This is a genomic window from Streptomyces sp. NPDC004542, assembly GCF_040610035.1.
In the GTDB taxonomy this organism is placed as follows: domain Bacteria; phylum Actinomycetota; class Actinomycetes; order Streptomycetales; family Streptomycetaceae; genus Streptomyces.
Genome location: NZ_JBEXLP010000054.1, coordinates 1 through 50,619 on the forward strand (window position 1 = coordinate 1; position 50,619 = coordinate 50,619).

Consider the following 50,619-nt stretch of genomic DNA (forward strand, 5'->3'; position numbering starts at 1 on the left):
GAACCGTCCCCGCACCAGGCCTGGCAGGCGCCGCAGCCCGCCGGGCCCGCGGGAGCCCGAGCCGGAACCGGCTCGGGGCGCCCCCCACTCATCGGGACATTTCGGGCTAAGGTCTGCCGTGTGACAGCGCACCACCGGGCGGTCCCGGCGCTCGTCGCGGCGGCCTTCGTGCTGCTGCACGTCTTCGGCTACCCGGCGACCCGCTTCTCCAACGACTCCTACCGCTACGCCCGCCAGGCGTACGAGTTCCTCGGCGACTCCCGGCCCACGGCCACCCGCAAGGCCGTCGCCGCCTACTGCGAGGACACGGCCAGGCTCGTCCACCGCAACCGGATGCTCGACCAGCTCCACTTCCGCGGACCGGGCCGCGAGGCGCAGTACGCGGCCGCGTGCGAGAAGAAGTACGCGGGCGGGCTCACGCCCACCGACCCGCGCTACGAGAAGATCTTCGCCACCCGCCCCGCGTACCCGCTGCTCGCCGCCCCCTTCGTGGCGCTGCTCGGCGCCAAGCCCGGACTCACCCTGGTCGCGCTCGCCTGCACCACGCTCGCCGGATACCTCGTGCACCTGCTGCTGCGCGCACTGCGGGCGCCGCCTCCCGCCGCCGTGCTCGGCCAGGTCCTCTGCTACGTGACTCCGCTCGCCTCCTGGGGCGGCCGGCCGCTCACCGAGGGGCCGGCCCTCGCCCTGCTGACCGCGCTGCTGCTCGCCTCGGTGTGGCTGCTCCAGCGCCGCGTCCTGCCCGGAGCCGTGCTGTTCACCGGCGCCTTCGCGCTCGGACTCGCGGTCAAGTACGCCGGCTTCCTGCCGGCGGCCCTCTTCCTGGCGGCCGCCGCCTGCGCCTCGCTGCTCTTCGTCCCCCGCACCCGCCACCGCGGCACCGGCTGGCTGGCCGGGCTCTCGGCGGGCGGCACACTGGCCGCGCTGGCCCTGAGCGGCATCCTCGGCCTGCCCGGCATCACCGACTCGCTCCAGGACACCTTCACCCTGCACTGGACCCGCCCCGAGATCGCCGACCCGTGGCGGGCCCTCGCCCGCCTCGACCACCAGTACTGGTGGCAGTGGCTCCAGCGGGAGGCCCTCGCCCCCGCGCTGCTCTTCCTGCTCGCGGTGGGGGCCTGGGGCGTGTGGCGGCGCTCGGTGCCGGTCGCCCTGTGCGTGATCGCCGTGGGCCTCACCGGATTCGCGACGACCGTGGTGCACCCGCTCGCGGCCGAAGGGGACCGCTTGTACGTCCCGGTATGGCTGATCCCCGTGATCGGCGTGCCGCTGGCACTCGACCGGCTGTGGCGTCCCGCCCCGGAACCGGGGGCCACGGCGCCGCACGGGCCGGCCGGGTCTACCGCAGCACGCCGGCCACCAGCCGCGCCGCCCGTCGCACCGTAGGGCGGGCCATCCGGCGGGCGACCGGGCGGATCAGGTGAGCGGTGACGCCGGCCGGCCGCCAGCGCACCTGGAGGCGGCCCGGGTTGCGGCCCTCCGGTTCCACCGTCACACGGTGGTGGGCGGTACGGGTGGTCAGGGACGGAAAGGCGGGGGGAGCCAGCAGGACTCCGGTGTGGGCGAGGCCCTGCTGTCCGATGCGGAGCACGGGGTGGCGGATGCCGTCGAAACCGTGCAGGGGCAGCGGCGCGGCGGCGAGGTCGAGGCGGACCCGTCCCTGGAAGACTCCGGGGCGCACCGGGTCGAGGCGGAAGGGGAGGGTGAGCCGGCGTCGGCCCGGGCTGAGCAGGAGGGCGGCGCGCTGCGGGCCGACGGGGAGCCGCAGCCCCGGGTCGTAACTGCGGATCGTCAGGTCGAGCGAGGCGCCGGGGCCGGGGGCGAGCTCCGTGATCTCGTGGCGGAACAGGGCGCTGGGGAAGGGACGCGTGTCCAGCTCCAGATCGGTGACGTCCAGTTCACGGCGGGCCCAGATCGCCCCCGGGACGCGGTCGCCCCAGTAGGTGGCGTCCCCCTCGGGGCCGGGGGTCACCTGTCTCGGCGCGACCGCGTGGCCCAGGCCGCGGGCCGCTTCCCGGGCCTCGGACAGGCGGCCGTCGCGGACCAGCTGGACGACGACGCGCTCCGGGCGCGGGAGGCGGGCGTACGCGCCGGGCTCGAGCGAGTCGAGGTACGGCGTGACGATCCGGGCGAAGGCCGCCAGCCACTCCTCGTCCCGGTACGGCAGGTCCCCGGCGTACATCCGGAAGTCGTGCTTGAGGAACTTGTAGTCCTTGTCCTCGCGCAGCGACTCGTGTCCGCTCTCGGTGAGGAACTCGTCGATCAGGCGCTGGACGTGGACGCGGTCGCGGACGTTGGTGAGTCTGTGCCGCTGGTTCGAGATCGAGGCCGGGCCGGCGCCCGCGTACGGGTCGACGTACCAGTGGTAGACCGGCTGCGGGATGATCGTGAACGACTTCGCCAGGCAGTACGCCTGCGCCGAGAACAACTGGTCCTCGTAGTGGATGCCCTCGGGGAAGCGCAGGCCGTGGCGGTCCAGGAAGGAGCGGGCGTACATCTTGCTGGTCGCCAGGTGCTCGAACAGGAGGCGGGGGTCGGTCTCGATGCCGCGCACCGTGCGGCGCTCGGCCACCAGGTGCGGCATCCAGGTCGAGCGGCGGCCGTTGTCCACCCGTATGCGGAGCACCGCGCCCATCGCGAAGTCGATCTCGCGCTCGCGGTGCGCGGACAGGAGCAGTTCGACGGCGTTCGCGGGCAGTTCGTCGTCGCTGTCCAGGAACATCAGGTACGGCGCCCGGGCGATCTCCAGGGCGCGGTTGCGCGGGGCGCTGCAGCCACCGCTGTTCTCCGGCAGCCGGAGGCAGCGGATACGGGGGTCCTCGGCCGCCAGCCGCCGTGCCACCGCCGGGGTGTCGTCGGTCGAGTGGTCGTCGCTGATGATGATCTCGATGCCGGCGTGGGTCTGCCGGCGCAGCGAGGCGACCGCCCGGGGCAGGCGTGCCGCGTCGTTGTGGACGATCACCGTCACCGTGACGTCGGGGGAGCCGGGGTACCGGGGGACAACGGGGGTCATGAAGCCGCCTCCTCGGGGGTCGGCGCCGGTGTGCGTTCCTCGACGGGGATCACCGGCGGCAGCGATTCCGGGCTCTCGCCGAGGAAGACCCGCCGCACGACCCGCTCGGCGGCGCGCCCGTCGTCGTACTCGCAGAAACGGCGCCGGAAGGCGGCCCGCGCCTTCGCCGCGCCCTCGTCCCGCCAGGCGCCCGTGGTGAGGATCTCCGTCAGTTCCTCCTGGGTGCGGGCCACCTGGCCCGGCGGTTCGGCCAGCAGGTCGAAGTAGACACCGCGGGTCGTCGCGTACGTCTCCCAGTCGTCGGCGTAGACCACGATCGGGCGGTCGAGGCCCGCGTAGTCGAACATGAGGGACGAGTAGTCCGTGACCAGGGCGTCCGCCGCCAGGCACAGGTCCTCGACCGGGTCGTACGCCGAGACGTCGACGACCCTTCCGGTGCGGCGCAGGCCTGCCAGGGGGGAGGCCGAGCCGCCGTAGAAGTAGTGGCCGCGCACCAGCAGGACGGTGTCCTCGCCGAGCCGGTCGGCGAGGGCCGCCAGGTCCAGGCGGGGGGTCCAGCCGGCCTCGTAGTCGCGGTGGGTCGGGGCGTACAGGACGGCCCGCCGGCCGGGGGCGATGCCCAGGCGGTCGCGGACGGCGCGCACCCCCTCGGCGTCGCAGGTGTGGAAGACGTCGTTGCGCGGATAGCCGTAGTCGAGGGACGTGTAGCGGGACGGGTAGGCGCGCTCCCACATGCGGGTGGAGTGGCTGTTGGCGGAGATGCTGTAGTCCCACTTGTCGACGCGGTCCAGCAGCGCGGCGAAGTTCATGCCCTGGGCGGCGGCCGGGTGCTTCATCTGGTCCAGGCCCATGCGTTTGAGCGGGGTGCCGTGGTGGGTCTGGAGGTGGACGGCGCCCGGCCGTTTGACCACCGCGCCCGGGAAGTTGACGTTGTTGGTGAGGTACTTGGCCGTGGCCAGCACCTCCCAGTAGCGGCGGGTGCCGGGGACGACGTGGTCGGTACCGGGCGGCAGGAGCGGCACGTTCTCCTTGGTCACCACCCACACCGGGTGGATGTGGGGGGCGAGTTCGGCGAGCTTCGCGGCGATCGCGGCCGGGTTGCAGGCCACCCCCCGGTCCCAGTAGGCGGCGAACACCGCGAGGCAGGGGTCGACCGGGCGGCCGAGGGCCCGGCGGTACCGGTGGTCGCGGAGCCGGGCGTCCAGTTGCCGCCGGCGGGTCCGCAGCGTCGCCCTCGCCGCGCGGCGGGTGCGGTTGGCGGCCTGGAAGGCGCGGTAGCGGGTGTAGGCGCCCTCCTCGAGCAGGGCGCGGCGGACGCCCTCGAGACCGGCCGGGCGGCGGTGCTCCGGTGTGCGCCAGCGGACCGCCGCCAGGGAGGCCCGGCGGAAGAACTCCCGTGCCACCGGCTCGGGCAGGTCCTCGCGGGCGAAGGTGCGCAGCAGGTCGCGGACCATGAGGTCGTAGAGGACCGCGCGCGTGGCGGGGCGGTCCCTGGCCAGGGGCAGCAGCGTCTCGTAGCGGTCGACGAGGGCGTAGCGGTCCTCGGGCGCGGCGGGGGGCAGGCTCTCGGCGCGCAGCCGGCGGTCCTCGTACGCCACCTGGTTCAGGCAGGCGATCCGTCCGGCGTGCAGCAGCGCCGCGTACGCCGCGCAGGGTTCGTCGTCGGTGCCGAGCCGGTCCTGGTGGGCCCGCCAGAAGTCGGCGCGCAGGGCGCGGTTGCCGAGCAGCGGGGTCAGGCGCAGCAGGTGGGGGGCCTCGTCCAGCGGCAGCTCGGCGCGGCCCGTCCGGGCCAGGAGGTGTCCGCCGCCGGAGGGCCTGCCGGAGGTCTGCCAGGTGCTGGTGACGTGGTCGAAGAGCAGGACGTCGACCTCGTCGGGGAGTTCGGTGACGCGCTCGGCGACCGTGCGGGGGGCACCGGCGGGCAGGCCGTCCTTGGCGTGGACGAAGTGCAGCCAGCGTCCGGAGGCCCGGGCCGCGCCCGCCGCCCGGGCCGCCGCGGCACCCGTGCCGGCCGGCAGGGGCAGCACCACCGTCTCCGGCGCGTGGCCCTCGGCCGTCTCCCGGGCCCAGTCGCCGACCGCGGCCACGATCACCTCGGCGTCCGGCAGCGGGTGGGCGTCCAGGGAGTCGAGGAGTTCCGTCAGGTGTCCCTGGGTGTTCGGCCCGTGGACGATGACGCTGAGCTCGGGCATCGCGGGGGACTCCTTCGCCTCGACGTCAGCGGGGTCGCACCTTTCAGCTCATGGTGTCACCGACGGGACGAAAGGCGCGGCCCCGGCTGCGCCGACCGGGGGAGGCCCGGCCAGGGCCTCCCGTTCGGATCATGCCGGGCTCGCGGGGGGCCGGCATGATCCGAACGAAAGACCCTAGGCGGCCGGCAGGGGCTCCGGCCGGGGCTTCTTCTTCGGGGCGGCCTTGGGCTTCTTGTCGCCGGTGAAGGCCTCGTACGCCTGGAGGACCTCCTCCGTCGGCCCGTCCATGCGGAGCTCGCCGCGCTCCAGCCACAGCACCCGGTCGCAGGTGTCGCGGATCGACTTGTTGTTGTGGCTGACCAGGAACACGGTGCCCGCGTGCCGGCGCAGCTCGCGGATGCGTTCCTCGGAACGCTTCTGGAAGGAGCGGTCGCCCGTGGCCAGTGCCTCGTCGATCAGCAGCACGTCGTGGTCCTTGGCGGCGGCGATGGAGAAGCGCAGCCGGGCGGCCATGCCGGAGGAGTAGGTGCGCATCGGGAGGGTGATGAAGTCGCCCTTCTCGTTGATGCCGGAGAACTCGACGATCTCCTCGTACCGCTCCTTGACCTGCTCGCGGGACATCCCCATGGCGAGCCCGCCGAGGTGGACGTTGCGCTCGCCGGTCAGGTCGTTCATCAGGGCGGCGTTGACGCCGAGCAGGGAGGGCTGGCCGTCGGTGTAGATGTGGCCGCTCTCCACCGGGAGCAGGCCGGCCACCGCCTTCAGCAGCGTCGACTTGCCGGAGCCGTTGGTGCCGATGAGCCCGATCGCCTCGCCGCGGTAGGCGACGAACGAGACCTTCTTGACCGCGTGCACCGTGCGCACGCCCGCCGCCTTCTCGGCCTGCTTGCGGCGCAGCATGCGGTTGAGGGCGGCGGTGGCGGTGCCGCGTCCGGCGCCGGTGCCGTTGACCCGGTAGACGATGTCGACCTCGTCGGCGATGACGGTGGGGATGCGGGTGTCGTTCACGTTGTCAGCCACGGCCGTACGTCTCCTCAGCCTTCCAGAAGTAGATGAAGCCGCCGGCTCCGGCGAGCAGGGCCCAGCCCGTGGCCGCCGCCCACACGTGCGGGGGCAGCTGGTGGGCGTGGAAGCTGTCGATCAGCGCGAAGCGCATCAGGTCGATGTAGACCGCGGCGGGGTTGGTCTCCAGCAGGACCGTCACGAGGTGCGGCAGGTGGTCTTTCTCGGTGAGCTTGTCGATGCTCCACATCACGCCGGACACGTACATCCAGGTGCGCAGCACGAACGGCATCAGCTGGGCGATGTCCGGGGTCTTCGCCCCCATCCGGGCCATGATCATCGACACGCCCGCGTTGAACGTGAACTGAAGGAACAGCGCCGGGAGCGCCAGCAGCCAGGAGACGGAGACCGGGACGCCGAAGCACAGCAGGATGACGATCAGCGCGGCCATCGAGAACAGCAGCTGCTGGAGCTGCTGGAGGCAGAAGGAGATCGGCAGCGCGGCGCGCGGGAAGTGCAGTGCCCGGACGAGGCCGAGGTTGCCGGAGATGGCCCGGGTGCCGGCCATGATCGAGCTCTGCGTGAACGTCCAGATGAACACGCCCGTGACCAGGAACGGGATGTAGTCCGGGACGCCGTGCTTGGTCCCCAGGAGCACGCCGAAGATGAAGTAGTAGACCGCCGCGTTGAGCAGCGGGGTCATGACCTGCCAGACCTGGCCGAGCTTCGCCTGGCTGTACTGGGCGGTGAGCTTGGCGGTGGCGAAGGCGCCGATGAAGTGGCGCCGGGCCCAGAGCTGGCGGACGTACTCGGGCAGGGAGGGGCGGGCGCCGCTGACCGTGAGGCCGTGCCGGGCGGCCAGGGCCGCGAGGTCGTCGTCGGCCGGGACCGGGGTCGCGGGCGGTGTGTGGAGAACCTGGCTCACATCCGCTGCTTTCGTTCGGGGGGAGGGGGCTGCGTGCGTCCGGGCTGCCGCCGGGTCCGCGTCACCGGGCGTTTGCTTACGCTTCTCTTCACGTTTTCTTACGTCGGGACGGGACCGTATCGTCGCAACGTGAGAGTAGGGCCAATCGACGTCGGAACGCAACCGTTTCGTCGCAACGCCCTATGCTGGACCTCATGACGACGAACGCCGACGAGCCCCAGACGCGTCCGCGCCGACGGACCCCCGCCGGGGCCGCCGTGCTCCGACAGGACGTGACCGAGGCGATCCGGGCGGCCGTCTTCGAGGAACTGGCGGCCAGCGGCTACGCGCGCATGTCCATCGAGGGCATCGCGCGCCGCGCCGGCGTCGGCAAGACCGCCGTCTACCGCCGCTGGCGCTCCAAGCTGCACCTCGTCCTCGACGTCGTCTCGGCGCTCGCCGTGCTGGGCCTGCCCGTGCCGGACACCGGCTCCCTGGAGGGCGACCTGCGGCTGCTGTACGAGCTGACCTCCCGCGCGCTGCGCCACCCCGTCGCCTCGCAGGTCATCCCCGACCTCCAGGCCGAGGCGGCCCGCAACCCCGAGATCGCCGAAGCCCTGCAGAAGGCCCTGCGGGACGGTCAGGAGGGCGTCGCCAGCAAGATCGTCGCAGCGGCCGAGCAGCGCGGTGAACTCCGCGCGGGCGTCGACGACGAACTGGCCCTCGACCTGATCTCCGGCCCCCTGTACTGGCGCTCCGTCGTGATCCGCGACCCGAAGCCGCCCAAGGGCTACCTGCCCGCACTGGCCAAGGCGACGGCGGCGGCCCTGAAGGCGCTCTGACGCACCCGGGCGGCGACCGTCCGGCCGCCCGGGCCCGTCAGGAGCGGGCCGCCTCCGGATGGTGGCGCAGCCAGCCCTCCCAGGCCGAGGTGATCATGTCCTCGACGTCGTACTCGGCCTGCCAGCCGAGTTCGACGGCGATGCGGTCGGCGGAGGCGACGACGCGGGCGGGGTCGCCGGGGCGGCGGGGGGCGACGGTCGGGGGGCGGTTGTAACCCGTGACCGCGTTGATGCGGTCGATCATCTCGCGGACCGACACCCCTTCCCCGCGGCCGATGTTGAAGGTCAGGTTGATGCCGGGGGAGGACCGCAGGGCACGGGCGGTGGCCACATGGGCCTCGGCCAGGTCCACCACGTGGATGTAGTCGCGCACGCAGGTGCCGTCCGGGGTGGGGTAGTCGTCGCCGAAGATGCGCGGCGAGGCGTTCTCGATGAGCTTCTCGAAGACCATGGGGATGAGGTTGAAGACGCCCGTGTCCGCGAGTTCCGGGGCGGCCGCGCCCGCCACGTTGAAGTAGCGCAGCGATGCCGTGGACAGCCCCGTGGCCCGGCCCGTCGCCCGCACCATCCACTCGCCGGCCAGCTTGGTCTCGCCGTACGGGGACAGCGGCGCGCACGGCGTCTCCTCGGTCACCGGATCCCCGTGGCGCGCGGCGTCCGGCATGCCGTACACCGCCGCCGAGGACGAGAACACGAAGGACGCGACACCGGCCGCCGTCACCGCCTCCAGCAGGACCCGCAGGCCCTCCACGTTCTGCCGGTAGTAGTGCAGCGGGCGGTCCACCGACTCGCCCACCTGCTTCTTGGCCGCGAGGTGGACGACACCGGTGACGGAGTGCTCGGCCAGTGTGCGCGCCAGCCGGGCCCCGTCCAGCGTGGAGCCCGTCACCAGCGGGACCCCTTCCGGGAGGCGGTCGGCGATGCCGGCGGACAGGTCGTCGTACACCACGGCCTCTTCCCCCGCCCGCGTCATCGCCCGCACGACGTGCGCCCCGACGTAGCCGGCCCCGCCGGTGATCAACCAGGTCATGTGCGGCGGTCCCCTCGTCAGCGGGGGCTCAGCGCGCGGTGCGGCAAGCGGCCCGAGGAGGGGCGGGGTTCACGCACGGGCGCGGTCTTCGCGACCGGGAGCCGGGTGGAGCGCCACAGCCGGGTGAAGGAGAGCACGGCGGCCGTCGCGAGGAGCCCGTTGCGCAGCAGCATCAGCAGGCAGCCCGGCCAGGTGCAGCCCATGACCTCGCGGTAGAACACGGGATAGGCGACGGCGCTGACCGCGCTCGCCGCCACCACCAGCGCGGCCACCGGTCCTTGGACGGTGTGCCGGGAGGTGAGGCAGACGGCCGCCAGCCCGATCAGCCAGATCATGTACTGGGGGCTGATGACACGGCTGGTGACGGTGAACAGCAGTACGGCGCACAGCGCGGCGTCGTAGGGCGTCGCCTCGGTCCAGTGCCGGGCCCGCACCCGCCACAGCACCAGCAGCGCGAACGCGGCCGCCGTGAGCGCGAGGGAGGCGGTGGCGACGGCGGAGACGTGCGGGCCGAGCAGCTCGACCGCGCCGTACCGGTAGCGGGCCCGGCCGGGCCAGCCCGCATGGGTGGCGAGGCTGAGCGCGGTCCCGCCCAGGGACTCGATCTGGACGCCCCGGTTCCCCTGCTGGCGTGCGAAGGCCAGCGGATTGTCGAACAGCGCGGCGAGGATGCCGAAGAGGACCGCCCCCGCACCCGCCGCCCACGTCCACGCCGACCGTGCCGCACGCCCCTTGGGCACCCCGAGCAGCACCAGCGCCGGCCACACCTTCACCAGCCCGCCCAGCGCCGCGCACACCCCGCCCACGCGCGGGGAACGCGACAACGTCAACAGGGAGATGACGGCGAACGCCGTGACCTGCACGTCGTACCGGGCGAGCGGCACGTGCAGCAGCAGCGGCAGGGCGCCGGTCCACAGCGCCGCCCCGCGCAGGCTGCGCCCCGGCCGGGTGCCCGCGCGGGCCAGCGCCAGTGCGATCAGCGCGTCGGCGGCGAGCGTCAGGACGACGAACGCCTGGAAATAGGTCAGCCCGGGCAGCAGCCCCGGCGCCAGCAGCACCACGCCCGCCCCCGGCGGGTACTGCCACAGTGTGTCGTGTGCCGGGAAGGCGCCCCGGGACAGGGTCTCGTACCAGTTGAAGTACAGCCGCCACACCTCGCGCGCCACCGAACCCCGCCCCAGGAGGGTGGCGGAGTTGTGGGCGAGCAGCCACAGCATCGCGGCACGGGTGGTCAGCCAGACGACGGCGAGGGAGAGCAGGCGGCGGTTCATCCCTGGCAGCGTAAGCCGCGAGGATGGAGTATCCGTGCCGATACGCCGTCAATCCTCACCAAACATTGGCTAATCGCAAAAGATCGGGCCGTGGTGAACTTTCGTCCCCTCGTCGACCCTGAGCCGAGCCGCGTCCGTCGCGGGGCGGCGGTGGCCGTCCCCACGGCCGTGATGCTCGTGCTCGGACTGTGGGGGCTCGACCGCGGCGGCATATGGCGCGACGAGGCGGTCACCTTCCAGGTGGCACGCCGCACGGTGCCGCAGATCTGGCGCCTGCTGCACGAGGTCGACGCGGTGCACGGCCTCTACTACCTGCTCATGCACGCCGTCCTCGCCCTCCACCCCGGCGAGGTCCTGCTCCGGCTGCCGTCGGTGTGCGCGGCGGCACTGGCCACCGGCCTGGTGGCCGCGCTCGGCACCCGGCTGGCCCGGCCCCGCGTCGGACTGTGGGCCGGGCTGCTGTACGCGGTCACGCCGATGGTCGGGCACTACGCACAGGAGGGCCGCTCCTACGCCCTGGTCGCGGCCGGCGCGGCGGGGGCCACCCTGCTCCTGGTGCGGGCGGTGCCGGCCGGCGGCCGGAGCTGGTGGGCGTACGGCGCGGTCCTCGGCGTCACCTGCTGGCTGCACGAACTCGCCGTCCTGCTGCTGCTCGCCCACGCCGGGACGCTCGCGCTGGCCCGGGTGCCGGCGAGGGTGTGGTGGGCGTGGGGCCGCGCGGCCGCGGCCGTGACGCTGGCGCTGCTGCCGATGGTGGTGGTCTCGCACGCCCAGTCCGCGCAGCTCGCCTGGGTGCGGGAGCCGACGATGGAGACCGCGGGCGCGCTGCTGCGGGAGTTCGTGGGACCGACCTCCGGCGTGTACGGGACCTGCCTGGCCCTGGCGGCCCTCGGGCTGACGCGGCTCGTGGGCGGCCGCGGGGAGGTGACGTGCGCGGGCGTGGCGCTGCCGCTGGCGGTGGTGCCCCCGGCGGTCCTGATGCCGGCCTCGCTGCTGACGCCGCTGTACGTCGACCGGTACGTGCTCTACGCGCTCGCGGGAGCGCCGCTGCTGGTGGCGGCCGGGGCGGACCGGGTGGCCGGACTGCTGGGACGCGCCGGCCGCGCGGCCGGACCGCGGGCGCGCGCCCGCCTGGCGAACCCGCGTGTCCGCGGGCCCCTCCTCACCCTCGCCGGTGTCCTCGCCGTCGCCCTCGCCTTCGTCCACCAGCTCCCGCTGCTCCGCCAGGACCGCTCCCCGGACCACCGCCCCGACAACCTCGCCGCCATGTCCACGGACGTCGCCCGCGAACTGCGCCCCGGCGACCCCGTGCTCTTCCTGCCGTCACACGCGCGCAGCACGGCGCTGGCCTACCCGGCGGGCTTCCGCGGCATCCGGGACGTGGCGCTGGCGGCGGACGCGCCCGCGTCCGGCACGCTGTACGGGCGTGAGGTGGGCCCGGAGCTGCTGCGCCGCAGGCTGGCCGGGCTCGACCGGGTGTGGATCGTCGCCGAGCGGCGCTTCGTCCGCTCGTCCCGGTACCCGGGCGACCCCACCGACCGGGCGAAACTGGCCGTCGTACAGGACCGGTTCGCGCTGCGGGAGGAGCGGGCGCGCGACGGTGTGGTGCTGCGGCTCTACGTGCGCAGGACCCTGGCTACAGGCAGCCTGTTCCGTCCGGTGCGGCTGCGTCCAGAGCGGTGGTGAGCCGGTCGAGGCGGGTGCGCAGCTCGCCGATCTCCTCCAGGTCGAAGCCGGTCGCCTCGGCGATGCGGCGCGGCACCTGCAAGGCCCGCTCGCGCAGCGCGGCGCCCTCCTCGGTCAGCCGCACCTCCACCGAGCGCTCGTCGCGGACGCTGCGCTCCCGGCGGACCAGGCCGGCCGCCTCCAGCCGCTTGACCAGCGGGGAGAGCGTGCCGGAGTCCAGGCGCAGGTGTTCGCCCAGCTTCTTGACCGGCAGGTCGCCGTGTTCCCACAGCACCAGCATCACCAGGTACTGCGGGTAGGTGAGACCGAGGTCCTTGAGGACCACGCGGTAGACGCCGTTGAAGGCGCGGGACGCGGCGTGCAGGGAGAAGCAGATCTGGCGGTCCAGACGGAGCCATTCGGCCTCGGGGGCCGGGGTGGGAACGGGGGACGGGGTGGCGGTCATGGCTCCAGGATAGCTCTTGGGAGCCATTTAGTTGTGCACAACTAAATTGTGTGCTCTACTTGTGGTCGTGAGGCGGCCCGCCAAGGAGCCGCCGGAACGTGACTTCGAGAGGGATGGTCATCCATGGACGCGCTCTACACCGCTGTCGCCACCGCCACCCACGGCCGCGACGGTCGTGCCGTCTCCTCCGACGGCAAGATCGACCTCAAGCTGGCCCCGCCGGTGGAGCTGGGCGGCAACGGCGAGGGCACCAACCCCGAGCAGCTGTTCGCCGCAGGCTACGCCGCCTGCTTCGGCAGCGCCCTCGGACTGGTCGGCCGCCAGGCGAAGGTGGACGTCAGCGACGCCGCGGTGACCGCCGAGGTCGGCATCGGCAAGCAGGGCGAGGGCTTCGGCCTGAAGGTGACGCTGCGCGTGGAGCTGCCCGAGACCGTGGACGAGGCGACCGGCCGCAAGCTGGTGGAATCCGCCCACCAGGTCTGCCCCTACTCCAACGCCACCCGCGGCAACATCGAGGTCGACCTCGTCGTCGAGTGACGAGAGCGGCACGGTCAACGCGCTCGCTCACCTCATCGAGTGAACCCCTCGTCCGGCGTGCCCCTGCGCGGGCACCGGCAGCGCACGCCGGACGAGGGGTTCCAGCAGCAGCGGCACCCCGACCACCGGCAGCAGCCAGGCCAGCACGATCAGCCGGTCGCCCCAGATGTTGATGTCCGGGTGCGCGGCCTGGGTGAGGATCCCGGTACCCGCGGCCGCCACCAGGAAGCAGCCGAACGCGCGCCGCCGCACCGCGCCCCGCACCCCGGCCGCCAGCGCCGCCAGGAACAGCGGCTGCCACAGCTGCCGCCGGATCCACTCCAGCCAGAAGCCGGCCTCCAGATGCTCCAGGTCCCGCCACGGGCGCACCCGGTCCGGCCGGGAGAAGTGGCCGGTGAGCAGGTCCTGCAGACTCTCCGACTCGGACGGGTAGTGCAGCAGCCCGGCCAGCAGCACCGTCCCCACGGCGGCACAGCAGCCCACGACGGCGATCGCCGTCACCCCGCGCCCGGGAGCCCGCCCGAGCCGCCGGCGCCGTACCGCGACCGCCGCGCTCGCGACCGCCAGGCACGTCCCGAGGAACAGCGCCTGCGAGTGCTTCACCCAGAACAGCGCGAGCAGGGCACCCGCGACCAGCGCCACACCGGCCCGGGCCCGGCCGGTCAGGGCCAGCGCACAGCCCCACAACCCGGCCAGGCTCAGCGCCAGCAGCAGGCCCTCGGTCATCGGGCGCATCGCGGTCGCACCGCACGGCAGCACGTAGAACAGCACCTGACCGGTCAGCGCCAGCGGCACGGGCACGGACAGGGTGCGCAGGATCAGGAAGACGAGCGCCCCGCCCGCGACCGTGACGACGACACTCGCCGCCCATACCCCCCAGGTCACCCCGAACACCGTGACGAACGGCACCAGGAACACCGGATAGCCGGGCCGCGCCTCGAAGAACCGGCGCAGCCGCTCACCCACGAACGGCACGACGTGCCCGTCGGTCTGCCCGGCCCGCAGCCGCCGGTCCACCGGCCGCCACTCCTCGGCCCGGCACTCCGCGAACACCTGCGCGGTGGGGTCCGGCCGGTGGTAGCGCACCACGTCCACGCTCTGGCCCCGGCGCGCCAGGGACGCCCGGCCCTCGCACACCCAGTCGATGGTGGCGTCCGCGGCGGCGCGCTTGTCGTCGCCGCGCAGCCCCAGCGCGTAGGAGACGTAGTTCTTCGAGTCGGGTGTGTCCCGGCCGGTGACGCCGGCGAGCTGGCACAGCGCGAACACGGCGCCCAGGACCAGCACCCAGGTACGTGGCCTCATGTCGAGGTGAGCAGGTCGTGGCCGGCGGCCGGACCGGGCACCAGGGCGGTCTCCGGCTCGGGCATCGGCTCGCCCAGCATCAGCGTCCGCACCACCCGCTCGGCGGCCCGGCCGTCGTCGAACTCGCAGAACCGGGCCCGGAAGTCCGCCCGCAGCCGCGCCGACTCCTCGTCCCGCCACGCCCCCGACGCGAACAGCCACGCCAGCTCCCGGTAGGACCGCGACACGTGACCCGGCGCCTCCGCCGTGATGTCGAGGTAGGCGCCCCGGCTCGCCACGTACGCCGGCCAGTCGTCGGCGTGCACGACGATCGGCCGGTCCAGGTTGGCGTAGTCGAACATCAGGGCCGAGTAGTCGGTGACCAGCGCGTCGGAGGCGAGCATGACCTCCTCCACGTGGGGTTCGTCCGTGGCGTCCACCAGCACGCCCCGCCGGTGCAGTTCGGCGAGTCCCAGCCCGCGCGCGGGACCCGTGGCGAGGGCGGGGTGCAGCCGGACCACGAGGGTGTGGCCCTCGCCGAGGCCGGCGGCGAACCGGGCCAGGTCCAGGCGGTCGACGTGGCCGCCCCGGCGGTAGTCGCGGCGGGTCGGCGCGTACAGCACGACCGTGTGGTCCTCGGGGATGCCGTGCCGGGCCCGGAACCCGGCCCCGCCGCCGGGCGTTCCGGTCACGAGGGCGTCGTTGCGCGGGCTGCCGGTGCGGACCGAGGTGAAGTGGCAGGGGTAGGCCCGCTCCCACACCAGCTCGGAGTGGCGGTTGGCGACCAGGCTGTAGTCCCAGCGGTCGGCCCGGCGCAGCATCTGCGGCACGTCGAAGCCGTGCCGGGCACCGGGCTTGCCCAGCAGATCGGCGCCCATGTACTTGAGGGGGGTGCCCTGGTGGGTCTGGACGAACACGCTGCCGGGACGCTTGACCACGGTGCCGGGCCAGTTCACGTTGTTGACGAAGAACCTCGCCCGCGCGGTGACGTCCAGGTAGCGGGGGGAGCCGACGAGCACGTACGGGACGTCCGGGGGCAGGCGCCGGGCCTCCTCCGCGTCCCTGACCACCCACACCCCCCGGATGTGCGGGGCGATCTCGCGGGCCGCGCGGTACACGGCCGCCGGGTCGCCGAGCATCCCCTTGTGGGAGAACGCCGAGTACACGGCGAGGTCCGCGTCCAGCGGGCGGCGGGCGTGCAGCCCGGCCAGCCCCCGCCCGGCCCGCCCGGCCACCGTCTTGCGCGCCTGGAGCCCGCGCCGTCCGAGCTCCCGTCCGGCCCGCCCGGCCTGCCGCCTGACCTGGTACATCGCGTAGCTCCCGGTCAGCGGGCGGACCTCCCCGTCGACCCGGGCGCCCTCGGGCCGGTGCGCGGCGAACATCCGGGCCGTACGCCGGAAGAACTCCGCCTTGTCACCGGGTGGCAGCCGGTCCGGTTTGGCCAGGATGTCCAGGCAGTGCAAGCCCATCTTGCGGTGCAGGTAGGGCCGCCAGGCCGCGAGGCGGGGATGGGCGTCGACGAACGCGAAGACCCGCTCGTACTGGTCGTGGATGTCGAAGTGCTTGCGGCTGGTGGTGGACAGGATGTTGCCCTGGCGACGCTGGCGGTAGTTCACGCAGATCCGGTCCAGGGCCGCGATCCGCCCGGCGCTGAGCATGACCGGGAAGGTCCAGGGGGTGTCCTCGTAGTAGCCGGGCGGGAACCGGAAGCCGTTCTCCTCGACGAAGTCCCGCCGGTACACCTTGTTCCACACCACCATCAGCAGATCGAGGATCTGCGGATACGTGTCCACCGTGAACGTCCCGGGTCCGGCCTCGGTCAGCAGGTGGGCGAGGACGTTGCGGCGCGTCCCGCCCCACCAGTAGGTGCGCGCGTAGTCGAAGACCAGCACGTCCGGGTCGCCGCACTCCGCCAGGCGGTCGGCGACGGCGCGCAGCGCACCGGGCGTGAGGGTGTCGTCGCTGTCGAGGAAGAAGAGGAAGTCGCCGCTCGCGTGGGGCAGTCCGGCGTTGCGGGCGCGGCCGAGGCCGACGTTCTCCGGCAGGTGCAGCACCTTCACCCGCGGGTCCCGGGCCGCGTACTCGTCGAGGATGGCGCCGCAGCCGTCCGGCGAGCAGTCGTCCACGGCGATCAGCTCCAGGTCCCGGAAGCACTGCTCCAGAACGGAGTCGAGGCACTCGCGCAGGAAGCCCTGCACCTTGAAACAGGGAACGATGACGCTGAAGCGGGGCACGGCGGGTCAGCTCCTCACGAGGGTCGCGGCGGCGGGGGCGGGAATGCGCTCCGCGAGCGGGATCACCGGCGGGATCGCCTCCGGCGGCTCGCCGAGCAGCACCCGCCGTACGACGCGCTCGGCGGCCCGGCCGTCGTCGAACTCGCAGAACCGCCGCCGGAACGCGCCCCGCAGCTCGCTGGACCCGGGCCCCGCGTAGGAACCGTCACGGAAGATCCGGGCCAGCTCCTCGGGCGTGCGGGCGACGGGTCCGGGCGGCGTGGCCATCAGGTCGAAGTAGACGCCCCGGGTCTCCCGGTAGACCTCCCAGTCGTCGGCGTACACCACGATCGGCCGGTCCAGGTTGGCGTAGTCGAACATGATCGACGAGTAGTCGGTGACCAGCGCGTCGGCGGCCAGGCACACGTCCTCCGAGGAGCGGTGCGCGGTGACGTCGATGATCCGGCCGCTGCTCCCGCCGGGACCCCGGTCGTAGAAGTAGTGGGCGCGCAGCAGCACGACCACGTCGTCACCGGCCGCCTCGCAGAAGGCCTCCAGGTCGAGGCCGGTCTCGAAGCCGGAGTGGTGGTCGCGGTGGGTGGGGGCGTACAGGACGGCGGTCGCGTCCTCGGGGACACCCAGCTCGCGCCGGATCCGGGCGACGTCCTCGCCGGTCGCCGTGTAGAAGACGTCGTTGCGCGGATATCCGTACTCCAGCGCCTCGTACGAACCGGGGAAGGCGCGCTCCCACATCTGCGTCGAGTGGCGGTTGGCGGAGAGGTTGAAGTCCCAGCGGTCCACCCGGCCGAGCAGCTTGGCGAAGCTGCCGGTCTGCGCGGCCACCACCGGGTACGTCGACTGGTCCACGCCCATCTTCTTCAGCGGGGTCCCGTGCTGGGTCTGCAGGTGCACGCTGCCCGGCCGCTTGACGACGCCCTCGGCGAAGTTGGCGTTGTTGACCAGGTACTTGGCGCGGGCCAGCACCTCCCAGTAGCGGCGGCTGCCGATCACCGCGTAGGCGACGCCGCTGGGCATGGCGTGTTCCTGGCCGGGCTCGACCAGGAACACCGAGCGGATGTGCGGGGCGAGTTCGAGGGCCTTGGCGTGGATCGCGGCCGGATTGCAGGCGTAACCGCGGCCCCAGTAGGCGCAGTACACGGCCAGGTTCGCGTCCAGCGGGCGCCGCAGGTCACGCGCGTACCTCAGGCGCGTGCGCAGCGCGCGCGGGCGCGGTACGCCCTCTACGGCCTTCACCATCCCCTGGTTGACGCTCCGCAGCGCGCGGAACGCGGTGTACGCCCCCGCCGCCAGCAGCCGGTGCTGCACGCCCAGGCTGCCGCCCGGCACCCGGAAACCGGCCGGACGGTGGCGCCGGTACAGACGGCACGCCCGGCGGAAGAAAGCCCGGCGCCCGGAGTGCAGCCGCTCGGGCCGGGAGGCCGTCTTCAGCACGACCGCGAAGAGCTGCTCGAACAGCGCCCGCGTCCGCTCGGCGGGCAGTTCCCGCTCGGCCGCCCGGGTGAGCACCCGCTCGACCTGGTCGAGGAGGTCGTGCTGGTGCGGCCCCGGCAGGTTGAGCCGGCTGCCCTGGCGCCGCAGCCGGTGCCGCAGCAGGACCGACCGCAGTACCGCGACCCGCTCGGCGGCGAGCGTGGTCAGACCGCCCCAGCCGAGGTCCGTGAAGTGCCCCTCGGGGAAGGCCAGATCCCGCCCGGTGACGAAGGAACGGCGGTAGGCGGCGCTCCACGGCGGCAGCTGGACGCCGGTGACCTGAGGCGCCCGGTCCGGCGCGAAGGCCCCCGCCGGCGCCCTCGCCAGCAGCGGCTGCACCGGGTTGCTCGGCTCGCCCTCCCACCAGGGGGTCCGCAGGTGCTCGAAGTACAGCACGTCGACGTCCCCGGTCTCCGCCAGCCGCGCGTCGAGCGTGGCCAGCGCCCCGGGCACGAGGACGTCGTCACCGTCGAGGAAGAGCAGATACGCGCCGGTCGCCGCCCGCACCCCGGTGTTGCGCGCCCCGCCGCGGCCGGCCGAGGGCGGCGAGTGGACCGGAAGCACCCGGGAGTCCCGCTCGGCGTAACCGGCGGCGACGTCGGCGGCCGGGGTGTCGGGTCCGTCGCAGACCGGGATCAGCTCCAGGTCGCCGAAGGACTGGGCGAGGACCGAGTCCAGCGCCTGGGACAGCCGGCCGGCGACCCCGTGGGACGGGACGATGATGCTGAAGCGGGGCATTCTGCTCTTTCTGTTCTCTGTCCTGGCGCCAGTCCTTGCCGTCCTGGGCTCAGGCCGGGGCATGGGAACTCCCGGAAGAGCAAACGGTGTTCAGCGGCTCTCGGTGACGGGGAGGCCGCCGGAAGGTTGCGGCACGGTGGCGGGCGGGGCGCGCGCGGGCGCGACCCGGGCTCCTCCCGGGCGGGCGCACCGCCCGCGCACGGGCCTCCGGCGGCACCGGGTCCGGGCCCTCGGGCAGGTACGCCTGGACCTGGTACGCGGGGACGGTGACACTGAACCTGGGCAAGGGACATCCATGGGTCGGTTCGGCGCGGGCGTTCTGCCCGGGAACGGCCGATGGAGTGACTTGGTTACGGTTCCTGCGGCATCCGGGGGACACCCGGTGCCCGCGAAGGGGCGGACCGGTCGACCGGCCCGCCCCGTCAACGGACCGCGTCCGCGCCCTACTTGACCGCGCCCGCCATCACGCCCGACACGAACTGCCGCTGGAAAGCGAAGAACACGGCCAGCGGGATCACCATGGAGATGAACGCGCCGGGTGCCAGGACGTCGATGTTGTTGCCGAACTGGCGTACCTGAGTCTGCAGCGCGACCGTGATCGGCTGGCTGCCCGACTTGGTGAACACCAGCGCGACCAGCATGTCGTTCCACACCCACAGGAACTGGAAGATGCCGAGGCTGGCGATGGCCGGCCCGCCCAGCGGCATCACCACCTGGGAGAACAGACGCAGCTCGCCGGCGCCGTCCAGGCGGGCCGCCTCCAGCAGTTCGCGGGGGATCTCCGCGAAGAAGTTCCGCAGCAGGAACACCGCGAAGGGCAGTCCGAAACCGACGTGGAACAGGATCACCCCGAGGATCGTCCCGAACAGGCCGATCTTGCCGAACAGTTCGGCGATCGGGATCAGCGCGACCTGCACCGGCACCACCAGCAGGCCGACCACGCCCAGGAACCACCAGTCGCGGCCCGGGAACTCCATCCACGCGAAGGCGTATCCCGCGAGGGAGCCGATGACCACGACGAGGATCGTCGCCGGGACCGTGATCAGCACGGTGTTCCACAGCGAGCCCGTGATGTCGCCGTTCTCCAGCAGTTTCTGGTAGCTGTCGAAGGTGAGCTGGGACGGCTTGCCGAAGACCTGCCACCAGCCGGTCGCGTTCATGTCCTCCGGTGCGCGCAGCGAGGAGATGAGCAGGCCGATGGTGGGCACCAGCCAGAACAGGCCGACGACGAGGAGGAAGGCGCGGACCAGTCCGCCGCCGAGCTTGCCCACGAGCCTGGAGGCCGGCGACTGCCTGGCCTTCACGGTCTCGACGGGCGCCGTCTCACCGATGCTCCCGGCGTGCGTGGTCATCGCCGCACCTCCCGCCTCAGCCGGCGGATGTTGAACAGCATCACCGGGATCACCAGCAGCAGCAGGAACACCGCGATCGCGCTCGCGATGCCCGGCTGGCCCTCCGCGAAGCCCTTGCGGTACAGCTCCAGGGCGAGCACGTCGGCGTCGTCCTGGGAGGAGCCCGGCGCGATGATGTAGACCAGGTCGAAGACCTTCAGGACGTTGATCATCAGGGTGACGACGACGACCGCGAGGACCGGCGCGAGCAGCGGGACGGTGACCTTGCGGAACACCTGCCACTCGTTGGCCCCGTCCACCCGGGCGGCCTCCAGCAGCTCCCGGGGCACACCCGCGAGCCCGGCCGCGATCAGCACCATCGCGAAGCCCGCCCACATCCAGACGTACGACCCGATGATGGCCGGGGTGACCAGCGACGGGCCGAGCCAGTCCACGCCGCTGTACGGCTCCTTGAAGTTGCCGGGGGGCAAGCGCAGCCGGGCCCCGTTGGCCGCCGCGGGCAGGGTGAACGTGCCGTCGGCGGCGGCCTTCGTGGAGGCCACCACCTTGCCGTCCCTGACCGCCTCGATCCGCATGCCCGAGTAGCCCAGTTCGGACGGATCGGGGGCGCCCGGCCTGCCGACGCCCTTGCCGCGGGTGAAGTCCTGCCAGGCCGTGCCGGTGATCTTCCCCGGCTCCGGCTTCGCGGCCACCGCCTTCCTGGCGCTGTCCGGCATCTGGTCGGGGGCCACGCCGACCAGCGGCAGGGTGATCACCTGGCCGGTGTGCACCGGCGCCGACGTGATGAAACCGCCCCCGTCGGGCTCGAGCGGCGACCGGCGGCCCGGGTGCGCCTTCGGGAACGCCGACGACTGGGCGAAGGTGTCGTGGATGCCGACCCACACCGCGTTGGCGACGCCCTTGTCCGGGTCCTGGTCGTACACCAGCCGGAAGATGATCCCGGCCGCCAGCATCGAGATCGCCATCGGCATGAAGACGACCAGCTTGAACGCCGTGCCCCAGCGCACCCGTTCGGTCAGCACCGCGAAGACCAGACCGAGCGCGGTGGAGACCGTCGGCGCGAACACCACCCAGATGATGTTGTTCTTCAGGGCGGTGCGGATGCCGTCGTCGGTGAAGAGCGCCTTGTAGTTGTCGACTCCGGCGAAGCCGTCACCGGAGGCGTTGGAGAAGCTGCGGACGACCGAGTACCCGATCGGGTAGACCACGAGCGCGCCGAGCAGCACCAGGGCGGGCAGCAGGAAGAGGGCTGCCACGGTCCTGCGGGTACCGGTCACGCTCCTACGGCTCTTGGGTGCGGCGGGACCCGGTGGGGCCCCCGCCGCCGCTGCCGACGCCATCGCCGGATCAGCTCCCGTTCCCGTAGGCCGCCGCCGCGTCCTTCTCCAGCTTCGCCTGCGCGCCCGCCACGTCCTTCGGGTTCTTCAGGAAGTCCTGAAGGTCCTTCCACTCGCCCTTGCCGGGGGTGCCGCCGAAGGCCTGCGGGGCCTGGTCGGACATGTCGAAGCGGAAGTCGTCGCCGGAGGCGATCAGCGCCTTGGCGATCGTGCGCTGCACCTCGTTCGGGTAGGCCGAGTTCGGCACGCTCTTGTTCGGGGACAGGTAGCCGCCGAGCCTGGCCTGGATCGTCGCCGCGTCCGGGGAGGCCAGGAAGGTGGCCAGCGCCTGGGCCGCCTTGGAGTCCTTCAGGATGACCGCCGCGTCACCGCCGGAGACCACCGGCGCGGACGAGCCCACCGCCGGGAACGGGAAGACCTTGGCGTCCGTGCCCACCTTCGCCTTGGTGTCACCGATGTTGACCTGCGCGAAGTCGCCCTCGTAGACCATGGCCGCCTTCGGCTGGTCGCCGCCGGTGAAGGTCTGGGTGACGGAGGCCGGGAACTCGGTCTGCAGCGCGCCGTCGGCACCGCCCGCGACGTAGTCCTTCTTGCCCCAGACCTGGGCGAGCGTGGTGAGCGCCCGCTTCACCGAGGGGTCGGTCCACTTGATCTTGTGCTGGGCGAGCTGGTCGTACTTCTCCGGGCCCGCCTGGGAGAGGTAGACGTTCTCGAACCAGTCGGTGAGCGTCCAGCCGTCGGCGCCGCCGACCGAGAACGGGGTCACGCCCGAGTCGTACACGGCCTGCGCCGTCGTCAGCAGCTCCTGCCAGGTCTTCGGCTCCTTGGCGCCCGCGTTCTCGAAGGCCTGGGTGTTGTACCAGATCAGCGACTTGTTGGCGGCCTTGTAGTACACGCCGTACTGCTTGCCGTCGACCTTGCCGATGTCCTGCCAGCCCTGCGAGTAGTTCTTCTGCAACTCCTTGACGGCGTCCGCGCCGAGGGGCTTGGCCCACTTCTTGTCCACGGCCTGCTTGATGGCGCCGGGCTGCGGCAGCAGCGCGACGTCCGGCGGCTGGCCACCCGCGATCTTCGAACCGAGGAAGTTGATGATCGGGTCCTGTGCGGGGACGAACGTGACCTTGGCGCCCGTGCGCTTGGCGAACTCCGCGAGCACGCGCTTGAAGTTCTTCTGCTCGGTGCCGGTCCAGACGGCGGCGACCTCCAGGCTCGCGCCGTTCAGTTTCGGCAGCGAGACGGTGGAGCCGCTCCCGGTGGGCCCGTCGCTGCTGCCCCCGTCGTCCTTCTTGTCGTCGCTGCCGCCGCAGGCGGTGAGTAACAGCGCTCCCGCGAGGAGAGCGGCGCATGTCGTGACGGCCCTGTGTGTCCGGATGGTGTTGCTGTTGCTACGCATCACTGCCCCGTTCTTCGTTCTTCGTTGAACGTATGAGCACTGTCCCGTGGCGTCCGGTCTACGCCGGGCGACGTGACGGCGGCAAGAGCGCCTGCGGTGCCGACCGGGGGATCGTGACCGGCTCGTGATCAGGCTCGTATGCGCGCCGCGGGGAGCTACAGCAGCGACGGGACTTCCGCGGCCGCCACTTCCCGTGCCGCCCGCTCCACCGCGCTCGCCAGCAGGGCCAGATCCGTGGGTCCGTTGCCCAGTTCGCGAACCGGACGCCGGGCCGGCGGGTCGCCCATGCGGTGCCAGTCCAGGGGCACGACCGTGGGGCGCTGGGTGGCGGTGCGGGGGATGCGGCCGGTCACCCGGCCGCCCTGGAAGGCGGATATGCGCCCGTCGGCGTGGGCCAGCCGCCCGCGCCCCGGCGCCGGTTCGTCCGGGCCGGAGGCCGGAGCGTCCAGGGTGACGCGTAGCGTGGCCCGGCGGGCCGGCTCCGACTCCGCGGTGCGGCCCCCGGGGCCGGTGGCGGCCACCAGGTGGACGCCGAGCCGCTCGCCCTCCTTGGCCACCGCCTCCAGCGCGCGTATCACCGAGCCCGCGGCGGGCCGGCCCGGTGAGCCGAGCGCGGGGGAGACCAGCGCGTCGAGGTCGTCCACGACCACCACCAGCCGGGGCAGCGGCGGCGCCGCCTCGACCTGTTGCCGGGCGGCCGCCCCCGGCCTCAGCCGCATCGTGGTGGAGCTCGGCGGGGTCTCCAGGTCCCCGGCCCCGCCGGTGGCGGGCGCGGACCGCCCGGCCGGTGTGCGCTGGGCGACGATGCGCCCGGAGACCTCGCGGTGCGTGTGCCACTCGGTGAAGTCGGCCCGCCCGAGCAACTCGGCCCGCCGCTTCAGTTCCGCGCTCAGGGACTGGGCGAACTCCCGCATGCGGACCGGGTCGTTGGCCGTGAGGTAGGTGGTGACGTGCGGTATCTCCGTACAGGCGCGCAGCCCGTCGCCGTGCGCCGCGCCGGTGCCGACGCCGTCCCGGCCGTCGATCAGGACGACGCCCAGGCGGTCGGGGCGCTCGGCGGCGGCGAACGAGGCGACGACGGCCCGCAGCAGCTCCGTACGGCCGCTGCCGGGCGGCCCCTCGATCAGCAGGTGCGGCCCCTCGGCCACCAGGTCGGCGCAGAGCGGCCCGCGCGACCCGGCGCCGAGCACGGCCCAGGCCCGCCCGCCGAGCGACTCCTTGTCGTCGGCGGCGTCCGCCCAGCGCGCCATCAGGGAGGCCGGGGTCGCCCGGGCGAGGCCCAGCTCGTCCAGGAGCCGCGCCGACTGGGGCAGCGGTGCCGCCACGCGCGCGTGCGCCTCAGCGGCCGTGCCGTCCGGCCGCAGCGGCGCCAGCGCCCGCGCGAACCGCTCCGCCCAGGCGGCGGAGACCGCGTCGACGGCGGCGACCGTGCCGGGGCCCACCGGTCCGGCGGGGCCGGTGGGTGTGTCGGTCCGCGCGACGCGCATCAGCCGCAGGGCGGTGGCGACGTCGCCGCTGAGCAGCGCCACGGCCCCGCATGCGCGGAACGTCGGCGCCGCCGCGCACGCCGCCTCGTACGTGTCGGTCACCGGCGAGGCGGGCGAGGCCGGTGACGTCTCGGCCAGGCACACCACGTGGATTCCGGCCCGCGGTCCTTCCAGGGCCAGTCGCGCCACCGACTCGCGCAGGGCGGCGCCTTCGGGGTCGCCGTCCACCACGACCACGGTGTACGGCCCGGGGAAGCCGCCGGGCCGGTCCGCGCCGGCGTCGTCCCGTGCCCAGGAGGGGCGCCGGACCGCGCGGCGGGAGTCGGAGGCCGGGGTACGGGCGGAAGGATCCGCCGCGCCCGCGTGCTCCGGTGCGTCATGCCCGCCGGTGCCGGTGCCGGTGCCAGTGCGGGTGCCGGGGGCCGGCCCGGGGCCGCCTCCCGCAGGCGCCGGCCTCGTGCCGGACGCGGACCCGGTCGCCGGGTCGTCCAGCCGGCGCAGGAGCTCCTCGGTGCGGGCCGCCGCCTGTTCGCGGTCGTAGGCCAGCAGCAGACGGCAGTCCTGGCCGTGGCCAGGCCGTACGTGGGGCAGCCAGCCGAGCCAGGACCATTCGGCGGTGCGCTCCTCCAGGGGCCGGGCGCGGTCCGGGCTGAGCAGGACGATCTCCAGGTCGTCGGGGGAGTGCAGCGCGGCCAGCTGGGCCAGCACCGCGCGCGCCAGCCCGGACAGCCGTGCGCGCGGTCCGGCCAGGCCCAGCGCCCCGGCCTCGCGCAGGTCGGCGGTGACCGGGACGGCGGGCAGCAGCGCCGAGCCGTCCGGCACGGCCCGGTCGGCGGTGCCGAGCCGGACGGTGAGCGTCTCCGGGTGGCCCGGCCCGCGCTCCCACAGCCGTGGCCCGGGGCCCAGCGCCGTGAGCAGCAGCGCCGCCGGGTCCGGCCAGGTCTCCGGCTGCTGGGTGGGAAGGCCGGCCGCGGGCGGGACGGTCCCGTCGGCGTCCTGCTGGTCGTACGCCCGCAGGTCCCCCGCGGCCTCGCCGCGTCCGCCGGTCAGCCGGCGGGCCCACGCGCCGATCCCGCCGCGCCTGCGGACGCCCTGCGGGACGTCGGTGCCGCGCAGCGGGGTGGCCTTGCGGGCGCCGGGGGCCGGATCCGGCGCGGCGGGACCGTCCGCCGTGCCGTGGGCCGCGAAGGCCCCGCCGACGCCGCCGACGCCGAAGGGACCGGCGTGCGTGTCCCCGCCGTCCCGGCTCTCGATCCGGGGCGCCCCGCCCTGCCCCGGCACGGCCGGTTCTGCGGACCCGTGTTCCCGGGTGTCCGGTGCCGCGCCCGGGGCGCCCCAGCCCGCCGGGCCGTAGGCGTGGCCGGTATGCCCCAGGGGCGTGCCGTCGGACCCCACGCGCGCGGCGGGGGCCGACCCCCCGGGGGCGACCCGCACGCACCCCTCCCCGTCGGGCGTCGTCTCCACCCGGGCCCCGGGTCCCCCGGACGGCGTAAGCCGCAAGGCCGATTCACCGATCCGCAGCAGAGCCCCCGGGGCGAACCGCACCGGCCGCTCGCCCACGCGCGTGCCGTCCAGCGCCGTGCCGTTGGTGGAGCCCAGGTCGGCGACCGAGACCCGGCCGTCGGCGGCGACCGTGACCGCGCAGTGCAGCCGGGAGACGTCGGGGTCGTCCAGCGGGACGTCGGCGTCGGCGGAGCGGCCGATGGTGACCTGACCGCCGTGCAGCAGGTGGACGCCGCCCGCGTCCGGGCCCGCGACCACGTGCAGCTGGGTCGGGGCGTCGTCGAGCTCGGGGTGCGGTTCCGGTTCGGCGGGGGCGCCCACGGACAGCACGGCGCCGTCGACCAGCGGGGGCTCGCCCAGAGTGGCGCGGCCCGCGTCCAGCCGCTCCACGCCCGCGTACAGCACGACCTGGGCGCCGGCCGGCTCCCGGCCCCCGTCACCGGCGACCGCCGAGGCCAGCGCCGACGCCACCGCGGCCAGGGCCGTGCCCGCGGGCGCCGTGACCAGCACGTCGCGGCGCGCGGCGCGGCCCCGCTGCGGGGACGGGCCCAGCGGGTCTACGACGGTCAGCCGGATCTGCATCGCCGTCAGCTGTCCCTTCTGCGCGGGCGCGGACTTCCCCCCACCCCGCACGAGCACGTCGGCCAGTACTGCAGGCATCCTCGCACCTGCCACTGACAGCGCGCCCCTCGCCCGGCGTCAAGTGATCTTGATTGGTCAGCTCTGCCCCCAAAAGTGCCTGACCGGTAGTGCACCGTCGATCACTTGAGATCGGTCACGTCCGGCCGCGGCAACCGGGGGACCGAGGTGAGCGTCTTTCCTTCGAACATGCACCGGAACGCATACGTAGTGCCGTGAGGGGCGGCACTACAGTGGACCGGAAAAGGCGAGCAAGCAGCCGAAGCAAGCAGCCGAAGCAAGCAGCAGGGAGCGCATGACGTGCGGCCGGTAGGCAGCAAGTACCTGCTCGAGGAGCCGCTCGGACGCGGCGCCACGGGCACCGTCTGGCGAGCCCGCCAGCGTGAGACCGCGGGCGCCGAGGCGGCCGTGCCCGGCCAGCCCGGCGAGACCGTCGCGATCAAGGTCCTCAAGGAGGAGCTGGCGAGCGACGCCGACGTCGTCATGCGGTTCCTCCGGGAGCGGTCCGTGCTGCTCCGGCTCACCCACCCCAACATCGTCCGGGTGCGCGACCTGGTGGTCGAGGGCGACCTGCTGGCGCTGGTCATGGACCTCGTCGAAGGCCCCGACCTGCACCGCTACCTGCGCGAGAACGGGCCCCTCACGCCGGTCGCCGCCGCGCTGATGACCGCGCAGGTCGCCGACGCGCTCGCCGCCAGCCACGCCGACGGCGTCGTCCACCGCGACCTGAAGCCCGCCAACGTGCTGCTCCAGCAGTACGACGGCCGGCTGCACCCGCTGCTGACCGACTTCGGCATCGCGCGCCTGGCCGACTCCCCGGGCCTCACCCGCACGCAGGAGTTCGTGGGCACGCCCGCCTACGTCGCCCCCGAGAGCGCCGAGGGCCGCCCGCAGACCTCCGCCGTCGACATCTACGGCGCCGGCATCCTGCTGTACGAGCTGGTCACCGGCCGCCCGCCGTTCTCCGGCGGTAGCGCCCTGGAGGTGCTGCACCAGCACCTCAGCGCCGAACCGCGCCGCCCCTCGACCGTCCCCGACCCGCTCTGGACGGTCATAGAGCGCTGCCTGCGCAAGAACCCGGCGGAACGGCCCAGCGCCGAGAACCTGGCGCGCGGCCTGCGCGTGGTCGCCGAGGGCATCGGCGTGCACGCCAACAGCGCGCAGATCGCCGCCGCCGAGGGCGTCGGGGCCCTGCTCGCCCCGGACCCGGCGCCGGCCGCCGTACCGGGCGTCCCCGGGGCCGCCGACCCCACGCAGGTGCTTCCCACGCGCCCGGCGCCCGGCGCGTACGACCCGAACGGGGCGACCGACGTCCTGCCCCACACCGGCGGCCCGGCGGGCGCGGCGGACCCCACCACCGTGCTGCCGCACACCGGGGCCGCCGACCCGACCGCCGTCATGCCCCCGGTGCCGCCCGGCGGGCCCGGCGCCGGACAGCAGGGGCAACAGGGCCAGCAGCCGCCGGAGCAGCCGCACCCCTGGCAGAACCAGCTGCGCGCCGCCCGTGACCGCAACGAGCAGACCCAGGTCCAGTACCTCGACCCGGACGAGGACCCGCTGCGCCGCCGCCCGCAGCGCCAGGTGGCCCGGCCCCAGCAGCAGCCCCAGCAGCAGCCCCGGCAGCCGCAGGCACGCCCGCAGCAGCCCCAGCCGCGCCAGGCCCGGCAGCGTCCGCAGCAGGGCCCGCCGCCCGGGTACGGCTATCCGCAGCAGCAGCCCCAGCAGTACGCCCCCCAGCCGCAGCAGTACGCCCCGCCCGCTCCGGCGGAGCCCCGGCGGCCGGCGCGGGAGCCACGGGAGCCGCGCCGGCGCGGCGCCAACCCGATGAAGATCCCCGGCCTCGGCTGCCTGAAGGGATGCCTGTTCACGATCGTCATCCTGTTCGTCGCGGGCTGGCTGATCTGGGAGCTGAGCCCCCTGCAGGACTGGATCGGCACCGGCAGGAGCTACTGGGGGGAGCTGACCCACTGGGTCGGCACGGCCACCAAGTGGGTCAAGGACCTCGGGAGCCAGACCGGCGGCAACTGATCGCCGGTTTGGGGATTTGTCGACATCTGACGGGTGATTTCCGTCCCCCCGGTGAAGGTTGGCTCCTCGGACGCGTACTTTTAACGACAACACGCGTCAGTAGGAGCAGCCTTGGCACGGAAGATCGGCAGCCGGTACACCGCCCACCAGATCCTGGGCCGGGGCAGCGCCGGCACGGTGTGGCTGGGCGAGGGACCGGACGGGCCCGTCGCCATCAAGCTGCTGCGCGAGGACCTCGCCTCCGACCAGGAACTCGTCGGACGCTTCGTGCAGGAGCGCACCGCCCTGCTCGGCCTGGAGCACCCGAACGTCGTCTCGGTGCGCGACCTCGTGGTCGACGGCAACGACCTCGCGCTCGTCATGGACCTGGTCCGGGGCACGGACCTGCGCACCCGGCTGGAACGTGAGCGCCGCCTCGCGCCCGAGGCGGCGGTGGCGATCGTCGCGGACGTCGCCGACGGGCTCGCGGCGGCGCACGCGGCCGGCGTCGTGCACCGGGACGTCAAGCCGGAGAACGTGCTGTTGGACATGCAGGGCCCGCTCGGCCCCGGCGGCGCGCACCCGGCGCTGCTGACCGACTTCGGCGTGGCCAAGCTGATCGACTCGCCCAAGCGGACCAGGGCCACGAAGATCATCGGCACCCCGGACTACCTGGCGCCGGAGATCGTGGAGGGCCTGCCGCCCCGCGCCTCGGTCGACATCTACGCCCTGGCCACGGTGCTGTACGAGCTGCTGGCCGGCTTCACCCCCTTCGGGGGCGGCCACCCCGGGGCCGTCCTGCGGCGGCACGTCACCGAGACGGTCGTACCGCTGCCCGGGATCCCCGAGGAGCTGTGGCAGCTGATCGTGCAGTGCCTGGCCAAGGCGCCGGCCTCGCGCCTCAGGGCGTCGGAGCTGGCGGCCCGGCTGCGGGAGCAGCTGCCGCTGCTGGCCGGGGTGCCCCCGCTGGAGGTGGACGAGCCGGACGCGGAGGCCTCCGGGGAGACGGTGGCGCAGGAGCAGGCCTTCCCGGCGCGGCCCGGGGACGAACCGGTGCGGCGGCGCGGGGCGGTGTCCCTGGTGCCGGGGGCCGAGCCGGACTCCAACCGGGACACGCACACCTCGATGCGGGTGCCGGGCCCGGACGAGCTGGCCGGAGGCGCGCGGGGCACCGCACGCGCCCCCCGGGCCGCCGGAGCGCCCCGCCCCGGCTCGGCACGGCACCGGGCGGCCGCGCGGCGGCGCAGGATCACCCTCTCAGTGGCCGGAGTCACGCTCGCGGCGGCGCTCGGCGTCGGCGCGTGGCTGGCGACCTCGGGCGACGACTCGGGAACGCCCCCCGGGGAAACGCACACCTCTTCGACGCCGTGAGCAGGCCGGGCCCGTCCGGCAGTTGGCGACGAGGCCCGTCCGGGGCTTGAGGGCGAGGCCCGGCACGGGGCCGGAGCGGGGCAGGGCGGCGGCGGCCCCCGGCGCGGCCCCGGACCGGCCCCGGATACCTCTTTCGGCCGGGGTTGGCTGAAGGAACCGTTACGCTGGATGGCGTGGCAGTCGTCGATGTATCCGAAGAGCTCAAGTCCCTCTCCTCGACCATGGAGTCGATCGAGGCCGTTCTGGACCTCGACAAGCTGAGGGCAGACATCGCCGTGCTCGAGGAGCAGGCGGCCGCGCCGTCCCTGTGGGACAACCCGGACGAAGCGCAGAAGATCACCAGCCGGCTCTCCCACCTCCAGGCCGAGGTCAGGAAGGCGGAGGCGCTGCGCGGACGGATCGACGATCTCGCCGTGCTCTTCGAGATGGCCGAGGAGGAGGACGACCCGGACACCCGTGCCGAGGCCGAGTCCGAGCTCGCCGCCGTCCGCAAGGCACTGGACGAGATGGAGGTCCGCACGCTGCTCTCCGGCGAGTACGACGCTCGCGAGGCGCTCGTGAACATCCGCGCCGAGGCCGGGGGCGTCGACGCCGCCGACTTCGCGGAGCGGCTCCAGCGCATGTACCTGCGGTGGGCCGAGCAGCACGGCTACAAGACCGAGGTGTACGAGACCTCGTACGCCGAGGAGGCGGGCATCAAGTCCACCACCTTCGCCGTGCAGATCCCCTACGCCTACGGCACCCTCTCCGTCGAACAGGGCACGCACCGGCTGGTGCGCATCTCGCCCTTCGACAACCAGGGGCGCCGGCAGACCTCCTTCGCGGGCGTGGAGGTCCTGCCCGTCGTGGAGCAGTCCGACCACGTCGAGATCGACGAGAGCGAGCTGCGGATCGACGTCTACCGGTCCTCCGGCCCCGGCGGTCAGGGCGTGAACACCACCGACTCCGCGGTCCGCATCACGCACCTGCCCACCGGCATCGTCGTCTCCTGCCAGAACGAGCGGTCGCAGATCCAGAACAAGGCCACCGCGATGAACGTCCTCCAGGCGAAGCTGCTCGAGCGGCGCAGGCAGGAGGAGCAGGCCAGGATGGACGCCCTCAAGGGCGACGGCGGCAACTCCTGGGGCAACCAGATGCGGTCGTACGTGCTGCACCCGTACCAGATGGTCAAGGACCTGCGGACGGAGTACGAGGTCGGCAACCCGGAGGCCGTGTTCAACGGGGAGATCGACGGGTTCCTCGAGGCCGGTATTCGCTGGCGCAAGCAGCAAGAGAAGTAATTTTGTCGACTTGACAACTGCCGCCCCTTGGGCGGCAGTTGTTGTTTTGTCTGGGTTCTCCATCACACTTACACACCGCAACTCCCGGCATACGGCCCACCGGTGGACATCGCACGCGCAACGGCCTTGACGTTGCTTTGAAAAATGGGAAAGGTGAAGCTGGCATGCGTATCTCTGGGGCGCATGTGAACCGGGGGACCCGCGCGGTGACGTGAACTTCGTCCGCTGCCTCCGTCGATCACGGCCGGCCCCATGCGCCGCTCACTGACCTACAGCTACTGGGGGTAGCAACCATATGACCAAGAAGACGCGGATCCGGATCGCGCGGATCGCCGCCGGCGCCGTGATCGCCGCGGGCGCCTCCCTGACCGCCGCGGGCGCCGCCTCCGCCACGGAGTCGGACTGCGTGCTCGGCGTCCTGTGCGCCGACGAGGACCCGACCCCGGACCCGACGGACCCGACCGACCCGCCGACCACCATCCCGACCGAGACGGCCACGCCGACGGACCCGACCGAGGAGCCCACGGACCCCACCGAGGAGCCGACCGAGCCCACCGAGGACCCGGAGCCGACGACGGCCCAGCCCTCCGAGAACCCCACCGCGTCCTCCGAGCCCTCGCAGGGCGGCAGCCACGGCAACGGCGGCAACAACAACGACGGCGGCAACAACAACGACCCCGACGGCGGCTCCGGCACCTCCGCGCAGGAGGCGGGCACCTCGGCCCTCACCGACACCGGCTCCGACACCACGGGCTCGAACACCCAGGCCCAGGGCAGCGGTGACGAGCTCGCCGAGACCGGTGCCGGCCAGACGGCGTTCCTGATCGTCGGCGCCGCCACCATGATCGCCGGTGGCATCGGCTTCCGTGTTCTGCCGCGCCTCGTCGGCGGCCGGGGCGGTGCCGCTGCCTGACGGTAGCCGGCCGGGTACGACGCGTGCCCACCGCTGACCACGAAGGGCCCGGAGCCTGTGCTCCGGGCCCTTCAGGTGTACGGGGCGGGAACGCTCACGCGCTCTGGTGCGCCAGCAGCGCCACGGCGGCGATCAGCACCGCCAGCAGCGCGATCAGCGCCATCGGGTTCAGTCCCGCGAGGAAGTTCTCCTGCTGCAGTCGCTCGCGGTTGGCGCGGCACACGGGGCACCGGCCCTCGTTCACGGGCGCCGCGCAGTTCGCGCACACCAACCGGTCGTACGTCATGCGCTCGCCCTCCTTGCACCGGCCATCACCCGTACAACGTGTACGGGGCCGAGAACGTTCCCCCTCCACTGTGCCAGGTTCCTCCGGAGCCCGCGCGGGCGCTGCGGAAGGGGTGGCGCACATCTCTCGCGGCCACCTGGACGGTACAAATAAGCACAACCCGCCCGGAACCCTGACCGGCGACTGCGCTTGCCTACCCGGTTCGCGTATGGTCACGCACATCTACCCCCGGCGACCCGTGGTGCATCCGTGATCCGATTCGACAATGTCTCCAAGGTCTACCCCAAGCAGACCCGCCCCGCACTCAGGGAAGTGTCCCTGGAAGTGGAGAAGGGCGAGTTCGTGTTCCTGGTGGGGTCCTCCGGCTCCGGAAAGTCCACCTTCCTGCGGCTGATCCTCCGCGAGGAGCGGTGCAGCCACGGACAGGTGCACGTGCTGGGCAAGGACCTCGCGCGTCTGTCCAACTGGAAGGTGCCGCAGATGCGCCGCCAGTTGGGGACGGTGTTCCAGGACTTCCGGCTCCTGCCCAACAAGACGGTCGCGGAGAACGTGGCCTTCGCACAGGAGGTCATCGGCAAGTCCCGCGGCGAGATCCGCAAGTCCGTGCCGCAGGTGCTCGACCTCGTCGGGCTCGGCGGCAAGGAGGACCGGATGCCGGGCGAGCTGTCCGGCGGTGAGCAGCAGCGCGTGGCCATCGCCCGCGCCTTCGTCAACCGGCCCAAGCTGCTGATCGCCGACGAGCCCACCGGCAACCTCGACCCGCAGACCTCCGTCGGCATCATGAAGCTGCTCGACCGGATCAACCGCACCGGTACGACCGTCGTGATGGCCACGCACGACCAGAACATCGTGGACCAGATGCGCAAGCGCGTCATCGAGCTGGAGAAGGGCCGCCTCGTCCGCGACCAGGCGCGCGGCGTCTACGGCTACCAGCACTGACGATCCCCAGGGTCCTGGATCCGGAAAGGCTTAACCAGTCGCCATGCGCGCCCAGTTCGTACTGTCGGAGATCGGTGTGGGTCTCCGCCGCAATCTCACGATGACCTTCGCGGTGATCGTCTCCGTCGCCCTGTCCCTGGCCCTGTTCGGCGGTTCGCTGCTGATGAGCGACCAGGTCAACACCATGAAGGGCTACTGGTACGACAAGGTCAACGTCTCGATCTTCCTCTGCAACAAGAGCGACGCCGAGTCCGACTCCAACTGTGCCAAGGGTGCGGTCACCGAGGACCAGAAGAAGCAGATCCTCGCCGACCTGAAGAAGATGCCGGTCGTCCAGACGGTGACGTACGAGTCCCAGGACCAGGCGTACAAGCACTACAAGGAGCAGTTCGGCGACTCCCCGCTGGTCGGATCGCTCACTCCGGACCAGATGGAGGAGTCGTACCGGATCAAGCTCAAGGACCCGGAGAAGTACCAGGTCGTCGCGACCGCCTTCGACGGGCGTGACGGCGTGCAGTCGGTGCAGGACCAGAAGGGCATCCTGGACAACCTGTTCGGGCTGCTCAACGGCATGAACTGGGCCGCCCGGATGATCATGGCCCTGATGCTGGTCGTCGCGCTGATGCTGATCGTCAACACCGTGCGCGTCTCCGCGTTCAGCCGTCGGCGGGAGACCGGGATCATGCGGCTGGTCGGTGCCTCCGGCTTCTACATCCAGGCGCCGTTCATCGCCGAGGCCGCGGTCGCCGGACTGATCGGCGGCACGGTGGCCTGCGGATTCCTGGTCTTCGCGCGGTACTTCATCATCGACCATGGCCTGGCCCTGTCGCAGAAGCTGAACCTGATCAACTTCATCGGCTGGGACGCCGTGTTGACGAAGCTCCCCCTCATCCTGGCCACGAGCCTGCTGATGCCGTCGTTGGCCGCGTTCTTCGCGTTGCGCAAGTACCTGAAGGTGTGACGCATGCCAAGAGGGCCGTCCGGTCAACCGACCGTACGGCCCTTCGCGTTGTCCTAGACTCACCCGCATGTCAGGCCGCGACCTGTTCTGCCAGCCCCGCCGCATCGGCCGCGGGGCCGCCCTGACATTGGTCTTCGCGGGCGTGCTCGTGACCGGAGCCGCCACCGGCGCCCTGCCCGGCGGCCTCCACCCCGGTGCCGCCGGCCGGAAGGACGCACCGGGCGCGGCCCGTACGGCCCCCCGGCACGAGGACGTCCAGCGGGCCGCCGCCGAGGCCATGGCCGACGGCACGTCCCCCATGGAGGCCGCCGAGCGCGCGGTCAGCCGCAGCGGGGACCGCTGGGGTGCCGTGTACTCGCGCGGGGAGTACGAGGAGTTCCAGGAGGCCCTCGACGGCGAGTACACCGGCGTCGGCCTGTGGGCGCGGCGCGGGCGCGACGGGCGGATCGAGGTGACCAAGGTGCAGCCCGGGTCGCCCGCCGCCGCCGCCGGGATCCGCCGGGGCGACCGGCTGCGCGGCGTCGACGGACGGCGGGTCGACGGACTGCCCGTCACCGAGGTCGTCTCCTTACTCCGCGGCGACGCCCAGGACGCGCCCGCCGGCACCACCGTCCGGCTCGGCCTGGAGCGCGGCACGCGCGCGTGGAGCGAGACCCTGCGCCGGGCCCGCCTCTCCACGGACCCCGTCACCGTCCGCAAGCTCGCCGGCTCGGTGACCGTGATCAGGGTCGCCGCCTTCACCAAGGGCTCCGGCGACACCGTCCGCAGCGCCGTCCGCCGGGCGCCGGGCGACGGCCGGATCATCCTCGACCTGCGCGGCAACTCCGGCGGCCTGGTCACCGAGGCCCAGACCGCAGCCTCCGCCTTCCTCGACGGCGGCCTGGTCGCCACCTACGACGTCGACGGAGAGCAGCACGCCCTGCACGCCGCGTCCGGCGGCGACACCGCCAGACCGCTGGTCGCCCTGGTCGACGGCGGCACGATGAGCGCGGCCGAGATGCTCACCGGCGCCCTGAAGGACCGCGGCCGCGCGGTCGTCATCGGCTCCCGGACCTTCGGCAAGGGCTCGGTCCAGATGCCCAGCACGCTGCCCGACGGCTCCGTCGCCGAGCTGACCGTCGGCCACTACCGCACCCCGTCCGGCCGCGCCGTCGACGGCCGGGGCATCACCCCCGACCTGGAGGCCGGGCAGGACGCGCTCCGGCGGGCGGAGACGGTGCTCAGCGGCCTGGGCGACCCGTCGTGAAACGCTTTCCGCAGACCCCCTCCGTAGTGCGAAAATGGACGGCACTATGAGCAAGGGAATGTACGTACCGAAGGAGTCCCAGCCCAAGCAGGGCGGAGGGGCCGCCAAGGCGGCCAAGGACGGCAAGCGCAAGATCGTCGCGCAGAACAAGAAGGCACGGCACGACTACGCGATCATCGACACCTACGAGGCCGGGCTCGTCCTCACCGGCACCGAGGTGAAGTCGCTGCGCCAGGGGCGCGCCTCGCTGACCGACGGCTTCGTCCAGATCGACGGGAACGAGGCGTGGCTGCACAACGCCCACATCCCCGAGTACAGCCAGGGCACCTGGACCAACCACTCCGTGCGCCGCAAGCGCAAGCTGCTCCTGCACCGCGAGGAGATCGACAAGCTGGAGTCCAAGTCCCAGGAGACGGGTCACACGATCGTGCCCCTCGCCCTGTACTTCAAGGACGGCCGCGCGAAGGCCGAGATCGCCCTCGCGCGAGGCAAGAAGGAGTACGACAAGCGCCAGACCCTGCGAGAGAAGCAGGACCGGCGGGAGTCGGACCGCGCGATCGCGGCGGCACGGCGGAAGCAGCGCGGCTAGCGGGAACAAGCTGGCACGGACCCGCGTTGGTCACGTACGATGGCATCTGCACTCCACAGCGGGTGCGCGGATTGAAAAATCAACATGGGGATGATCGGTTTCGACAGCGGATGTCGAAGCAGGGGAAGCGTGTCGAGGAAGCGGCCATGATCTCGTAAACCACAGGCCGAAAAAAATAATCGCCAACACCAAGCGCGATTCCTCCTCGTTCGCCCTCGCTGCCTAATCAGCAGCTAGCGAACTCTCATAGGAGTGTCAGCCCGGGGCTGTTCCCGACCCGGATCCTGGCATCAGCTAGGGGACTAAACCTTGATCCCGGTCACGGGGTGAAGAGGGAAACCTAACAGTGACTGGGCCCGTCGGCGACTTGTTCGCGTGATCGCCGGGGCCGAGAAAAGCACAGCGAACTGCACACGGAGAAGCCCTGGTTCCGCACCGTTGGACGCGGGTTCGATTCCCGCCATCTCCACCAGATCCTCTCATCCCATGCAGGGCAAGGGCCCCGCCGCGTCAGCGCGGCGGGGCCCTTGTCGCGTGCCGGTCCGGCCGGTCAGCGCAGGCGGAACGTCGACAGCCGCAGGCCCTTGCTCAGCACCAGGTAGACGTCGGCCCGGCCCTTCGCCGTTGCCGTCAGCCGGGCGTCCACCGTCCCGTAGTCGTACGGCGATGCCGTGCCGCCGGTCGTCGCCCGGCCGACGAGCCGGCCGCTGGGGGACCCGAGCCGCACCTCGACCGTGCCGGCGGCCCCCGCGACGCGCGCGCTGAATTCCTGGGCGCCCGGGCCCAGCCGGGTGTCCGCGAACTTCAGCCACGCCCCGTCCGAGGCGGCCGCCACCGCCGTGCCCGCCGCCTTCGACTCGTCGACCAGGTGGATGCCGGAGGCGTAGTCGTCGAAGTTCTCGGCGCGGGTGGTCCTCGACAGGTCGCGGGGCGGGATCGTCTCGCCGCGCACGGCCCAGGTGGCCCGCGCCCGGACGTCCGCCGAGGACGCGCCCGCCATGACGTCGTACATGCCGGTCTCCACCACCCACTTCGAACGGGTGACGTCCCAGTGCGCCAGGTCGGCCGGCCGCACCTTCAGCCGGACCGTCCGGGTCTCGCCCGGCTCCAGTGAGACCCGCTGGAAGGCCTTCAGCCGCTTCAGGGGCTGCTCGTCGCGGGAGGCGCGCTGGTGGACGTAGAGCTGTACGACCTCGGCGCCGGCCCGCCGCCCGCTGTTGGTGACCCGTACCTCGTAGCCGTCGGACACCTTCCGCAGGCCGCCGTAGCGGAAGGTCGTGTACGACAGCCCGTACCCGAACGGGTAGAGCGCCCGCCCCTTGAAGTACTGGTAGGTCCGGCCCGACTTGATGATGTCGTAGTCGAGGATCGGCGGGAGGTCGGCGTCCGAGCGGTACCAGGTCTGGGTGAGGCGGCCGGACGGGTTCGCGTCGCCGTAGAGGAGGTCGGCGAGGGCGTTGCCCGTCTCCTGGCCGGCGTGGGTGGTCCACAGCAGGGCCGGGACCTCCTTCTGGAGGGCGCCCAGCGTGGTCGGGTAGCTGTTCTCGACGATCACGACCGTGTGCGGATTGGCCTTGCGAACCGCTCTGACCAGGGCTTGCTGCGCGGGTGCCAGGCCCGTGTCGGTGCGGTCGTGTGCCTCGCGGCCGTTGATGGAGGGGTTGGAGCCGACCACGACCACCGCCCGGTCCCTGCCCTTCACCGCGGCGACGGCGTCCGCCAGGCCGTCCCGGACCACGTCCTTCGCGTAGTGGGCCGCCTGGTCCCTGGGGACCAGGCCGAGCCTGCCGTCGCTGCCGGCCGGGCCGAGGTAGACCGGGTTCGACCACCAGGACTCGGCGGTCTCGTAGCCCGCGTATCGCAGCAGGTACGTGCCGTCGTCCTGCCGCTCCAGCCTGAACTGCTGCTGGACGAACCAGCCGCCGGGCTGCGTCTGGTCGTTGACGAAGTCGGACCAGTTGTAGCCGACGTACCTGCCGTTGGCGGCCGAGCGGAGCGTGACGATGCCCGCGCCCCAGTCGAACGCGTCGAACTGGGTGGCGGGACCCGTGTCCGCCGTCTCCTTCAGGGGCGCGCCGGCCTCCCCGGTGCCCGCCGTCACGTACTTCCCGGTCGCCGTGTCCTTCAGCGCGATCCGGTCCACGCCCTCGCTGGTCGCCACGGATGTGCCGAGCTTGGTCTCGATGCCGTCCTTCGGGGTCACCGCGTAGGGCAGGGTGCCGGAGTACCAGTCGGTCCAGAGGGTGTCGGCGAGCGGGCCGACCACCGCGGTGCTGCCGGACTTCCGCAGCGGCAGCGTGCCGTCGTTCTTCAGGAGCACCGCCGCCTCGGTCGCCGACTCGCGCGCCAGCTTCCGGTGGGCCGGGCTGTCGATGACGGAGGCGTCGATGGAGCCGTACCTGCCGCCGCCCGGGTCGAACTCGCCCAGCCGGACCCGGATGCTCAGGACGTGGCGGGCGGCGGTGTCGACGTCCGACTCCTTCAGCAGGCCGGCGGAGAGCGCCGACTCGACCGCGGCCGTGGTCGGTCCGGAGTCCGTGTCGTTGTCCGTGAAGCTGTCGATGCCCGCCTTCAGCGCGGCCGCGTCCGCTTCGGTCTGGGTGCCGTAGTACTGCTGGCTGCCGACCAGGTTCCCGGGCGCGTAGGCGTCGGTGACGTTCAGCAGGTCCCGCCCGGTCCAGGTGCGGACGGTGTCGTCGAGGGCCGGGTCCACCGTGTCCGGGCGGCCGTTGACGAGGTTGTAGGACGACATCACGCCCGTCGCCGCGTCCGCCTCGATCGCCGGTCTGAACGCCTGCTCGTCGTACTCCTTCAGCACGCGCGGGCGCAGTTCGGAGGAGGTGGTGTCGCGGTGCTCCTCGTTGTTGTTGGCGAGGAAGTGCTTGAGGGTGGGGGCCGTCTTCAGATGGTCGGGGTCGCCGCCGGTCAGACCGGTGCCGTACGCGGTGGAGATCGCGCCGGTGAGGTAGGGGTCCTCCGAGTAGCCCTCCTCATTGCGGCCCCAGCGCGGGTCGCGCAGCAGGTTCACCACGGGCGCCCACAGGTTCAGGCCCCAGCCGGCCGGGCGCTGCTGCTGGAAGCCGCGCGCCTCGTCGCCGACGGCCGAGCCGACCTGCCGGATCAGCGCCGGGTCCCAGGTGGAGGCCAGCCCGACGGCCTGCGGGAACACGGTGGCCCTGCCCAGCCAGGCCACGCCGTGCAGGGCCTCTGTGCCGGTGCGGAAGGACTGGATGCCGAGGCGGGGGACGGCAGGCTCGTACTGGTGCAGCAGGGAGATCTTCTCGTCGAGGGTGAGGCGGGAGAGCAGGTCGCAGACGCGCGCGTCCACGGGGAGGCGCGGGTCGCGGAAGGGGTACGCCGGGACGGCGTGGGCCGGGACGGTGGCGCCGAGCCCCGCGATCAGGGCCAGGGCCGCCAGTAACGTGGTTCCCTGTCTTCTTCTCGTGCCTTTCATGCCACTGCTCCTTCGGTAGGGGCGGTGCGGTAGGGCCGGTAGGGGTGGTACGGAACGTTCAGGCGTTGCGTGGCGCGGTGCTGGCCCGGTCGGTGATCCGGGGCGGCAGCAGCGTCGCCTCGGGTACGGCGGTCCCGTCCAGCTTCTTCATCAGCAGCCGCACCGCCCGCTCGCCCACCTCGGCGGAGGGCAGGGCGACGGAGGTGACCGGGACGCGTCCGGACTCGGCGAGCTCGTCCGGGCAGATGGCGGTGACCGAGAGGTCGCCGGGGACGCGGAGGCCGAGCTGCTCGAAGGCGTCGATCAGCGGTTCCAGGACCGGCTCGTTGTGGACGACGACCCCCGTCAAGGCGGGCTGCTCACGCAGCAGTCGCTCGGCGACCAGGCGGGCCGCCGCCGGCGAGGCCTCGCAGGGGCGGACGGAGCCGGTCATCCCGTTGCGGTCGGCGGCGGCCGTGAAGCCCTGGACGACCCGCTGGGCGAACGCCGTCCCCCGCACGTACACCTCCGGCGGCGACCCCACCAGGGCCACCACCCGGTGGCCGAGCCGCGCCAGATGCTCCACGCACGCCTCGCCGGCCGCCTCGAAGTCGAGGTCGATGCAGGTCAGCCCGTCCGGCTCGGCGGGGAACCCGATCAGCACGGACGGGCGGTCCAGCGAGCGCAGCAACGGCAGCCGGGGATCGTGGAGCTGGACGTCCATCACGATCAGCGCGTCGACGAGGGCCGTGTCCGCGACCCTGCTCAGCCCCTCCTCGCCCTCCTCCTGGGTGAGGAGCAGGACGTCATGGTCGTGCCGGCGCGCCGTCGTCACCACCGACATCGCGAACTGCATCACCACCGGGACGTGGATGCCGGCCCGTAAGGGAATCACCAGGGCCAGGACGTTCGAGCGGCTGCTGGCCAGGGCGCGGGCACCCGCGTGCGGCCGGTAGCCCAGCTCGCGGATGGCCGCCTCGACCCGCTGCCGGGTCTCCTCGGAGATGGGACGCTTGCCGCTGAGCGCGTAGGAGACGGTGCTGGGGGAGACCCCGGCGTGCCGCGCCACATCGGTGATCTTGACCATCGTGCCACCTCCGTCGGTCGAGCTCCATCAGTCCAGTTCCAGCGTGAGGAACCCCGTCCCGGCCGCCGCCCGGGCCACCCGCTCCCCGGCCGCCAGCGCCCACGGCGCCGACGGGTCACTGGACGAGGCCCGCAGCGTGTCCCCCTCCCGTACGACGGTGAAGGCGACGTCCCCGACCGGCACCGTCACCTGCGCCCCGCGCCGCAGCCCGTACGCCCGCAGGGTCACCCCGTCGGCGTGGGGATAGTCGGGCCGGTCGTCCACCGCCCCCACCGGGATCACCGCCCCCGGCCGGACCAGCAACGGCACGCTGTCGAACCCGTGCCGCTCGCGCACCCAGCGCGGCCCGGTCACCGTCCGCCCGGTCAGGAAGTGGGTCCAGGTGCCCTCGGGCACGTAGTAGCTCACGTCCCCCTCGTCGCTGAACACCGGCGCCACCAGCAGGTCCTGGCCGAGCATGTACTGCCGCTCCAGATGCGCGCACCCGGGATCGTCCGGGAACTCCAGCACCATCGCCCGCATCACCGGCACGCCCTCGGTGTGGGCGGTGCGGGCCGCCTGGTACAGGTAGGGCATCAGGCTCAGCTTCAGCCGCGTGAACAGCCGCAGCACGTCCACGGACTCCTCGTCGAACAGCCACGGCACCCGGTACGAGGAGGAGCCGTGCAGCCGGCTGTGCGAGGACAGCAGCCCGAACGCCAGCCACCGCTTGAACAGCGCGGCCGTCGGCGTGCCCTCGAAGCCGCCGATGTCATGGCTCCAGAAGCCGAAGCCGGACAGCCCGAGCGACAGCCCGCCGCGCAGCGACTCTGCCATCGACTCGTACGTGGCCTCGCAGTCGCCGCCCCAGTGCACGGGGAACTGCTGGCTGCCCGCGGTCGCCGAGCGGGCGAAGACCACGGCCTCCTGCTCGCCCCGGTGCTTGCGCAGCACCTCGAAGACCGTGCGGTTGTAGAGGTGGCTGTAGTAGTTGTGCATCCGCTCCGGGTCCGAGCCGTCCGACCAGGCCACGTCGACCGGTACGCGCTCCCCGAAGTCGGTCTTGAAGCAGTCGACGCCCTGCCCGAGCAGCGCCTCCAGCTTCCCCGCGTACCAGTCGCGGGCGGCCGGGCTGGTGAAGTCGACCAGGGCCATGCCCGGCTGCCACAGGTCCCACTGCCACACGCTGCCGTCCGGCCGCCGCAGCAGGTGCCCGAGCGCCTTGCCCTCGGCGAACAACGGGGAGCGCTGGGCGATGTAGGGGTTGATCCACACGCAGACGTGCAGCCCCTTCGCCTTCAGCCGGGCCAGCATCCCCTCCGGGTCCGGGAAGACCCGCGGGTCCCACCGGAAGTCGCACCAGTTGAACTCGCGCATCCAGAAGCAGTCGAAGTGGAAGACGGACAGGGGTAGTTCGCGCTCCCGCATGCCGTCGATGAACGACGTCACCGTCTCCTCGTCGTACGACGTGGTGAACGACGTCGACAGCCACAGCCCGAAGGACCACGCGGGCGGCAGCGCCGGACGCCCGGTGAGGGCGGTGTACTTGCGCAGGATGTCCTTCGGGGTCGGCCCGTAGATCACGTAGTACGTCAACTGCTGCGACTCGACGCTGAACTGGACCCGGGACACCGCCTCCGAGCCGACCTCGAAGGACACCTTGCCCGGGTGGTCGACGAAGACGCCGTAGCCCGCGTCCGTCAGGTAGAAGGGCACGTTCTTGTACGCCTGCTCGGTCGCCGTGCCGCCGTCGGCGTTCCAGATGTCGACGACCTGCCCGTTCTTCACCAGCGGCCCGAACCGCTCCCCGAGGCCGTACACGCTGGTGCCCACGCCGATCCCCAGCTGCTCCCGCAGGTAGTGGGCGCCGGTCCCGTCCCGCATGATGCCCATGCCCTTGCGTCCGCTGGAGGTGAGGACGCGGCCGTGGGCGAGGAAGTCGACGTGCCACGGGCCGGTGCGGGCCACCCGGACCGACAGCGCGCCGGAGGTGAGGGTCGCGTGCTCCTCGTCGTACGCGGTGTGGGCCGCGACCTCCGTCCCGGTGAGCTCGAACTCGGGTCCGCGCGGCTGCTCCCCGTCGAAGTGGGTCAGGGTCACGCCGATGACGTCGGGCATCGGGGCGTGCGCGGTGATCGTCACGACCGGTCCCTTCAGCAGGTCGCCGCGGTGTCGGATGGGCTGGGTCGGCGCGTGGATCTCCAGCGTGCCGTCCGGGTCCGTGACGTCGAGGACCTGGACCGGATGGGACGCGGTGACACCCTCGCGCAGCAGCCAGTAGCCGTCGGTGAACTTCACGGGCGCACCCCTTTACTTGACGGCGCCCACGGCGATGCCGCGGGTGAGCGTCCGCTGGAAAACGAGGAAGAAGACGATCGCGGGCAGCACGCCCAGCAGGGCCGCGGCGTTGGTCATCGTGGCGTCCATCAGGCGCTGGCCCTGGAGGACGCCGAGGGCCACCGACACGGTCTGGTTGTCGTTGGAGATCAGCATCACCAGCGGGAGCAGGAACTCGTTCCAGGTCCAGATGAAGAAGAACACCAGCAGCACGCCGAGGGTGGGCCGGCTGACCGGCACCACGATCCGCCACAGCACCTGCCACTTGTTCGCGCCGTCGATCCGGGCGGCCTCGATGATCTCGCGCGGGAACTGCCCGAGGACCGAGGAGAGCAGGTACGTGCCGAAGGCCGCCTGGATCACCGTGAACACGATGATCACGCTGAGCCGGGTGTCGTACAGGCCCAGCTGCTTGCTCAGGTAGTAGACCGGGTAGACCAGCGCTTCCTGCGGCAGCATGTTGGCCAGCACGAAGAAGGCCAGCACCCAGGTGCGGCCCTTGATCCGGCCGATGCCGATCGCGTACGCGTTGAGCACCGACAGGACCGCGGCGAGGACCGCCACGGAGCCGCTGATCAGCACGGAGTTGAACAGTTTCTGGCCGTAGTCGACCCGCTGCCAGAAGTCCTTCAGGCCGTCGAGGTAGAGACCCTCGGGCAGGCTGAGCGGACCGTGCGCGGAGTACTCGGCCGGTGACTTGACCGCGTTGACGGCCACGATGACGAACGGCACCACCATGAACAGGGCGGCGAGGCACAGGGCCACCAGCACCGGATAGCGGCGTAGGGCGGCGGTCATGCGCGGACCCCTTCCTCGGCGTCCTCGGCACGGGTCTGGAGTTTCAGGCCGATCAGGGAGAGGGCCAGGATGATCACGGTGAGGATGGTGGAGATCGCGGCTCCGTAGCCGACCTGGGTCTTCTCGAAGAAGGTGGCGAAGGAGAAGTACGACGGCACGTCCGTCGCTCCGCCCGGGCCGCCCTTGGTCAGCACGTACACCGCGCCGAACACCTTCAGGGCGGCGATCGTGCACCAGGTCAGCACGACATAGGTCTCCGGGCGGATCTGCGGCAGCGTGATGTGCCAGAAGCGGCGCCACCAGCCGGCTCCGTCCAGTTCGGCCGCCTCGTACAGCTGCGGGTCGACGCGTTGCAGGCCCGCCATGAAGACCACCAGCGGGAAGCCGATCTGCACCCACACCATCACGCCCATCACGCTGTACAGCGCGAGGTCGGGGTCGCCGAGCCAGTCCTGCTGCCAGGAGCCCAGGCCGACCGCCTTGAGCAGTTCGTTGAGGGAGCCGTTGTCGGGGGCGAGGATCCAGCTCCACACGATCCCGGCGACCGCGATGGGCAGCACCTGCGGGAGGTAGAAGCAGGCGCGCAGCACCGCGGCGACCTTGCTGCCGAAGTGCTTGCCGACGTAGTCGAACAGCGCAGCGGCCAGGACCAGCCCGAGCACCGTCGGTACGGCCGCCATGGCGACGACCATGAACAGGCTGTGCCGGAAGGACGCCCAGAACTCCGAGTCGTCCATCAGCTCGCGGTAGTTGGCGAGCCCGGTCCACTTGGGGCTGCCGATGCCCTGCCAGTCCGTGAAGCTCACGCCCGTGTTCATCAGGAACGGCAGGATGACGACCGCCAGGAAGGCGAGGATCCCGGGGAGCAGGAAGAGCGTGTACGAGTCGCGGGTGCGGGTGCGGGGGCGGCGCGGGCCCGCCGGCAGGTGCTTGCCGGCGGCCCGCGTGCCCTCTTCGACGGTGACCGTCATTGCTTCGGCGCGCCCTTGTCGTAGGCCTGCTGGAGGGCGTCGAGATAGCCGGCCGGCTTCTCGCTGCCCGTCATCAGCTTCTGCGTCTCGGAGACGAGGACGTCGTAGAAGCCGTTCACCGGCCAGTCCGGGTAGAAGGCCAGGCCGTCCCGCTGGCTCACCGTGTTGAAGTGGGAGATGAGCTCCTTGGACTTCGGGTCGGTGATCGCGGACGCGTCGGCCGCGACCGGGATGCCGCCCTTGTTGCCGAGCAGGTTCTGGATCTTCTTCGACATGGTGATGTCGATGAAGTCGTAGGCGAGGTCCTTGTTCTTGGCGTTCTTCGGGACCACCCAGAGGTTGCCGCCGGAGCCCAGGGTCAGGTTCGAGCCGGGCCACAGGGTGCTGCCCCAGTCGAACTTGACCTCCGACTGGAACCGGCCGTACCACCAGCTGCCGGAGAACAGGATCGGTGCCTTCCCCTGGATGAAGGAGACGCCCGCGTCCTCGGCCTTGGCGCTGGTGGACTTCTTGCCGATGTAGCCCTTCTTGACCCAGTCGGCGAAGGTGTTCGCCGCGTACGTCCAGGCCGCGTCGTGGAAGTCGGTCTTGCCCTTGTACAGCTCGTACGAGTCGACCCACGAGCGGTCGGCCTTGGAGAGGGCGAGCTGGTACAGGTACTGCTGGGCGATGTACTCGGCGCCGCCGTTGGCGAGCGGCGTGACGCCCTTCTTGGTGAAGGTGTCCATGGCGGCCGTGAGATCGTCGAACGTCTTCGGCTCGGCGAGCTTGTACTTCTTGAACAGGTCCTTGTTGTAGTAGACCATCGTGTACTCGGCGTAGTTCGGCACGCCGTACCACTTGCCGGAGCCCATGACCCCGTTGGCGTCGTACATGCTGGTCGTGCGCACACCGGCGCTGAGCTTCTTGTCCCAGCCGCGCTTGCCGGCCTCGGCCGTCAGGTCGGTCAGCAGCCCCTGCTTCGACAGCTGGCCCGCGGTCGCGTTGCCCTTGTTGTACTCCATGATGTCGGGCGCGTCGGAGGAGTTCAGGACCATGGGCGCCGTCTTCTGGATCTGCTCGAAGCCCTTCTCCTCGACCTTCACCTTCACGCCCGGGTGCTTGGCCTCGAACTCCTTGATCGCTTCGTTCCAGGCCTGGCCCATGGCGCTGTTGGGCGCCTCGTAGTGCCAGAGCCGGAGGGTCTTGCCGTCGGACGCTCCGCTGTCCGAACTGCCGCAGGAGGTCATGAGCAGCGACCCGGAGAGGATCACCGCCGCGGCCGCCGCACGCCTTCGTGTTGTCAACATCCCGTGCCTCCAGGGCAGTCGGATGGGTTTTCTCGGGACACCGCGCAACGCTCGTCGATCGATTCGATACGCGGTGTCGAAGCGCTTCGACGGGGAAGGTATGTGGGAGCCGCGAGGGCGTCAATGCTTCTGGCCAGAATTGGTTCAAGCGATTCGACGGGAGCGCCGGACACCGCTCGCCGCACCGAAGATCAGCAAGGCCGTGCCGGCCGCCGCCACCGGCACCGCGAAGGCCGCCGCCGGGCCCGTGCGCTCCGCCGCCCAGCCCCCGGCCGCCGAACCGCAGCCCACACCGGTGAGCAGGGCGGTGACCACCAGGCTCATGCCCTCGTTGAGACGGTCCCCGGGGGTGCGGTCCTGGACCAGCGCCATCGCCGTCACCATCGTCGGGGCGGTCGCCATGCCCGCCGCCAGCAGGGCCGCCGCCAGCGCCACCAGCGTCCCCGCCGTGCGGGCGGCGAGCAGCGGCAGGGACATCAGCGCGGCCATCGCCAGCAGACACCACGGCAGCCGGCGCTCCGCGGGCCCGCCCGGCCGCCGCGCCCCGTACAGCAGCCCCGCCGCGCAGGAGCCCGCCGCCTGGAGCGCGAGCACGACACCGGCCGCCGAGCGGTGACCCCGGGCGTCGGCGTACGCGAGGGTGACGACCTCCATCGAGCCGAACACCGCGCCGGTCGCGACGAAGCACGCCAGCAGTGGCGGTATGCCGGGGGCGCGCAGCGGCGACGCGGCCTTCGTACGCGCCTTCGGCGGCGGCTCGGTCGACCGCTGCGCCGCGAACAGCAGCACCCCGGTCAGCAGCAGCGCCGCGCCCGCCAGCGTGCCGGCCTCCGGGAAGAACGTGCCGGTCAGGAAGGACGCCAGGACCGGGCCGAGCATGTAGCACAGCTCGTCCGCGGCCTGTTCGAAGGCGTTCGCGGTGTGCAGGGCCTCCGGGTCGGTGCGCAGCAGGTGCGCCCAGCGGGCCCGGGACATCCCGCCGATGTTGGGCGTGGTCGCGGTCGCGGCGTACGCGGCGAACAGGGTCCAGTCCGGGGCGCCCAGGCGCACGCACAGCAGCAGCGCCAGGCTGCCCAGTACGGCGGTGACCGTGGCGGGCACGGCCACCCGGGCCTGTCCGTACCGGTCGACGAGCCGGGCGACCCAGGGCCCGGCCAGCCCCGTCGCGGCGAGACCGGTCGCGGTGACGGCGCCGGCGAGCGCGTACGACCCGCGGGACCCGGCGATCATGACGACCGCGCTCACGCCGAACATGCCCATCGGCAGGCGGGCGATCAGATTGCCGGCGGTGAAGGCGCGGGTGCCGGGGTGGGTGAACAGACGGCGGTAGGCGCCGGGGCGGGCGGGCGCGGGGGCTTCCCCGAGGGTCGACTGCGGCATGACCCAACGGTCGCCCTGAGCGGATCAGCAGGTCCAACACCTGATCACCGCCGATTCACGCACCCCTGTTGTAGGTTGTCCTGCTGTAGGTTCGCCCGGTGCCCACGCCCGCCCATCTCGACCCCCGCCTCCTGCGCGCCTTCGTCACCGTCGCCGAGGAGCTGCACTTCACCCGCGCCGCGGCCCGCCTGTACGTCGCCCAGCAGGCCCTCAGCCGGGACGTACGACGCCTCGAACGGGAGCTCGGCGCCGAACTGTTCCTCCGCACCACCCGGCAGGTCACGCTGACCGTCGACGGCGAGCGCCTGCTGCCGCACGCCCGCCGCGTCCTCGCCGCCCAGGACGACCTGCTCGCCGCCTTCGGACAGGCCCGCCCCCTCCTGGTCGACCTCAACTCCCCGAACCTGGACACCGGCCGCCGCGTGCTTGGCCGGGCGCGGGAACTCGCCCCGGACCACGAACTGATGGCCCGCTACGAGAGCGGACTCACGAGGGCCGCGGCCGAGCTGCTCGCCGGGCTCCTGGACGTCTCGTTCGGCAGGTTCGCCGGACTGGCCCCGGCGCTGCGGGCCGGGCTCGACCACCAGCTCGTACGGTACGAGCCGATGGCGGTCGTGCTGTCCGAGGACCACCCGCTGGCCGCACGGGAGGCGGTACCGCTGCGCGCGCTGGCGGGCGAGACGGTGTACGCCGGGGCGGGAAACACGCGCACGCCGGAGTGGACCGACCTGGCGCACCACCTCTTCGCCGGACGCGGCATCGAGGTCGCGCCACCGGCGCCGCTGGCCGTGGGGGAGGAGGAGTTCGAGCGGCTCATGGCCAAGACCGGGAACCCGGTGCTCGCGGTGACCGGCTTCGCCGCCATGCCACGGACGGTGGTGCGGCCGCTCGTCGAACCCGTCCCGCTGTCGCCCGTGTCGCTGGTGTGGCGCAGGGGGCTCGCGCATCCCGCGTTCGACGCGGTTCGACGGGCCGCGGCGGAACTCGCGGCGGAACGCGGATGGTTGCTGCGACCCGAACGAGCATGGATTCCCGCCATCGACGAATCGATCAGTGAACCGGTCACTTACGTTCACCATTGAAACTTCCGAAGTTCCCGCCCCACGTCGGCGCTACGTTCGGGACAGCCGAGCACGGTGAGACAAGGGGGACGCTCGGACCGGTGGGGGCCGGGTCCGGCGGCGCGGGCTCGCAGTCGTATGCGCCCCCGGAAACATTCCCGTGGGGGGAACGCGCGTGCGCGTGAAGAAGTGGCCGGAAGACGCCCGGACGCAATGGCCCGACGCCGAAACCGGGACGCAGGACCCGCCGGCGGCAGCGGCGGACGCCCAGAGATTCCCGGAGACCGGGACGACGGACGTCCTCGCCGGCGGTGCGGTGCCCGATCCGGAGCCGGCCGAAGTGCCGAAGCCGACCGAAGTGATGCCGGCCGTGCGAGCCGGAGGAGCAGCCGGGCCGACGAGCTTGCTCGCCGACCCCTGGGGCGTCTTGGGAACCCGGAACCGCTCACGCGTCCCGGGCCGTCCCGCCGGAGCCGCCCGTGGGGTCGCCGGACCGCCCGGTCCCGACCCGCAGCAGGTGACCGTCCAGCTCGACGCCGACCGGATCGCGGAGGAACGTCCGCGCGGTCGGCCCCGACGGCTGGGGCCTGAACGACATCCCTCTGGCGCAGGCGAGCTGGTCCTTCGGCTTCGTGGTGATCCTGATGCAGTACTCCCCGAGCTGGCAGGGACTGCCGCCCCGCCTGCGCCGCTACGACCGACTCGTCACCCTCTCCAACAACCGCGCCGTCACCGACTACCTGTGGCACAACATGCTGATCACGGCGACGGTCCCGATCATCGACCAGGCGTACAACCTCCCCTTCATGCAGGGCGACCGCGCGGTGGCGGCGCTCGACACCACCTACACGCGCTGGATGTACGTCCTGGTCCGGCCGCTGATCGCCCTGACGATCCTCACCCTCGGCTGGATCGAGGACCTCGCGGCGAGACGGCCCCCGAGACTGTGGCCGAACGGTGCACTTCGTGCGGGAACACAGCGAAAACCCTGAAGCGACAGCCCAGTTGACGGCGCCGGTACGGCACCATGCCCACGCCTGCCCTGGCACCCCGACTGGCAGCCTGGATACGGTATCGGCTGCTTCATCCACCCCGACCGCCTCACCAGGAGCCCACCGTGACCCGCCGTCCCCGCCTGATCTCGACAGCAGCTGCCGGAGCGATGGCCGTGCTTCTCCTCGCCGGTTGCGGCGGGGGCGGGGACGGCGGTTCGAAGGACAACGACAAGATCGCGGGCGCGGACACGGGGGGCTCGGCCTCGGCTTCGCCGAGTGCGTCGGCGTCTCCCGCCACAGGTCGCCCGGAGCTTGAGATGCCTTCCGATCTCTCGTACACCTTCGATTGGCCTAAAACGGGCGACAAGGACAAAGACGCGGTCCTGACCGACAGTGAGCAGTCCATCAAGGCAGTGGACCTCGCGATCGTTCATCAAAACGCCCTCGACAAGGGCTACCTCTACTACTACGAGGGTGAAGCTGCCGCTGGTACACAGAAGTTCATCCAGAACTACGTGGATCACAAGGCCGGCATCACGGGCGCATATCGCTTTTACGCTCCTGAAGTCGCCGTCGCCAAGGATGGATCCGCGTCTCTCAGCTACTGCGAGGACCAGGGCAAGGCGTACGTCAAGTACCTCACGACCAACAAGGTCAAGAAGACCAAGGTCACTGCGAAGAGCTACGTCGTCTATCACACGTCGCTCAAGAAGAACGGCAAGGGCGTCTGGGTGGTCCAGAAGATCGTCTCTCAGAGTGGGAGTGCCGAGTGCCAGCCCTGACGAACAGACTGAAGACTTTCCCGGTGCTGGTCGTCGCGGGTGTGTGCTTGCCTTTCCTCGCACACCCTGGGGCAGCGCACGCGGACGACACCCTGGACGGCGACACCCAGAACTCGACCAATCCCGGCCCAAAAGGTGACAGTGGCCCCGACGGCACCATCTCCGCCAGCGCCTCAGGCATCGTCTTCGACCGCTCGAAGAACGGTTCCGGCGCCTCGGTGGGTCCCGTCACCTCCGCCACCTCCTGGACCCCGCCGTCCTGCTGGTACGCACCGAAGTACACGCCGGCCCAGCTCAAGGCCTATCTGGAACCGATCTGGGAGGCGGGTTCCACGGGCTACGAGTGGGACGCCGAGCAGCGTGCTCGTTATGTCGATGGTCATCCGTACAAGGATTTCAACGAAGACAAGGCCGATGACGGCTATTGGTGGGACTCGTACGTCAACAAGAGCTTTCCGCCGGGCTGGGACAAGTGCGACGAGCCCATCTTCTGGGTCGACAAGGGTGACCCTCCGCCGGCGAACATTGAGAACGCCGTCACGACGAAGGTCCTCGCGGA

37 protein-coding genes, 1 other RNA gene and 2 pseudogenes are annotated in these 50,619 nt (G+C 72.2%); 17 read left to right on the forward strand and 23 right to left on the reverse strand.

Annotated features, from left to right (window positions below):
- Positions 1–120 precede the first annotated feature (120 nt).
- Positions 121–1,386, forward strand: coding sequence for a hypothetical protein (locus ABZX30_RS25365; RefSeq protein WP_355937296.1), 1,266 nt, complete (start codon positions 121–123; stop codon positions 1,384–1,386).
- Here ABZX30_RS25365 and ABZX30_RS25370 read toward each other — a convergent pair.
- The 4 genes from ABZX30_RS25370 to ABZX30_RS25385 all read right to left on the reverse strand — a co-directional run bounded on the left by ABZX30_RS25370 (position 1,340) and on the right by ABZX30_RS25385 (position 7,132).
- Positions 1,340–3,013: a glycosyltransferase family 2 protein gene (locus tag ABZX30_RS25370; RefSeq protein WP_355937297.1), complete on the reverse strand. Its 1,674-nt coding sequence runs from the start codon at positions 3,011–3,013 to the stop codon at positions 1,340–1,342. The two genes, ABZX30_RS25365 and ABZX30_RS25370, sit on opposite strands and share 47 nt — an antisense overlap.
- Positions 3,010–5,205: a CDP-glycerol glycerophosphotransferase family protein gene (locus tag ABZX30_RS25375; protein WP_355937299.1), complete on the reverse strand. Its 2,196-nt coding sequence runs from the start codon at positions 5,203–5,205 to the stop codon at positions 3,010–3,012. Before ABZX30_RS25375 ends, ABZX30_RS25370 begins: the two co-directional genes overlap by 4 nt.
- 174 nt (positions 5,206–5,379) lie before the next feature.
- Positions 5,380–6,225: an ABC transporter ATP-binding protein gene (locus ABZX30_RS25380; RefSeq protein WP_355937301.1), complete on the reverse strand. Its 846-nt coding sequence runs from the start codon at positions 6,223–6,225 to the stop codon at positions 5,380–5,382.
- Positions 6,218–7,132, reverse strand: a complete 915-nt coding sequence (locus ABZX30_RS25385; RefSeq protein ID WP_355937303.1) for an ABC transporter permease — start codon at positions 7,130–7,132, stop codon at positions 6,218–6,220. Before ABZX30_RS25385 ends, ABZX30_RS25380 begins: the two co-directional genes overlap by 8 nt.
- 194 nt (positions 7,133–7,326) lie before the next feature.
- Between ABZX30_RS25385 and ABZX30_RS25390 the strand changes: the two genes are divergently transcribed.
- Entirely contained in the window at positions 7,327–7,953 is a 627-nt protein-coding gene (locus tag ABZX30_RS25390; RefSeq protein WP_355937305.1) for a TetR/AcrR family transcriptional regulator, read from the forward strand.
- A 37-nt stretch (positions 7,954–7,990) separates the two neighbouring features.
- On the opposite strand, the gene galE is transcribed toward ABZX30_RS25390, so the two are convergent.
- On the reverse strand, positions 7,991–8,983 hold the full coding sequence (gene galE / locus ABZX30_RS25395) for a UDP-glucose 4-epimerase GalE (protein ID WP_355937307.1): 993 nt from the start codon (positions 8,981–8,983) through the stop codon (positions 7,991–7,993).
- Positions 8,984–9,000: 17 nt separating this feature from the next.
- Positions 9,001–10,254, reverse strand: a complete 1,254-nt coding sequence (locus ABZX30_RS25400; protein WP_355937309.1) for a glycosyltransferase 87 family protein — start codon at positions 10,252–10,254, stop codon at positions 9,001–9,003.
- Between the two features lie 90 nt (positions 10,255–10,344).
- On the opposite strand from ABZX30_RS25400, the gene ABZX30_RS25405 reads away from it, so the two are divergent.
- A complete protein-coding gene (locus tag ABZX30_RS25405) occupies positions 10,345–11,940 on the forward strand; it encodes a glycosyltransferase family 39 protein (RefSeq protein ID WP_355937311.1) in 1,596 nt (531 codons plus the stop codon).
- On the opposite strand, the gene ABZX30_RS25410 is transcribed toward ABZX30_RS25405, so the two are convergent.
- On the reverse strand, positions 11,891–12,385 hold the full coding sequence (locus tag ABZX30_RS25410; RefSeq protein ID WP_355937313.1) for a MarR family transcriptional regulator: 495 nt from the start codon (positions 12,383–12,385) through the stop codon (positions 11,891–11,893). The two genes, ABZX30_RS25405 and ABZX30_RS25410, sit on opposite strands and share 50 nt — an antisense overlap.
- A 123-nt stretch (positions 12,386–12,508) precedes the next feature.
- On the opposite strand from ABZX30_RS25410, the gene ABZX30_RS25415 reads away from it, so the two are divergent.
- Positions 12,509–12,922 carry an organic hydroperoxide resistance protein gene (locus ABZX30_RS25415; protein ID WP_355937315.1) on the forward strand — a complete coding sequence of 138 codons (414 nt, stop codon included), beginning with the start codon at positions 12,509–12,511 and terminating at the stop codon, positions 12,920–12,922.
- A gap of 27 nt (positions 12,923–12,949) precedes the next feature.
- On the opposite strand, the gene ABZX30_RS25420 is transcribed toward ABZX30_RS25415, so the two are convergent.
- The 7 genes from ABZX30_RS25420 to ABZX30_RS25450 all read right to left on the reverse strand — a co-directional run bounded on the left by ABZX30_RS25420 (position 12,950) and on the right by ABZX30_RS25450 (position 26,299).
- Entirely contained in the window at positions 12,950–14,224 is a 1,275-nt protein-coding gene (locus ABZX30_RS25420) for a hypothetical protein (RefSeq protein WP_355937317.1), read from the reverse strand.
- Positions 14,221–16,437, reverse strand: a complete 2,217-nt coding sequence (locus ABZX30_RS25425) for a CDP-glycerol glycerophosphotransferase family protein (protein WP_355937319.1) — start codon at positions 16,435–16,437, stop codon at positions 14,221–14,223. The genes ABZX30_RS25420 and ABZX30_RS25425 overlap by 4 nt, the downstream gene beginning before the upstream one ends.
- A gap of 6 nt (positions 16,438–16,443) precedes the next feature.
- Complete coding sequence (locus ABZX30_RS25430) at positions 16,444–18,645, reverse strand: bifunctional glycosyltransferase family 2 protein/CDP-glycerol:glycerophosphate glycerophosphotransferase (protein ID WP_355937321.1); 2,202 nt, start codon at positions 18,643–18,645, stop codon at positions 16,444–16,446.
- A gap of 443 nt (positions 18,646–19,088) precedes the next feature.
- On the reverse strand, positions 19,089–19,997 hold the full coding sequence (locus ABZX30_RS25435; protein WP_355937323.1) for a carbohydrate ABC transporter permease: 909 nt from the start codon (positions 19,995–19,997) through the stop codon (positions 19,089–19,091).
- Positions 19,994–21,274 (reverse strand): sugar ABC transporter permease, encoded by a 1,281-nt coding sequence (locus tag ABZX30_RS25440; RefSeq protein WP_355937324.1) that lies wholly within the window; start codon positions 21,272–21,274, stop codon positions 19,994–19,996. Before ABZX30_RS25440 ends, ABZX30_RS25435 begins: the two co-directional genes overlap by 4 nt.
- A 70-nt stretch (positions 21,275–21,344) precedes the next feature.
- Positions 21,345–22,727, reverse strand: coding sequence for an ABC transporter substrate-binding protein (locus tag ABZX30_RS25445; protein WP_355937326.1), 1,383 nt, complete (start codon positions 22,725–22,727; stop codon positions 21,345–21,347).
- A 155-nt stretch (positions 22,728–22,882) separates the two neighbouring features.
- Complete coding sequence (locus ABZX30_RS25450) at positions 22,883–26,299, reverse strand: FHA domain-containing protein (RefSeq protein WP_355937363.1); 3,417 nt, start codon at positions 26,297–26,299, stop codon at positions 22,883–22,885.
- 357 nt (positions 26,300–26,656) lie between these two features.
- On the opposite strand from ABZX30_RS25450, the gene ABZX30_RS25455 reads away from it, so the two are divergent.
- The 4 genes from ABZX30_RS25455 to ABZX30_RS25470 all read left to right on the forward strand — a co-directional run bounded on the left by ABZX30_RS25455 (position 26,657) and on the right by ABZX30_RS25470 (position 31,927).
- Positions 26,657–28,384 carry a serine/threonine-protein kinase gene (locus ABZX30_RS25455; RefSeq protein WP_355937328.1) on the forward strand — a complete coding sequence of 576 codons (1,728 nt, stop codon included), beginning with the start codon at positions 26,657–26,659 and terminating at the stop codon, positions 28,382–28,384.
- Positions 28,385–28,495: 111 nt separating this feature from the next.
- Positions 28,496–29,734: a serine/threonine-protein kinase gene (locus ABZX30_RS25460; RefSeq protein ID WP_355937330.1), complete on the forward strand. Its 1,239-nt coding sequence runs from the start codon at positions 28,496–28,498 to the stop codon at positions 29,732–29,734.
- A gap of 173 nt (positions 29,735–29,907) precedes the next feature.
- Positions 29,908–31,014, forward strand: coding sequence for a peptide chain release factor 2 (gene prfB, locus ABZX30_RS25465; protein WP_355937332.1), 1,107 nt, complete (start codon positions 29,908–29,910; stop codon positions 31,012–31,014).
- A gap of 295 nt (positions 31,015–31,309) precedes the next feature.
- Positions 31,310–31,927, forward strand: a complete 618-nt coding sequence (locus ABZX30_RS25470) for a hypothetical protein (protein ID WP_355937334.1) — start codon at positions 31,310–31,312, stop codon at positions 31,925–31,927.
- 94 nt (positions 31,928–32,021) lie between these two features.
- On the opposite strand, the gene ABZX30_RS25475 is transcribed toward ABZX30_RS25470, so the two are convergent.
- A complete protein-coding gene (locus ABZX30_RS25475) occupies positions 32,022–32,213 on the reverse strand; it encodes a hypothetical protein (protein WP_355937335.1) in 192 nt (63 codons plus the stop codon).
- A 249-nt stretch (positions 32,214–32,462) separates the two neighbouring features.
- On the opposite strand from ABZX30_RS25475, the gene ftsE reads away from it, so the two are divergent.
- The 5 genes from ftsE (at position 32,463) to ssrA (ending at position 36,420) form a co-directional block, all read left to right on the forward strand.
- The gene (gene ftsE, locus ABZX30_RS25480; RefSeq protein WP_132851613.1) at positions 32,463–33,152 is read left to right on the forward strand and encodes a cell division ATP-binding protein FtsE; all 690 of its coding nucleotides are present in this window, start codon (positions 32,463–32,465) and stop codon (positions 33,150–33,152) included.
- A 43-nt stretch (positions 33,153–33,195) separates the two neighbouring features.
- Positions 33,196–34,113, forward strand: a complete 918-nt coding sequence (ftsX, locus tag ABZX30_RS25485; RefSeq protein WP_355937338.1) for a permease-like cell division protein FtsX — start codon at positions 33,196–33,198, stop codon at positions 34,111–34,113.
- A gap of 67 nt (positions 34,114–34,180) precedes the next feature.
- The gene (locus ABZX30_RS25490) at positions 34,181–35,359 is read left to right on the forward strand and encodes a S41 family peptidase (RefSeq protein WP_355937340.1); all 1,179 of its coding nucleotides are present in this window, start codon (positions 34,181–34,183) and stop codon (positions 35,357–35,359) included.
- Between the two features lie 46 nt (positions 35,360–35,405).
- On the forward strand, positions 35,406–35,948 hold the full coding sequence (gene smpB, locus ABZX30_RS25495) for an SsrA-binding protein SmpB (protein WP_355937342.1): 543 nt from the start codon (positions 35,406–35,408) through the stop codon (positions 35,946–35,948).
- Between the two features lie 86 nt (positions 35,949–36,034).
- Positions 36,035–36,420: a transfer-messenger RNA gene (ssrA, locus tag ABZX30_RS25500) on the forward strand.
- 78 nt (positions 36,421–36,498) lie between these two features.
- Here the strand turns inward: ssrA and ABZX30_RS25505 are convergent.
- The 7 genes from ABZX30_RS25505 to ABZX30_RS25535 form a co-directional block, all read right to left on the reverse strand.
- Positions 36,499–39,402 carry a glycoside hydrolase family 3 C-terminal domain-containing protein gene (locus ABZX30_RS25505; protein ID WP_355937343.1) on the reverse strand — a complete coding sequence of 968 codons (2,904 nt, stop codon included), beginning with the start codon at positions 39,400–39,402 and terminating at the stop codon, positions 36,499–36,501.
- A 58-nt stretch (positions 39,403–39,460) separates the two neighbouring features.
- Positions 39,461–40,468, reverse strand: a complete 1,008-nt coding sequence (locus ABZX30_RS25510) for a LacI family DNA-binding transcriptional regulator (RefSeq protein WP_355937345.1) — start codon at positions 40,466–40,468, stop codon at positions 39,461–39,463.
- 27 nt (positions 40,469–40,495) lie between these two features.
- Positions 40,496–42,745 carry an alpha-xylosidase gene (yicI, locus tag ABZX30_RS25515; protein ID WP_355937347.1) on the reverse strand — a complete coding sequence of 750 codons (2,250 nt, stop codon included), beginning with the start codon at positions 42,743–42,745 and terminating at the stop codon, positions 40,496–40,498.
- Positions 42,746–42,757: 12 nt separating this feature from the next.
- Complete coding sequence (locus ABZX30_RS25520) at positions 42,758–43,582, reverse strand: carbohydrate ABC transporter permease (RefSeq protein ID WP_355937349.1); 825 nt, start codon at positions 43,580–43,582, stop codon at positions 42,758–42,760.
- Entirely contained in the window at positions 43,579–44,553 is a 975-nt protein-coding gene (locus ABZX30_RS25525) for a sugar ABC transporter permease (RefSeq protein WP_355937351.1), read from the reverse strand. Before ABZX30_RS25525 ends, ABZX30_RS25520 begins: the two co-directional genes overlap by 4 nt.
- Complete coding sequence (locus ABZX30_RS25530) at positions 44,550–45,842, reverse strand: extracellular solute-binding protein (protein WP_355937353.1); 1,293 nt, start codon at positions 45,840–45,842, stop codon at positions 44,550–44,552. Before ABZX30_RS25530 ends, ABZX30_RS25525 begins: the two co-directional genes overlap by 4 nt.
- Before the next feature lie 144 nt (positions 45,843–45,986).
- Entirely contained in the window at positions 45,987–47,222 is a 1,236-nt protein-coding gene (locus tag ABZX30_RS25535) for an MFS transporter (RefSeq protein WP_355937355.1), read from the reverse strand.
- Between the two features lie 98 nt (positions 47,223–47,320).
- Between ABZX30_RS25535 and ABZX30_RS25540 the strand changes: the two genes are divergently transcribed.
- A complete protein-coding gene (locus ABZX30_RS25540; RefSeq protein WP_355937357.1) occupies positions 47,321–48,304 on the forward strand; it encodes a LysR family transcriptional regulator in 984 nt (327 codons plus the stop codon).
- A 424-nt stretch (positions 48,305–48,728) separates the two neighbouring features.
- Here the strand turns inward: ABZX30_RS25540 and ABZX30_RS25545 are convergent, their stop codons facing one another.
- Positions 48,729–48,881, reverse strand: a complete 153-nt coding sequence (locus tag ABZX30_RS25545; protein WP_355937359.1) for a hypothetical protein — start codon at positions 48,879–48,881, stop codon at positions 48,729–48,731.
- On the opposite strand from ABZX30_RS25545, the pseudogene ABZX30_RS25550 reads away from it, so the two are divergent.
- The 3 genes and pseudogenes from ABZX30_RS25550 to ABZX30_RS25560 form a co-directional block, all read left to right on the forward strand.
- Positions 48,850–49,275 (forward strand): annotated as a pseudogene (locus ABZX30_RS25550) (acyltransferase); the annotation flags it as partial. The gene ABZX30_RS25545 and the pseudogene ABZX30_RS25550 sit on opposite strands and share 32 nt — an antisense overlap.
- Before the next feature lie 125 nt (positions 49,276–49,400).
- Positions 49,401–50,060: a hypothetical protein gene (locus tag ABZX30_RS25555; RefSeq protein WP_355937361.1), complete on the forward strand. Its 660-nt coding sequence runs from the start codon at positions 49,401–49,403 to the stop codon at positions 50,058–50,060.
- 92 nt (positions 50,061–50,152) lie between these two features.
- Positions 50,153–50,619 (forward strand): annotated as a pseudogene (locus ABZX30_RS25560) (hypothetical protein); the annotation flags it as partial.

Excerpts from the sequence above, each read along its gene's own strand:
- ABZX30_RS25370 (WP_355937297.1), bottom strand. The coding sequence starts at position 3,013 with ATGACCCCCGTTGTCCCCCGGTACCCCGGCTCCCCCGACGTCACGGTG.
- ABZX30_RS25375 (WP_355937299.1), bottom strand. The coding sequence starts at position 5,205 with ATGCCCGAGCTCAGCGTCATCGTCCACGGGCCGAACACCCAGGGACAC.
- ABZX30_RS25390 (WP_355937305.1), top strand. The coding sequence starts at position 7,327 with ATGACGACGAACGCCGACGAGCCCCAGACGCGTCCGCGCCGACGGACC.
- galE (WP_355937307.1), bottom strand. The coding sequence starts at position 8,983 with ATGACCTGGTTGATCACCGGCGGGGCCGGCTACGTCGGGGCGCACGTC.
- ABZX30_RS25400 (WP_355937309.1), bottom strand. The coding sequence starts at position 10,254 with ATGAACCGCCGCCTGCTCTCCCTCGCCGTCGTCTGGCTGACCACCCGT.
- ABZX30_RS25410 (WP_355937313.1), bottom strand. The coding sequence starts at position 12,385 with ATGACCGCCACCCCGTCCCCCGTTCCCACCCCGGCCCCCGAGGCCGAA.
- ABZX30_RS25415 (WP_355937315.1), top strand. The coding sequence starts at position 12,509 with ATGGACGCGCTCTACACCGCTGTCGCCACCGCCACCCACGGCCGCGAC.
- ABZX30_RS25420 (WP_355937317.1), bottom strand. The coding sequence starts at position 14,224 with ATGAGGCCACGTACCTGGGTGCTGGTCCTGGGCGCCGTGTTCGCGCTG.
- ABZX30_RS25430 (WP_355937321.1), bottom strand. The coding sequence starts at position 18,645 with ATGCCCCGCTTCAGCATCATCGTCCCGTCCCACGGGGTCGCCGGCCGG.
- ABZX30_RS25435 (WP_355937323.1), bottom strand. The coding sequence starts at position 19,997 with ATGACCACGCACGCCGGGAGCATCGGTGAGACGGCGCCCGTCGAGACC.
- ABZX30_RS25445 (WP_355937326.1), bottom strand. The coding sequence starts at position 22,727 with ATGCGTAGCAACAGCAACACCATCCGGACACACAGGGCCGTCACGACA.
- ABZX30_RS25450 (WP_355937363.1), bottom strand. The coding sequence starts at position 26,299 with ATGCAGATCCGGCTGACCGTCGTAGACCCGCTGGGCCCGTCCCCGCAG.
- ABZX30_RS25470 (WP_355937334.1), top strand. The coding sequence starts at position 31,310 with ATGACCAAGAAGACGCGGATCCGGATCGCGCGGATCGCCGCCGGCGCC.
- ABZX30_RS25475 (WP_355937335.1), bottom strand. The coding sequence starts at position 32,213 with ATGACGTACGACCGGTTGGTGTGCGCGAACTGCGCGGCGCCCGTGAAC.
- ftsX (WP_355937338.1), top strand. The coding sequence starts at position 33,196 with ATGCGCGCCCAGTTCGTACTGTCGGAGATCGGTGTGGGTCTCCGCCGC.
- ABZX30_RS25490 (WP_355937340.1), top strand. The coding sequence starts at position 34,181 with ATGTCAGGCCGCGACCTGTTCTGCCAGCCCCGCCGCATCGGCCGCGGG.
- smpB (WP_355937342.1), top strand. The coding sequence starts at position 35,406 with ATGAGCAAGGGAATGTACGTACCGAAGGAGTCCCAGCCCAAGCAGGGC.
- ABZX30_RS25505 (WP_355937343.1), bottom strand. The coding sequence starts at position 39,402 with ATGAAAGGCACGAGAAGAAGACAGGGAACCACGTTACTGGCGGCCCTG.
- ABZX30_RS25510 (WP_355937345.1), bottom strand. The coding sequence starts at position 40,468 with ATGGTCAAGATCACCGATGTGGCGCGGCACGCCGGGGTCTCCCCCAGC.
- ABZX30_RS25520 (WP_355937349.1), bottom strand. The coding sequence starts at position 43,582 with ATGACCGCCGCCCTACGCCGCTATCCGGTGCTGGTGGCCCTGTGCCTC.
- ABZX30_RS25525 (WP_355937351.1), bottom strand. The coding sequence starts at position 44,553 with ATGACGGTCACCGTCGAAGAGGGCACGCGGGCCGCCGGCAAGCACCTG.
- ABZX30_RS25530 (WP_355937353.1), bottom strand. The coding sequence starts at position 45,842 with ATGTTGACAACACGAAGGCGTGCGGCGGCCGCGGCGGTGATCCTCTCC.
- ABZX30_RS25535 (WP_355937355.1), bottom strand. The coding sequence starts at position 47,222 with ATGCCGCAGTCGACCCTCGGGGAAGCCCCCGCGCCCGCCCGCCCCGGC.
- ABZX30_RS25545 (WP_355937359.1), bottom strand. The coding sequence starts at position 48,881 with ATGTCGTTCAGGCCCCAGCCGTCGGGGCCGACCGCGCGGACGTTCCTC.